This is a genomic window from Tepidibacter formicigenes DSM 15518 (assembly GCF_900142235.1).
In the GTDB taxonomy this organism is placed as follows: domain Bacteria; phylum Bacillota; class Clostridia; order Peptostreptococcales; family Peptostreptococcaceae; genus Tepidibacter; species Tepidibacter formicigenes.
Genome location: NZ_FRAE01000005.1, coordinates 1 through 57671 on the forward strand (window position 1 = coordinate 1; position 57671 = coordinate 57671).

The 57671-nt window shown below is 27.5% G+C and carries 48 protein-coding genes and 2 pseudogenes (1 of these 50 running past the window's edge); 8 read left to right on the top strand and 42 right to left on the bottom strand.

All coding sequences use genetic code 11. The features are described 5' to 3' along the window. Positions 1-400: 400 nt before the first annotated feature. The 14 genes from BUA77_RS00555 to BUA77_RS00620 form a co-directional block, all read right to left on the bottom strand. A complete protein-coding gene (locus tag BUA77_RS00555; protein ID WP_072886465.1) occupies positions 401-1378 on the bottom strand; it encodes an ABC transporter ATP-binding protein in 978 nt (325 codons plus the stop codon). Continuing rightward, complete coding sequence (locus tag BUA77_RS00560) at positions 1371-2402, bottom strand: ABC transporter ATP-binding protein (RefSeq protein WP_072886466.1); 1032 nt, start codon at positions 2400-2402, stop codon at positions 1371-1373. The genes BUA77_RS00555 and BUA77_RS00560 overlap by 8 nt, the downstream gene beginning before the upstream one ends. An 18-nt stretch (positions 2403-2420) precedes the next feature. Beyond that, on the bottom strand, positions 2421-3344 hold the full coding sequence (locus tag BUA77_RS00565; protein WP_072886467.1) for an ABC transporter permease: 924 nt from the start codon (positions 3342-3344) through the stop codon (positions 2421-2423). Between the two features lie 13 nt (positions 3345-3357). Next, entirely contained in the window at positions 3358-4278 is a 921-nt protein-coding gene (locus tag BUA77_RS00570; protein ID WP_072886468.1) for an ABC transporter permease, read from the bottom strand. Positions 4279-4600: 322 nt separating this feature from the next. Beyond that, entirely contained in the window at positions 4601-6031 is a 1431-nt protein-coding gene (gene gatB / locus BUA77_RS00575) for an Asp-tRNA(Asn)/Glu-tRNA(Gln) amidotransferase subunit GatB (RefSeq protein WP_072886469.1), read from the bottom strand. Positions 6032-6046: 15 nt separating this feature from the next. Further along, a complete protein-coding gene (gene gatA / locus BUA77_RS00580) occupies positions 6047-7513 on the bottom strand; it encodes an Asp-tRNA(Asn)/Glu-tRNA(Gln) amidotransferase subunit GatA (RefSeq protein ID WP_334292341.1) in 1467 nt (488 codons plus the stop codon). Between the two features lie 6 nt (positions 7514-7519). Beyond that, entirely contained in the window at positions 7520-7804 is a 285-nt protein-coding gene (gatC, locus tag BUA77_RS00585) for an Asp-tRNA(Asn)/Glu-tRNA(Gln) amidotransferase subunit GatC (RefSeq protein WP_143151259.1), read from the bottom strand. 63 nt (positions 7805-7867) lie between these two features. After that, positions 7868-9898, bottom strand: coding sequence for an NAD-dependent DNA ligase LigA (ligA, locus tag BUA77_RS00590; RefSeq protein WP_072886471.1), 2031 nt, complete (start codon positions 9896-9898; stop codon positions 7868-7870). A gap of 75 nt (positions 9899-9973) precedes the next feature. Then, entirely contained in the window at positions 9974-11188 is a 1215-nt protein-coding gene (locus tag BUA77_RS00595) for an MFS transporter (protein WP_072886472.1), read from the bottom strand. 60 nt (positions 11189-11248) lie between these two features. Beyond that, the gene (locus tag BUA77_RS00600) at positions 11249-12190 is read right to left on the bottom strand and encodes a phosphoglycerate dehydrogenase (protein WP_072886473.1); all 942 of its coding nucleotides are present in this window, start codon (positions 12188-12190) and stop codon (positions 11249-11251) included. A gap of 317 nt (positions 12191-12507) precedes the next feature. Beyond that, positions 12508-13911 carry a nucleoside recognition domain-containing protein gene (locus BUA77_RS14620; protein ID WP_072886474.1) on the bottom strand — a complete coding sequence of 468 codons (1404 nt, stop codon included), beginning with the start codon at positions 13909-13911 and terminating at the stop codon, positions 12508-12510. A gap of 2 nt (positions 13912-13913) precedes the next feature. After that, positions 13914-14693: a FeoB small GTPase domain-containing protein gene (locus BUA77_RS14625; RefSeq protein ID WP_072886475.1), complete on the bottom strand. Its 780-nt coding sequence runs from the start codon at positions 14691-14693 to the stop codon at positions 13914-13916. Between the two features lie 15 nt (positions 14694-14708). Continuing rightward, on the bottom strand, positions 14709-14945 hold the full coding sequence (locus BUA77_RS00615) for a FeoA family protein (protein ID WP_072886476.1): 237 nt from the start codon (positions 14943-14945) through the stop codon (positions 14709-14711). Positions 14946-15212: 267 nt separating this feature from the next. Further along, positions 15213-15995, bottom strand: a complete 783-nt coding sequence (locus BUA77_RS00620; protein ID WP_072886477.1) for a hypothetical protein — start codon at positions 15993-15995, stop codon at positions 15213-15215. 435 nt (positions 15996-16430) lie between these two features. On the opposite strand from BUA77_RS00620, the gene BUA77_RS00625 reads away from it, so the two are divergent. The 4 genes from BUA77_RS00625 to BUA77_RS00640 all read left to right on the top strand — a co-directional run bounded on the left by BUA77_RS00625 (position 16431) and on the right by BUA77_RS00640 (position 20753). Further along, complete coding sequence (locus tag BUA77_RS00625) at positions 16431-17318, top strand: TSUP family transporter (RefSeq protein ID WP_072886478.1); 888 nt, start codon at positions 16431-16433, stop codon at positions 17316-17318. A gap of 221 nt (positions 17319-17539) precedes the next feature. Continuing rightward, positions 17540-18919: a sulfurtransferase gene (locus tag BUA77_RS00630; protein ID WP_072886479.1), complete on the top strand. Its 1380-nt coding sequence runs from the start codon at positions 17540-17542 to the stop codon at positions 18917-18919. Positions 18920-19004: 85 nt separating this feature from the next. Continuing rightward, complete coding sequence (locus BUA77_RS00635; RefSeq protein ID WP_072886480.1) at positions 19005-19580, top strand: hypothetical protein; 576 nt, start codon at positions 19005-19007, stop codon at positions 19578-19580. Positions 19581-19781: 201 nt separating this feature from the next. Further along, on the top strand, positions 19782-20753 hold the full coding sequence (locus tag BUA77_RS00640; protein ID WP_072886481.1) for a stalk domain-containing protein: 972 nt from the start codon (positions 19782-19784) through the stop codon (positions 20751-20753). 34 nt (positions 20754-20787) lie between these two features. Here BUA77_RS00640 and BUA77_RS00645 read toward each other — a convergent pair whose 3' ends face one another. Further along, positions 20788-22425, bottom strand: coding sequence for a M20/M25/M40 family metallo-hydrolase (locus tag BUA77_RS00645; RefSeq protein ID WP_072886482.1), 1638 nt, complete (start codon positions 22423-22425; stop codon positions 20788-20790). Positions 22426-22582: 157 nt separating this feature from the next. On the opposite strand from BUA77_RS00645, the gene BUA77_RS00650 reads away from it, so the two are divergent. Next, complete coding sequence (locus BUA77_RS00650; RefSeq protein WP_072886483.1) at positions 22583-23815, top strand: aminopeptidase; 1233 nt, start codon at positions 22583-22585, stop codon at positions 23813-23815. A gap of 385 nt (positions 23816-24200) precedes the next feature. Here the strand turns inward: BUA77_RS00650 and BUA77_RS00655 are convergent, their stop codons facing one another. The 7 genes from BUA77_RS00655 to BUA77_RS00685 form a co-directional block, all read right to left on the bottom strand. Next, the gene (locus BUA77_RS00655; RefSeq protein ID WP_072886484.1) at positions 24201-24914 is read right to left on the bottom strand and encodes a DUF6320 domain-containing protein; all 714 of its coding nucleotides are present in this window, start codon (positions 24912-24914) and stop codon (positions 24201-24203) included. A gap of 13 nt (positions 24915-24927) precedes the next feature. Beyond that, positions 24928-26208: a hypothetical protein gene (locus BUA77_RS00660; RefSeq protein WP_072886485.1), complete on the bottom strand. Its 1281-nt coding sequence runs from the start codon at positions 26206-26208 to the stop codon at positions 24928-24930. Between the two features lie 331 nt (positions 26209-26539). Further along, positions 26540-27391, bottom strand: a complete 852-nt coding sequence (locus BUA77_RS00665) for an NAD(P)/FAD-dependent oxidoreductase (protein WP_072886486.1) — start codon at positions 27389-27391, stop codon at positions 26540-26542. 14 nt (positions 27392-27405) lie between these two features. After that, entirely contained in the window at positions 27406-27723 is a 318-nt protein-coding gene (gene trxA / locus BUA77_RS00670) for a thioredoxin (RefSeq protein WP_072886487.1), read from the bottom strand. 139 nt (positions 27724-27862) lie between these two features. Then, entirely contained in the window at positions 27863-28954 is a 1092-nt protein-coding gene (locus BUA77_RS00675) for a methyl-accepting chemotaxis protein (RefSeq protein ID WP_072886488.1), read from the bottom strand. Between the two features lie 118 nt (positions 28955-29072). Further along, entirely contained in the window at positions 29073-29543 is a 471-nt protein-coding gene (locus tag BUA77_RS00680) for a Cache 3/Cache 2 fusion domain-containing protein (RefSeq protein ID WP_072886489.1), read from the bottom strand. 585 nt (positions 29544-30128) lie between these two features. After that, positions 30129-30434 (bottom strand): glycosyl transferase, encoded by a 306-nt coding sequence (locus tag BUA77_RS00685; protein ID WP_242939059.1) that lies wholly within the window; start codon positions 30432-30434, stop codon positions 30129-30131. A gap of 242 nt (positions 30435-30676) precedes the next feature. Between BUA77_RS00685 and BUA77_RS00690 the strand changes: the two are divergent. Continuing rightward, a pseudogene (locus tag BUA77_RS00690) lies at positions 30677-31300 on the top strand (transposase); the annotation flags it as partial. 454 nt (positions 31301-31754) lie between these two features. On the opposite strand, the gene BUA77_RS00695 reads toward BUA77_RS00690, so the two are convergent. The 12 genes and pseudogenes from BUA77_RS00695 to BUA77_RS14780 form a co-directional block, all read right to left on the bottom strand. After that, complete coding sequence (locus tag BUA77_RS00695; RefSeq protein WP_072886491.1) at positions 31755-33044, bottom strand: hypothetical protein; 1290 nt, start codon at positions 33042-33044, stop codon at positions 31755-31757. Positions 33045-33061: 17 nt separating this feature from the next. Continuing rightward, positions 33062-33958, bottom strand: coding sequence for a hypothetical protein (locus BUA77_RS00700; RefSeq protein WP_072886492.1), 897 nt, complete (start codon positions 33956-33958; stop codon positions 33062-33064). A gap of 363 nt (positions 33959-34321) precedes the next feature. Beyond that, on the bottom strand, positions 34322-35941 hold the full coding sequence (locus BUA77_RS00705; RefSeq protein ID WP_072886493.1) for a potassium channel family protein: 1620 nt from the start codon (positions 35939-35941) through the stop codon (positions 34322-34324). Between the two features lie 736 nt (positions 35942-36677). Continuing rightward, positions 36678-36893: an exodeoxyribonuclease X C-terminal domain-containing protein gene (locus BUA77_RS14775; protein WP_408645623.1), complete on the bottom strand. Its 216-nt coding sequence runs from the start codon at positions 36891-36893 to the stop codon at positions 36678-36680. Between the two features lie 330 nt (positions 36894-37223). Then, positions 37224-37946: a M48 family metallopeptidase gene (locus tag BUA77_RS00710; RefSeq protein ID WP_072886494.1), complete on the bottom strand. Its 723-nt coding sequence runs from the start codon at positions 37944-37946 to the stop codon at positions 37224-37226. A 15-nt stretch (positions 37947-37961) separates the two neighbouring features. Further along, a complete protein-coding gene (locus tag BUA77_RS00715) occupies positions 37962-41114 on the bottom strand; it encodes a type I restriction endonuclease subunit R (protein ID WP_072886495.1) in 3153 nt (1050 codons plus the stop codon). A gap of 11 nt (positions 41115-41125) precedes the next feature. Next, positions 41126-42427: a restriction endonuclease subunit S gene (locus tag BUA77_RS00720; protein WP_072886496.1), complete on the bottom strand. Its 1302-nt coding sequence runs from the start codon at positions 42425-42427 to the stop codon at positions 41126-41128. Next, complete coding sequence (gene dinD, locus BUA77_RS00725) at positions 42428-43291, bottom strand: DNA damage-inducible protein D (RefSeq protein ID WP_072886497.1); 864 nt, start codon at positions 43289-43291, stop codon at positions 42428-42430. Positions 43292-43305: 14 nt separating this feature from the next. Next, complete coding sequence (locus tag BUA77_RS00730; protein WP_072886498.1) at positions 43306-44835, bottom strand: type I restriction-modification system subunit M; 1530 nt, start codon at positions 44833-44835, stop codon at positions 43306-43308. A gap of 15 nt (positions 44836-44850) precedes the next feature. Further along, positions 44851-45420: a restriction endonuclease subunit S gene (locus BUA77_RS00735; RefSeq protein WP_072886499.1), complete on the bottom strand. Its 570-nt coding sequence runs from the start codon at positions 45418-45420 to the stop codon at positions 44851-44853. A gap of 115 nt (positions 45421-45535) precedes the next feature. Continuing rightward, positions 45536-45667, bottom strand: coding sequence for a hypothetical protein (locus BUA77_RS14630; protein ID WP_330389936.1), 132 nt, complete (start codon positions 45665-45667; stop codon positions 45536-45538). 43 nt (positions 45668-45710) lie between these two features. After that, positions 45711-45803: pseudogene (locus BUA77_RS14780) on the bottom strand (Fic family protein); the annotation flags it as partial. Positions 45804-46108: 305 nt separating this feature from the next. On the opposite strand from BUA77_RS14780, the gene BUA77_RS13645 reads away from it, so the two are divergent. Together BUA77_RS13645 and BUA77_RS00750 are read left to right on the top strand one after the other, a co-directional pair. Beyond that, positions 46109-46264: a hypothetical protein gene (locus tag BUA77_RS13645; RefSeq protein WP_159428926.1), complete on the top strand. Its 156-nt coding sequence runs from the start codon at positions 46109-46111 to the stop codon at positions 46262-46264. 29 nt (positions 46265-46293) lie between these two features. After that, complete coding sequence (locus tag BUA77_RS00750) at positions 46294-46779, top strand: tyrosine-type recombinase/integrase (RefSeq protein ID WP_330389942.1); 486 nt, start codon at positions 46294-46296, stop codon at positions 46777-46779. Between the two features lie 289 nt (positions 46780-47068). Here BUA77_RS00750 and BUA77_RS00755 read toward each other — a convergent pair whose 3' ends face one another. From BUA77_RS00755 to pfkA, 8 genes are all read right to left on the bottom strand, one after another. Then, on the bottom strand, positions 47069-47401 hold the full coding sequence (locus BUA77_RS00755) for a type II toxin-antitoxin system HicB family antitoxin (protein ID WP_072886500.1): 333 nt from the start codon (positions 47399-47401) through the stop codon (positions 47069-47071). A 459-nt stretch (positions 47402-47860) separates the two neighbouring features. Beyond that, positions 47861-49219: a 23S rRNA (uracil(1939)-C(5))-methyltransferase RlmD gene (gene rlmD, locus BUA77_RS00760; RefSeq protein WP_072886501.1), complete on the bottom strand. Its 1359-nt coding sequence runs from the start codon at positions 49217-49219 to the stop codon at positions 47861-47863. A gap of 292 nt (positions 49220-49511) precedes the next feature. Beyond that, entirely contained in the window at positions 49512-50207 is a 696-nt protein-coding gene (locus BUA77_RS00765) for a hypothetical protein (protein WP_072886502.1), read from the bottom strand. 220 nt (positions 50208-50427) lie between these two features. Next, positions 50428-52008: a sodium-dependent transporter gene (locus tag BUA77_RS00770; RefSeq protein WP_072886503.1), complete on the bottom strand. Its 1581-nt coding sequence runs from the start codon at positions 52006-52008 to the stop codon at positions 50428-50430. A 216-nt stretch (positions 52009-52224) separates the two neighbouring features. After that, entirely contained in the window at positions 52225-54240 is a 2016-nt protein-coding gene (locus tag BUA77_RS00775) for a methyl-accepting chemotaxis protein (RefSeq protein WP_072886504.1), read from the bottom strand. A 151-nt stretch (positions 54241-54391) separates the two neighbouring features. Further along, positions 54392-54994 (bottom strand): TetR/AcrR family transcriptional regulator, encoded by a 603-nt coding sequence (locus tag BUA77_RS00780; protein ID WP_072886505.1) that lies wholly within the window; start codon positions 54992-54994, stop codon positions 54392-54394. 215 nt (positions 54995-55209) lie between these two features. Further along, positions 55210-56967: a pyruvate kinase gene (gene pyk, locus BUA77_RS00785; RefSeq protein ID WP_072886506.1), complete on the bottom strand. Its 1758-nt coding sequence runs from the start codon at positions 56965-56967 to the stop codon at positions 55210-55212. A gap of 36 nt (positions 56968-57003) precedes the next feature. Next, positions 57004-57671, bottom strand: the 3' portion of a protein-coding gene (gene pfkA, locus BUA77_RS00790; protein WP_072886507.1) for a 6-phosphofructokinase. Its footprint extends 292 nt past the window's final position; the window shows 668 of its 960 coding nt (coding positions 293-960); its start codon lies beyond the right edge, outside the window — the gene reads right to left on this strand; its stop codon occupies positions 57004-57006.

The following is a 57671-nucleotide window of genomic DNA, read 5'->3' on the forward strand; positions in this document are numbered from 1 at the left end:
AAAGTTAGAAATACTGTTTCTTTAAAAGCTGATGTTTTACTGGCTTGTATTTCTCAGTTAGTTGCGTTTGTTTTAATGTTTAAGACTAACAATATCCACAATCCTCTTGCTATTAAATCTTTAATTGCTTAAGTTTTTTTAAACTCTATATCCTTTTTAAAAAGGTTTTACTGAACCTTTATTTAACTGCGTCTTTTTTTGAATATTACTGTTAATAACTCTTTCTATTTAGTAATTTCAACTCAATTTTTCTGTGGATAACCTTTCACTCTATTTTGCAACTACCTATTTCTTATATTTTATGTATTTTATATAGAATATATTAATTATTTTATATATATATTCTATATTTTACTTTAAATTATTTTATCAATTTTCTTAATTTTCTGCAAATGTTTTTTTAATAAAGATGACATGCAACACAATGTCCCGGAGCTACTTCTTTTAACTGAGGTTCAATCTGAGCACATTTATCCATTGCATATCTACATCTAGTTCTAAATCTACACCCTGATGGAGGATTTAACGGACTTGGTACATCTCCTTCTAGTATTACCCTTTTACTATCTCTAGCAGCCTTTGGATCTGGAAGAGGTATAGCAGATAAAAGTGCCTGTGTATAAGGGTGTGATGGTTTCTCATAAAGTTCGTCACTTTCTGCAATTTCAACTAATTTTCCTAAATACATAACTCCTACTCTATTAGAAATATGTCTAACCATAGAAAGGTCATGTGCTATAAATAAATAAGTAAGTCCAAGTTCATTTTGAAGATCTTCAAGCATATTTACAACTTGAGCTTGTATAGAAACATCTAGTGCTGATATTGGTTCATCTGCTATTATAAATTCTGGTTCAACTGCTAAAGCTCTTGCTATTCCTATACGCTGTCTTTGTCCTCCTGAAAACTCATGAGGATATCTAGTTGCATGGTCAGGATTAAGACCAACTATATTTAAAAGCTCATGTACTCTTTCAAGTCTTTCTTTTCCACTTGCAATACCATGTATATCAAGAGGTTCTCCTATTATATCACCAACTGTCATACGAGAGTTTAAAGATGCATATGGATCTTGAAATATCATCTGTATTTTTTTTCTATAAGGTTTTAATTCTTTTTGATTTAAATTCGCTATATCTTTCCCATTAAATAATATTTCTCCACCTGTTGGATCATAAAGTCTTATAAGAGTTCTTCCCGTTGTAGATTTACCACAACCTGACTCTCCAACTAAACCTAATGTTTCACCTTTTTTAATATAAAAACTTACATCATCAACAGCTTTTACATATTGAGTTTCTCTTCCGAAGAATCCTTTTCTTACAGGGAAGTATTTTTTTAAATTTTTTACATCTAATAATATTTCATTTTTACTCATTATTCTTCCCCTCCTTTAAATTACCATTTATTTCATCTACCCTTGGAGCATCAGGATGAAGTAACCAACACATAGAACGATGATTTTCTTTAATATAAGTATATTCTGGCATTTTTTCCATACATACTTTCATTGCATATTCACATCTTGCTGCAAAAGGACATCCTTTTGGAGGTTTTAATAAATCAGGAGGCGAACCTGGTATTGGAATTAATTTTTCTTTGTTTTCTTTATCAGTAAGTTTTGGAACTGATTTTAAAAGTCCCAGTGTATATGGATGCTTAGGATTATAAAATATATCATCCGTTGATCCTTCTTCCATTATAAGTCCACCATACATAACAATTATTCTAGAGCATACATCTGCTACAACTCCTAAATCATGAGTAATTAACATTATAGATGTATTTAATTTATTTTTTAAATCCTTCATAAGCTCAAGTATTTGTGCTTGAATTGTAACATCTAAAGCCGTAGTCGGCTCATCTGCAATTAAAAGTTGTGGTTCACAGGAAAGTGCCATGGCAATCATCGCCCTTTGTCTCATACCACCTGAAAATTCATGTGGATATTGATTTACACGTTTTTCGGGACTTGGTATTCCAACAAGTCTAAGCATTTCTATAGCTTTTTTCTTAGCATCAGCTTTAGATAGCTTTTGATGCTTTATTATAGCCTCCATTATTTGATCTCCAACAGTATAAACAGGATTTAAAGATGTCATAGGATCTTGAAATATCATACTTATATCATTTCCACGAATACCTTGCATATCTTTTTCTGATTTTTTAATCAAATCCTCTCCATTAAATAATATTTCGCCACCTATAATTTTTCCAGGATGTTGAAGAAGTCTCATAACAGACATTGATGTTACAGATTTACCACTACCAGATTCTCCAACTATACCTAATGCTTCTCCTTTATCTACATGAAAACTTACTCCTCTTATAGCTTTAACTTCTCCTACATGAGTAAAAAAGGAAGTTCTCAAATTTTTTACTTCTAATAACTTTTCTCCCATTTTTAATATTCCCCCCTTCTATTTGCGCATACGTGGATCTAGTGCATCTCTTAATCCATCACCTAAAAAGTTAAAAGCAAGCATTGTTATAGATATTGCTAAAGATGGGAAAAATAATTGATAAGGATATGTTCTTATAGATCCCAAAGCATCATTAGCTAAAACCCCCCAAGACGCCATAGGTGCAGAAACTCCAAGACCTATAAAAGATAAGAAAGCTTCTGTAAATATAGCACTTGGTATAGCCATTGTCATAGTTACAATTATTGGTCCCATTGCATTTGGAATAAGGTGTCTTAAAAGTATTCTAAAATCACTTGCCCCAAGTGTTTTTGCAGCAAGCACATATTCTTGTTCTTTAAGCGAAAGTATTTGACCTCTTACTAGTCTTGCCATACCTAACCAATAAACAGAACCTAAAGCGATTAATATACTCTTAAGTCCAGATCCAATTACTACCATCAAAAGTATAACATATAATGTAAGAGGAATAGTGTATAGTATATCTACTATTCTCATCATTACATTATCTACTTTTCCTCCAAAATAACCAGAAATACCTCCATATAATACTCCTACTACTAAATTTATAATTGATGCTACAAAACCTACTGTAAGAGAAATTCTTGCTCCATATAATACCCTTACATATAAATCTCTACCGTGTTTATCAGTTCCAAACCAGTGTTGAGCATTAGGAGACTGATTTGCCATCATAAGATTTTGATCTGAATAAGAATACTTAGCTAGCATAGGTCCAAATATAGCTAGTAAAATTAAAAATATTAAAAATACTAAAGAGCCCATAGCAACTTTATTTCCTTTTAATCTTCTCCATACGTCTTGCCAGTAAGTCATTGATGGCCTTGCTATTTTTTCTAAGTCTTTTTCATCTTGACTTAAAGGTTCCCATAAACTCTTATCTATATTAACATTTTCCATTATATATCACCCCTTAATCATCAAATTTTATTCTAGGATCAACAAATGCGTATAATATATCTACAATCAACATAGTTATTACCAAAAATACTGCATAAAATATTGTAACTCCCATTATAACAGTATAATCTCTATTACTTATACTTTCTACGAAAAATCTTCCAAGTCCTGGGATTGCAAATATTTTTTCCACAACAAAAGACCCTGTAAGAAGTGCTGCTGCTAATGGTCCTACATATGTAATTATAGGAATTAATGCATTTTTTAAAGCATGTTTGAATATTACTACTCTTTCACTTAATCCTTTTGCTCTAGCAGTTCTTATATAATCCTGTGAAATAACCTCAAGCATAGTAGATCTTGTAAGTCTTGCTACAAAGGCTAGTGAATAAGCTCCAAGAGCAATAGTTGGCATAATCATTTGTTCGAATGTTCCCCATCTAGCAGCAGGAAGAATATTCAGTTTAACCGAAAATACATAAATCATAAGAGTTGCTATTACAAAGCTTGGTATTGTAACTCCCGCTATTGCTAAAAACATAACTGCATTATCTATCCAAGTTCCCTGTTTTAACGCTGCTATAACTCCTATTGGCACACCAATTAATAATATCAATATGATTGCTATACTACCAAGTTGTGCTGAAGCTGGAAATGACCTAGCAATTATTTCATTTACAGTTTGACCTTTTAATTTAAAAGAAGGCCCTAAATCTCCTTTTAATACACTTCCCAAATAATTTGTATACTGCTTAAACATAGGTTGATCTAAATTATATTTTTTCATCAATGCTTCTTCTATAGCTGGAGGTAATTTTTTCTCACCTGTAAAAGGCCCTCCAGGTATTGCATGCATTAATACAAATGTAATTGTAATAATAAAAAACATAGTTATTGCCATAGCCCCCAAACGTTTTAATACATATCTGCCCATAATTTCACTCCCTTATTGTTTAAATTTTTTTACACATGAAATATAATTTTTAAAGGTTGCATTTTTTATATATATTATATTATTTTGAGAAATATTGCAATACCCTCTTTTTTTCATTTTTAATGTAATTTCAACATTTCGAAAAAAAATTCATATATTTACTTTTTTTAGGATTTTATACATTTTTCAAATAATTAATAGTGATAATAACATTGTATTCTTTTTTGATTTAACAACTATTATATTGTTTTTTTATTATTTCTACAATTATTTTTATATATTCTTTAAATTAGCAAAGAAAAAGGGTGGAAAAATTTCCACCCTACATATTATTAATAGATTCTATTATTAACTTATTTACTATTTGAGGATTTGCTTTACCTTTACTTGCCTTCATTACTTGTCCAACTAAGAATCCTAGCGCTCTATCTTTTCCATTTTTATAATCTTCAACTGATTGCATATTTTCATTTAATATATTAATTACTATTTCTTTTATAGCTCCTTCATCTTGTATCTGAGCAAGACCTTTTTCTTTTATGATATCTTCAGGCTTTTTACCAGTCTCAAACATTTCTCTAAATACTTTTTTACCAGCATTATTATTTATTTTCCCTTGAGAAATTACTTTTAATAAATAAGCAAAATCATTAATATTGAATTTAAGATCGTTTAAAGTTATTCCTTCATCATTAACCCTTCTTAAAAGTTCTGTCATAATCCAGTTACTTATCATTTTAGGATCATTAAATTCTTTGACAACTTCTTCAAAATAATTTGAAATTTCTTTGCTTCCTGTTAAAACTTTAGCATCATAATCTGGTAATGAGTATTCTTTTATAAACCTAGCTCTTTTAGCATCCGGAAGCTCTGGAAGATTTTCCTTTACATCATTTATAAATTCTTCACTGATTTTAATATCAACTACATCAGGTTCTGGAAAATATCTATAGTCCTGAACACTTTCCTTACTTCTCATTGATATAGTCTTATTTTGGCTATCATCCCAACGCCTTGTTTCTCTAACTGTATTTTCCCCATTTTCTAAAAGCTCTTTATGTCTTTTTTCTTCATATTCCATGGCTTTTAAAGCAGCTTTAAATGAATTTAAGTTTTTAAGTTCTACAATATTAGACTTTAATCCATCTTCTCTTACAATATTCACGTTTACATCACATCTTAGAGAACCTTGTTCCATTTTAACGTCAGAAACATTAGTAAATAGTAAAACTTCTTTTAGTTTTTCTAAAAATTTATATGCTTCCTCTGGTGAATTCATATCAGGTTCTGTAACTATTTCAATTAAAGGTACTCCACTTCTATTGTAATCAAGTAAAGTATCTCCACTCATATCATGAAGTGATTTCCCTGTATCTTCTTCTATATGTATTCTTCTTATTCTTATTTTTTTAGTGCTTTTGTCTTCTTTTTCTATTTCAATATAACCATTAGAACAAAGAGGAATATCATATTGAGATATTTGATACGCCTTTGTAAGGTCTGGATAAAAATAATTTTTTCTATCCATTTTAGTTTCTCTTGCTATATCACAGTTAAAACTAAGTCCTGCCATTATTCCATATTCAAGTACTTTCTTGTTAAGAACAGGAAGTGATCCTGGAAGTCCTAAGCAAACAGGACAGCAGTTAGTATTTACATTAGCACCAAATTCATTTTTACATCCACAAAATATTTTAGTATTAGTTAAAAGCTCTGCATGTATTTCAAGTCCTATTATAGTTTTGTAACTCATAATTTCACCTCCAATTTATAAACTTACTCTTTTATTTTTAAAGTCCGTTGCACATTCAAACGCATAAGCAACCTTTAACATAGTAGCCTCATCAAAGTGATTTCCTATTATTTGCATTCCTATAGGAAGTCCATTTTTAAATCCACATGGAATAGACATACCCGGAACTCCTGCAAGACATGATGGAATAGTACATATATCTTCCATATACATTGTCATAGGATCTGATGTTTTTTCTCCTATTTTAAATGCAACATTAGGAGCTGTAGGAGTTATAATAACATCTACATCTTCAAAAGCCTTAACAAAATCATCTTTTATTAAAGTTCTTACCTTTAACGCCTTTTTATAATAAGCATCATAGTATCCAGCACTTAAAGCATAAGTTCCAATCATAATTCTTCTTTTAACTTCATCTCCAAATCCTTCACTTCTAGATTTTATATAAAGGTCTTCTAAAGAATTATATTCATTAGCTCTATATCCATATCTAATACCGTCAAATCTTGCAAGATTTGAGCTCGCTTCACTAGGAGCAAGTACATAGTATGTAGCTACAGCATAATCTGTATGAGGAAGAGATATTTCTTTAACCTGAGCTCCCATTTCTTTTAAAAGTTCTATTCCTTTAAGTACTGCATTTTTTACATCTTCATCTACACCTTGTCCAAAGTATTCCTTAGGAACTCCTATTTTTAGTCCTTTTATATTGTTATCTAAATACTTTGTATAATCAGGAACTTCAACATTAGCACTTGTTCCATCCATATTATCTTTTCCTGCCATTTCTCTTAATACAAGAGCACAGTCTGTAACATCTTTTGCAAATATACCTATTTGATCAAGTGATGATCCAAAAGCTATAAGACCATATCTTGATATTCTTCCATATGTTGGTCTAAGCCCAACAAGTCCAGTAAGAGAAGCTGGCTGCTTAACAGATCCACCTGTATCAGAGCCTAGTGAATAAAAAGCCTGTCCTGCTGCAACAGCTGATGCAGACCCTCCTGATGATCCACCAGGAACTCTAGTTAAATCCCACGGATTTTTAGTCTTTTTAAAAGCTGAATTTTCAGTAGAAGATCCCATGGCAAACTCATCCATATTTGTCTTTCCAACCATTACAGCTCCAGCTTTATTTAATCTTTTTATAGCTGTTGCATCATAAGGTGGTACAAAATTTTCAAGCATTTTAGATGCACAAGTAGTTTTTATTCCATCTGTACAAATATTGTCTTTTACAGCCATAGGAACACCAGCAAGAGGTGATAGATTTTCTCCTTTTGCTATTTTTTCATCTATTTCTTTAGCCTTATTTATTGCATATTCTTCAGTTAAGCTTATAAAAGAGTCAACTTTTGGCTCTACTTCTTTTATTCTATTTAATATACTCTCAGTAAGTTCAAGTGATGTTATTTCTTTATTTTTTATTTTTTCACTTACTTCTTTTAAAGTCATTTCATATAATTTCAATTTTTTCACTCCTTTCTAACCTAATACTTTAGGTACTTTAAAGCATCCCATTTCCTTATCAGGTGCATTTTGAAGTACTTTTTCTCTATCTAAAGAATCTTTGACTTCATCTTCTCTAAGTACATTCACAAGATTAATAGGGTTATATGTTATATCAGTATTTTCAGTATCAACACTTTGAAGCTTTTCTACAAAATCTAATATATCACCTAATTTTTTTGATATACTATCCATTTCCTCTTCTTTAAATTCAAGTCTACACAAATTAGCAACATGTTTTACAGTATCCTTATCTAACATAATTTCACTCCTTTCAAACAAAATACATAAAAATTATACCTTTTTTAGCTAAAATAATCTAGGTTACTTATCTATATTAATATAATTTTCTACTTCTTCCTTGGAATTTAAAACAATTAAATTATCAAAAGTATCCTCATCTATAACCTTAATTCCAAGATCGTTTGCTTTATCAAGTTTCGAACCAGCATCACGCCCTGCAAATACAAAAGTAGTTGATTTACTTACACTGCCAGTTACTTTTCCACCCAATTTTTCTATTATCTCTTTTACATCATTTCTTTTATATTTTTCAAGTGTTCCTGTAAGTACAATTTTCATTCCATCAAATATTTTAACCGTACTTTCATCATCTTCTTTAAAAGACTTTAAGTTAACTCCAGTATTTTTAAGTTTTTCTATAACTTCAATATTTTTTTCATTTTCAAAAAACTGAACAACACTTTGAGCCATGACACTACCAAATTCCTCAAGTTTTACCAAATCTTCTTCTTTTGCATTTATTAATTCATATATATCCTTAAAGTTATTTGCTAAAATTTTAGCTCCTTTACTTCCTACATATTTTATTCCAAGCCCAAATATAAGTCTTGATAAATCATTATTTTTAGATTTTTCTATAGAATTTATTAAATTTTGTGCTGATTTTTCTCCCATTCTTTCAAGAGGAACCAAGTCTTCTTTTTTAATATAGTAAATATCAGCTACGTCATTTATTAAATTTTCTTTTAATAATAAGGTTACTATTGACTCTCCAAGACCTTCAATATTCATAGCATCTCTTGAAACAAAGTGTATTATTCCTCTTCTTATTTGAGCTGGACAAGATATATTAGTACATTTTATTGCTGCTTCTCCTTCAACTCTTATGGTTTCTTCTCCACACTCAGGACACTTTGATGGCATTTTAAATTCTATTTCACTTCCATCTCTTTCATCAAATACAACCTCAACTACCTCAGGAATTATATCTCCAGCCTTTTGTATTATAACCTTATCCCCTATTTTAATATCCTTTTGTTTTATATAATCTTCATTGTGAAGTGTAGCTCTACTTACAGTAGATCCTGCAACTTTTACAGGAGCAAGAATTGCTGTAGGCGTAAGTGTTCCTGTTCTTCCAACTTGAACTATTATGTCTATTAGCTTTGTCTTTTTTCTCTCTGCTGGAAACTTATAAGCTACAGCCCATCTAGGACTTTTAGCTGTAAATCCTAATTCTTTTCTTTGATTTAAATTATTTACTTTTATAACCATCCCATCTATATCAAATTTAAGAGTTTCTCTATTATCCTGCCAATATTTTATATAATCTATGACTTCATTTATATTTTTACAAACCTTATAATTAGGACTTATTTTAAATCCAACTTTTTTTAAGTATTCTAAACTTTCACTATGAGTTTTAAACTCTTTTCCTTGTATATCTTCAAGATTAAATATAAATATATCAAGAGGCCTTTTAGCTGTAATTCTAGGGTCAAGCTGTCTTAGTGATCCTGCTGCTGCATTTCTTGGATTTGCAAACAAACTAAGTCCATTTTCTTCTTGATAAGCATTAAGCTTTTTAAATTTATCCCTTGGTATAAATACTTCTCCTCTAACTTGCAAGTTTATATTTTCTTTTAGTTTTATTGGTATGGATTTTATAGTTTTAAGATTAAATGTTACATCTTCTCCAACGACTCCATCTCCACGAGTTGCTCCTAGTTTGAAAATTCCATTTTCATATGTAAGTACTGCTGAAAGTCCATCTATTTTAAGCTCTACAACATACTCTACATCTTTTCTTACTATCCCTTTTATTCTTCTATCAAAATCTATTAAATCACTTTCTGAAAAAGCATTAGAAAGACTAAGCATAGGTACTTTATGAACTACTTGATTAAATTTTTCAAGAGGCTTTCCTCCAACTCTTTGAGTTGGTGAATCTTCCTTTTTATATTCTGGATATTTTTCTTCAAGTTCTATAAGTTCTTTAATTAAATTATCATATTCATAATCTGAAATTTCAGGATTATCTTCTACATAATATTTATGGTTATGATAATTAATAATCTCCGTAAGTTCATCTATTTTCTTTTTTATATTCATTTTCATCACCTTTCAAAAATTATTTCACATATTAAGCCTAAATTTTATTTTATCATTTGTAAATATTATTTTGATTTATTTTTCAAATTTATGCTGAATATATAAAAGTATTGATGATATTAATGAAATATAAAAAGTTAAAATCCAAATTTGATTTATGGTACTACCATTTTTCAAACAAATACCTGAAATATAAGGTCCTAAAGCATATCCTGTTCCTGAGATTATAGGTATAATAGCATTAAATCTACTTCTAAAATTTATAGGTGTATGTTTTGATATATATGAGTCTACATTAGTTGCACTAAATATTTCTCCTATCGTCCAAATCACTGTAGAAATAATAAATAAATAAAAAAGTTTTATATATGCAAGCATACCAAATCCAAGGGCAAAAAATATACCACATAAACTTACGCTTAATAAAGGCGGAAGATTTAATGTTAAATTAGTTATAATAATTGTTAAAACTACTACTACAATTCCATTTGTAGCCATTAAAATCCCATACAATTTAGCTCCTTCAACTCCAAAAATTTCTTGCATTTGTAAATTCAAAGTGAAAGAGTGCTGTGAGTATACAAAATTTTGAAATGCTATTATTACAGAAAAAATCAAAAGAAAAGGTCTTTTTAAAAGTACAGTAATTAAAAGACCTTTTTCTTCTTTTTCATTTTTTTCAAGAATATCATTTATTTTATGTATATCTTCTTTATTAGGTTTTGTTTCTTTAATAAATACAAAAATTAAAGTACTTGCTAAAAAAGTAGTAATTCCATCACCAAAAAAAATTAACCTTGTATAATTTTTATACAAAAGTCCTGCTACAACTGGTCCAATAGCAAAGCCTAGATTTCCTGCAAGATAAGAAAGAGAAAATGCTCTTTTTCTTTCTTTATAAACTACCAAATCTGTAATCATAGATGTTAAAAGAGGTCTTGCAGCTCCATTAAATACTCCTGATAATATTAAAAGCCATGGGAGTATATGTGAATAATTTAAAAATCCACAAATAAAAACACATAACCCTGCTAACATTTGACATATTACATATGTTATTTTTCTTCCAAAAAAATCTCCAAGCCTTCCCCCTATTATAGAGCCAGGAACATATGATACCATTGACATCATTACAAAATATCCTACTTTATCTTCATTCATATTTAGTTTATCAGAAAGAAAAAAAGTTATAAAAGGAAATACAAAATTCCCCAAAGAATTTATAAATCTTGCAATAGATATAATATATACTTCTTTAGGTAATCCCCTATAAACATTAATTTTTTTCATAATTACCCCCCCTTTATCAAATAAAGCATATCTTAATCAGGATATGCTTTATTTAGACTTTTAATATCCTCTATTTAAATCTACAACATTAATCAACTCTTCATCATATTTATATCTTTTTAAATTTTCATAAATAGACTCAAATCTTCTCTCATTTCTTTTTTCTGATATCCATGAATTATGAGGTGTTATAATAACGTTTTCAAAATCCCAAAGTGGACTTTCTTTTGAAAGAGGTTCCTTTTCAAATACATCTAGTGCAACTCCCATAAATTTATTATCAGCTAGTTTTTTAATAAGTGCTTCTTCGTCTATTATACTTCCTCTTGATATATTTATTAAAACAGATCCATCCTTCATTTTGTTAAGCCTTTGCATATTCATTAAGTGATGAGTCTTTTTAGTATAAGGAATAGCTAAAACTACCACATCACAAATTTCTAAAAAGCTATCTATTTCATTCATAGAAAAACACTTATCAAAATAATCAATTTTTCTTCCACTTGTATTTAATCCATAAATATTAACGCCGAATCCTTGAAGTCTCTTCGCTCCTTCTACAGCAATAGTTCCAGTTCCTATAAATCCTACTGTTTTTTTATAAAGCTCCATTATGTCAGTATTAATTTTCCATTTCTTACCTTTTTGTCTTTCATAAAACTCTCTACTACTCTTATATATTTCAAGAATTTTTAGTACAATCCATTCTCCCATAGGAATGCTGTATCCACCTTTATTATTAGTTAAAATAATTCCTTTTTTATTTATATAATCAAGTGGAGCTTGGTCTATTCCAATACTAGAAAGCTGTATTAATTTTAAGTTTTTTAATTTTGTTATATCTAAAGTTTCAAATGGATTGTAGCAAACTAAAATATCTACATCCTCTATTTCTTTTGTATTAGTAATTTCTCTTTCATAAACATATACTACTTCATATCCTAAATCTCTAATACTATCCATTTTTTCTTTTCCATAATCATATGTAAATAGAACCTTCATATTTATCCCCCCATAACTAAGATATACATATCATTATATATTATATTTCTTTTTACAAAAACTAAAATTTTTAAAAAAAATTTTAGTTTAAATGAGCTTTTGCAAAAAGCAAAACTTATTCCTAGTAAAAAAGTCTTTATTCTAAAGATTTTACAATGTAGACTTTTTTAAAATTTCATGGCGCCAACGAATTCTAACGAATTCCGTTGCTTAAAACTCATAACGGAATTTATATTTATCCACAATTTAAATAGGAATATAATTTCCTATTCGTTATAATAAAAATATAGGCGTTTAAGATTAAACGCCTATATTTTTTATACAAGACCTAAAATTCTTGCAATTTGTGTAGTAATAAAACATATACAAATTGCTACTGCACTTGGCATTAATGCAGCAAACAATGTCCATTTAATACTCCCACTTTCTTTTCTTATAGTCCATAATGTTGTTCCACAAGGAAAATGAAGCAATGAAAATAACATAACATTTAAAGCTGTAAGAAAAGTCCATCCATTAGCTATGAATAAGTCTTTCATAGCAGATAAACTATCTAGTTCAAGCATATAACCTTCTGCCATATAACTCATAATGAGTATTGGAATTACTATTTCATTAGCTGGAAGCCCTAAAATAAATGCCACTAAAATAAATCCATCAAGACCTATAGATTTTCCAAAGGGTTGTAAAAATGAAGCCATATGAACTAATATACTTTGATCTCCTACTATAATATTTGCAAAAATCCATGTTATAAGTCCTGCTGGTGCTGCAACCACAATTGCACGACCTAATACAAAAATTGTTCTATCTATTATAGATGTATATAGGGTTCTTAGTATTTGAGGCTTTCTATAGGGAGGTAGTTCTAGTGTAAAAGAAGATGGAACTCCTTTAAGTACAGTTTTTGAAAGAGTCAATGAAGTTATCAAAGTTATCAAAATTCCAAATAAAACCAAAATAGATACAAAGAATGATGCTACCAAAGTAGAGTACTTACTTGCAAATGCTCCTCCTACAAATATAGATGCTATTGCAATTAGTGTAGGAAATCTTCCATTACAAGGAACAAAATTGTTAGTAATCATTGCTATTAATCTTTCTCTTGGAGATTCAATAATTCTACAAGCAATTATACCAGCAGCATTACATCCAAATCCCATACTCATAGTAAGTGATTGCTTTCCATGTGCCCCTGCTTTTTTAAACAGTCTATCTAAATTAAATGCAACTCTAGGTAAATATCCTAAATCCTCAAGAAGTGTAAAGCAAGGAAAAAATATAGCCATAGGAGGAAGCATTACAGATATAACCCATGCTAAAGTTCTATACATCCCAAGTACTAATATTCCATGAAGCCATTTAGGCGCATTTAAGCTAATAAATAATTCTGTAAGCCTTTCCTCTATACCAAATAAAAACTGTGCAATAATAGTTGATGGAACATTAGCTCCTGCTACGGTTACCCAAAAAACTAATCCTAGCATAATAAACATTATAGGATATCCTGTAACTTTAGAAGTTAATATATCATCTAATTTTTTATCCCAATCTACTTTTTTATCCTTATTTCTTGTAACTACCTTTTTTGCAATTTCCTCAGCTTGATTATATATATTCCCTACCATATCATCTCGAATTTTATGCCTATTTTCTATATTAGTTTCATTTATTAAATTTGATAGTTCACTTACTTTATTTACATTTTTTATATTATTCATAATCAATTCGCCTCTTTTTCTATATCTATATTTTTTTCTTTATGCATATATCTGTAAATTGAATCGATTATTGTTTTATCTCCTTCAATAATTCTTAATGCAACCCATCTTGGGTCAAGTTCATCATGTATTATATTTTTTAATTTAGGTAATAGCTTTTCAATTTCATATTCTATATTTGAAGAATATCTTATTTTTTTGGGAGTAAAGGTTTCAATTTTTAATGCAACATTATACACTTTATCCATAAGCTCTTTAAGCCCTTCTCCTTTTCTTGCACAAGTTCCTATAACAGGTATTTTAAGTTCTTCTTCAAGCTTTTTTATATCTATATTAATTCCTTTTCTCTTAGCTTCATCTAAAAGGTTTACACAAAGTACTACATTATTAGTAAGCTCCATTACTTGAAGAGCTAAATTCAAATTTCTTTCAAGACAAGTTGCATCTGTTACTACAATAGTAGCATCTGGTTTTCCAAAACATATAAAATCTCTTGCTACTTGTTCTTCAACAGAGTTAGCTAATAGTGAGTATGTTCCTGGAAGGTCTACTAATGTGAATTTTTTATCTTTATGATTATAGCTTCCTCGAGCATTAGATACAGTTTTTCCCGGCCAGTTTCCTGTATGCTGATTAAGCCCTGTAAGTGAATTAAAAACTGTGCTTTTTCCTACATTAGGATTCCCTGCAAGTGCTATTACTAATTCATCTTTAGCTGCAACCTTTATATTGAAATCTTCTAATAAAACCGATCTTTTACACGTTTCACATGTACATCCCATAATAACATCTCCTTTCTATTTATCTATTACTTGAACTAATATTTTACTCGATTCTTCTTTTCTAAGAGCAATTACAGCTTCCTTTACCTTATATGCTATAGGGTCTCCTAAAGGACTTTTTCTTAAGGCTACTATCTCTGCTCCTGGAACAATTCCTAAATCCAACATTCTTCTTCTAGAAAGTCCATCACTTAATAGATTTGTAACTCTACCTTTATATCCAATCTCAAGTTCACAAAGTTGAACTATCATAATTCCCCTCCTTAATTAGCATGGCTAATTTTAGATAAATTTGTTCACAATATAATAATATGGTTTTTATATGAATTTTGTTCCACATGAATCGTTCATTTTCAAACAAAAAAAATTCGCTTCATGCTATCGCATGGCTCATGTCGCCAACGAGTCCTGGCGAACTCCGTTGCTCAAAATAGTTGATACTTTTATTCAGTTACCAAAGTTACAGTTTAAAAAATTTATAGTTTTTTATAGAAAAAAAAGCCTCGATTAATACGAGACTTAAAAAATTTTAGCACTTATAAACTGCTCTTTATATTCAACTGAATCTTCCTTATTATGAATGAGAGGTGCTTTAATCTTAAATATTACTACTTTTATTACCCCTTTATTATTTTTAATTAAATTACTTTTATATGAAATTGTGTATTTTATTTTATAAGAAGTATTTTCTGTATGTTCTTCATAAATTTCTTTAGTAGTATCAATTTTTATATGATCTTTTGGCAAAAACTCTTCAACTATATTTAAAACATCTTTCATATTTAAAGTGTTATATTTGTGTAATGTAATAAAAATACTATCTACTATTTTATAACTTCTTTTATATTTCCTTAAATTATATTTAATACTAAATATATTATAGTTCCAATCATTTTTATTATATTCACCTATGCTTTTTGTATAAGAATTTGAGTATATAATATAATCATATCCAAATTCACGTTTAACTCTTTTATCAACTAAACTATAATATTTTTTTACATTTTCTTCATAATCACCTAAGCCATTGCCATTAACAGTTGCTTTATTTACTTTAATTGATTTTTCTTTAATGTAATTTTTAATCTTATAAATATGTTTCATACTTATATTAATATATTTATCAATATCATCTTTAGAAAATTTAATTTCCTTTTCTTTTATAAATCTTGATATAAGAAAAATCAAAATTATAAAAAGAAAACATATAAAAACAATTCCAAGTAAATTAAATAAAAATTTTCCAAATATTAAAAAAAATATTATTAATAGTATAGCTATTACAATAGGAATTTTGAACACTCCCTTTCACATCCTAAATTTCAATTCTCTATCTTTAATAATACTAAATGCTTATCACAAATAAAAGCAAATAATCATTTTTAAATTTGTTAATTTTTTGACTTAATTTGCAAAAATTATATTTCAAAACACGAACAATTGAGTGTAAATATTTTTTATCGTTGCAATTATTTGAATTTTTAATAAAATTTATTTTTTAATATGATTTAAAAATATTCAAATAATTATTTTTTATTATTAATTCAAACACATGTATGCATTGAAATATCTAGAATTTATAAGTATAGACAAAAAAATACAAAATATATTAAAATTGGGTAGACTTATCAAGAAAAATCATATATAATCTAACTTGTTGAAACCGCGGTTGATAATTAAGTAACTAAAAAACGTTTTCATAAGGATTCATAAAAACTTTAAAAAGGAGAATTAAAAATGGCAAGAATACTTTTAGGAATTATGATTCTTTCTGGAATACCATTTACACTAATGCTTTTTAAATCTTATTCTAAAAGAAAATCTGAAGGAAAACTTGAAAAAGAAAGCTTTATACAAATCGGTTTAGTTGGAGCTTTTGCAAACTTTTTTGATACTTTAGGATTAAGTAGTTTTGCAATTGAAACATCTTTATTTAAAAACTTTAAATTAGTAGATGATGCTAAACTTCCTGGAACATTAAATGTAGGTGCTACAATTCCAACATTATTTCAAGCTTGTATATTTATAGCATCTGTTGAAGTTGAACCTTTAACACTATTTTCTATGATTGCAGCAGCTCTTGCGGGAGCAATTATAGGAGCAGGACTTATATCAAAATTACCAAAGAAAACTATACAGCTTGCAATGGGAATTGCATTACTTGCCATGGCAGTAATTTTACTTGCAGGTCAGTTAAAACTTTTCCCTGTTGGTGGAAATGCCATGGGACTTAGTGGAGGTAAACTTGTTATAGCTATAATTGGTAACTTCATATTTGGAGCTTTAAATACATTAGGTATTGGACTTTTTGCACCATGTATGACTATGGTTTATATGCTAGGTATGGCTCCAATTGCAGCCTTCCCTATAATGATGGGTTCATGTGCTCTACTACTGCCTTTTGCAGGAATGAAATTCATAAAAGAAGATACTCATTCAGCTAAAGCTTCAATGGCAGTTAATATAATGGGACCTATTGGAGTTTTAATAGCTGCATTCTTAGTTAAATCAATGAATGTTTATCTATTAAAATGGTTATTAATATTTGTTGTTCTTTACACAACAGTAATGATGTTCAAATCTTACAAAGAAAATGTTTCTAAAACTAATAAAAACGTAGCTTAATACTTAGTGCCAAAGTATTCAAATACTTTGGCACTTTTATTTCTAGATTCATCAAACTCTGTAAAATAAATTCCAATTCTGAAATTTAACTTGTTATAGGAAAATTTTATAAGTCAATGTAGTGCTATAATTTTTTTCTATTTGTAAGTTTAGACATGTTTTTATAAAATATTGTAATAAAGTTAATTTTTTGACACTAAACTTAGGAGGTCTTATATCAAATGATTTTTAAAAAATTCAAGAACAAAACAGGCGTAACTATTGCCATGGTTTTAATAACAGCAATGATTGCTACTGGTTGTACAAATACTAAACAAGAATCTTCAAATGCAGATCAAAATCAAGAAGTTACTCAATCAGTAAATATTAATACTGATTCTCTTAAAGAAAAGCTTTCAAAAGAAAACGTTTTAGTTGTGGATACTCGTTCAGATGAAGCTTTTAATGGATTTAAACTTAGTGAAGATGTAAAGGGAGGACACATTCCTGGAGCCATTCAGTTCCCTACTTCATGGCTTGATAAGGTAAAAGATGATAAAGAACTTCAAAATCTATTAAATGAAAAAGGTATAAATAAAGATTTAGAAATAGTTGTTTATTCAGATCATGGTGAAGAAAGTATGAAACTTTTAAATTATCTTAAAAAACTTGGATATGAAAAAGTATACAACTACTCATTTAGTGAATGGTCTAAAGATGATAAAAATGAAATTGTAAAATATCCTAATTTCCAAGTGTTAGTATCACCTCAATGGGTTAAAGACCTTATAGATGGAAAAAAACCCGAAACTTATCTAGGAAATGGATATGTGCTTTTAGAATGCAATTATGACGGTATAAATATTTATAAAAAAGGTCACATTCCTACAGCACTTCAATTTGATACTAATGAAATTGAAGCTCCACCTGAGTGGAATGTTAAATCTGATGCTGAATTAGAAAAGGTAGCTAAAAAATTTGGAATAACTAAAGATACTACTGTGATAGTATATGGTAATCCTTCAATGGGTGCTGAAAGAGTCGCTTTAGCAATGATGTACTTAGGAGTTGAAGATGTACGAGTTTTAAACGGTGGTAAACAAGCATGGCTTGATGCAGGATTTGAACTTGAAACAAAGCTTAATGAACCAAGTCCTGTAAATGATTTTGGAACAAAAACTCCAAAAAATCCAAATTATATAATAAATATTCCTGAAGCAAAAGAAATTCTAGCTAATGAAAATGGTGCACTTGTAAGTGTTCGTACTTGGGATGAGTATATCGGAAAAACAAGTGGATACAGCTACTTCGATAGAAAAGGTAGAATAAAAGGGGCTATATGGTGTAATTCTGGTAATACATCTCAAGATATGGCAAATTTTGAAGACATAGATGGTACTCACAAAAGTATTGCAGAAGTTGAAAAATACTATAAAGAAATAGGCTTAAGTAAAGATAAAAAAGTTTCATTCTACTGTGGAACAGGTTGGAGAGCCAGCCTTACATTTATAGATGCTTATATTTTAGGTTGGAAAGATATCAGTGTATTTGATGACGGATGGTTCCAATGGAGTCTTGATCCTGAAAACAATCCTATAGAGATAGGCGTTCCTAAAAATTAAATTTAAAAAAATAATCGGCATTAAATTTAAAAGTTTAATGCCGAAATTTTTTAAAAAAGTATTTTAATATATAAGGAGTGATTTCTTGAAAAATAAATATTTATCAGCAATAATTTTTATAATAGCTATAGCTGACTTACTAGATTTTTGGCCAAAATATCAATTATATCTAAAATTCAAGTCAATTTTTCAATTAGGAGAAATACTTTCACAGTCATGTGAAATTGTATTTTTTATATTTTTAATTACTTCAATTTTAATTTCATCAAAGAAGTTTCATGTTATATTAATAGGAATAATAACTGTACTTATGGGAAATTTACTTCATTTATCTCTTGATATTTATAATGAATATTTTACACTTCGCAATTTATTACCTAGATTCGGGTACATAATTATGTATTTATCTATACTTAAATTTTTAATTATAAAGCTATATAAAAAAGAAAGTAAAATTTTTATTTCTGAACATATTGGATTTTTCTCTGGCCTTATAGCTTCTTTAGTAGTAGGTTATGAAAAAGTAAGAGCAGGGATTTTTGAATCTAATATTTTTTCAATTCATACCTTATATGGTATAGGTATGGTAATTATTATAGTAACTTTCTGGATAATATTAAGTTTAAATAATAAGGATGTTGAAAAAAACTTCTCTGAATAAATTAGAGAAGTTTTTATTTACTTTATATCATAATATTTCCTATTTATTATAAGAAAAATATATGCCTATGTTACATGTTTTCATTATCTAGATACATTTATCTTATTTGGTAAATTTATTATAAATACCCATTTCTTTGGCATTGTATGCAAATACAATAGATGTTAACATTGTTAATGAATGACAAAGGAGGGATAGATAATGAAAAAGATTTTATCGAGCATCCTTTGTGTTGCCTTACTATTTGGTAATACTACTTCATATGCACAATCATATATTATGCATACAATTAAATCAAATGATACTTATATGAAAATATCTCAGCAATACAATAAAAATATCTATGAACTTGAAAATCTTAATAAAAATTTAGGAAATATACTATACGAAGGTTCTTTAATGAAAATTGAACCTCTAAATCAAGAAAAAACTATATCTATTAAAGTTGATGGAAATACAATATCTACAGATCAAGATCCATATTTAGAAAATTCTCGTACTTTTGTACCTATTAGATTTATAGCTGAGGCTTTAGATATTGATGAAATTAATTGGGATGATAACACTCAAAACGCTATATTAAAGAATGAAAACACAACTATAAAACTACCTATTCATTCAAATAAAGCTGTAATTAACGGAAAAGAAATAACTCTTGATGCTCCAACTAATATTTATAATGGGAGAACATTTGTACCAATTCGCTTTATTGCTGAAGCATTTAATTGTAATGTAAATTGGGATGATAAAAATTATACTGTAAATATTAACACTAATAAAAGTGTTCAAGCTTCTAGTACTGCTTATACTAAAGAAGATTTGTATTGGCTTTCAAGACTTGTACAAGCAGAAGCTCAAGGTGAGCCTTATGAAGGAAAATTAGCAGTTGCTAATGTAATTATAAATAGAAAAAATAGTTCATTATTCCCTAATTCAATAAGAGAGGTTATATTTGATCAAAAATATGGATTTCAGTATACACCAGTAGCAAATGGTGAAATATATAATTTCCCATCAGATGATAGCATAAAAGCTGCAAAAGAAGCTTTAGAAGGATATAACAACATAGGGAATTGCCTATACTTTTTAAATCCTAATACTTCTACAAATTTTTGGATAGTACAAAATAGAACATTCTATATACAAATAGAAAATCATGATTTTTACTTGTAATCAAAAAAGTATGGATTTTAAGTCCATACTTTTTTTAGATCATATCTAAAACAATTTGTATAGCGTAATCTATTAATTTAGGTGTTCTTTCTAATAAGTCCTTTTTATATACTCTTTCTGTGAATTTGTGAATGTCTTTTCCCCATGGCCCAATATTTACAACAGGTATAGATAATTTTTTTATGCCTTCAAAATATATACTATAAACTTCATCCCAAAGAGGCATGTTTGGTCCTATAGCTTTTTTAACTTCTTCATGATTATTTAAAAATGTATAACTCATATCTGATATTCCCATAAAATAATTTTTCTTTTTATAATTTTCATTCCAATTTTTTGCTGAATATTCATTTATTCTATCACTTAAATATTTAATAGTATTTGATAAATCATTAAAATCTCTATTACATACATTTGGATAATAAGGTGGAGATAATCCTATTATTACTATTGGCGATATATCTTTTATATATTCTAAAGTTTTTTCTATTAAAATAAAACTTGCTTCCTGCATATTTATTTTTTTGTCTTTTATATTGATCTTTATATTATCCATTGTTTTTTTATAATCATTAATAAATGCATCTTTATACTCACTTTTAGCTTGATTATAAAGTTCATCAAAAGTTTTTACATTTACACGCCATGGAAGCTTTTTAGATTTTTTATTTATTCTATTTAGATACTTATTATAATTTTCATTCATATTATCTAGTACTTCTTCAAAAGACTCTTCACATATTTTTTTAATCTTATTAATAATTTCATATGGAGATGTATATAGATTTAATATACTAAAATATCCACAAGCACTTCGAGGTATAGATACATCATAAAATTTTTTATTATCTCTAAAGTAAGTCCAAGATGGAGGAGGAGTTATCTCTTCATCCATTACATCAGAAAAACCTGTATTAAGCTCTGTTCTTCTTACAATACTTGATAATAATGATACAGGATTAAATCCTTCAAATATATCTCCTACATGAGTCTGCTTACCTCTTACATATACAATAGGCATAATTTTACCTACTGAACCTTCATAAATAACCCCTTCATTTTCTTTTTCTCTTTGATGAGGCTCTGAATTAATTAAAAGCTTATAGTTTAAATTAAATTTTTCATTTAATTCATTTAGTAAATAAATAGCTTCCCTCATACCAGCTGATAAACATTCTTCATCTGGTACTGATATAATAAGTAAATTACCTTTAAAAGCATTCAATTTTGAATATTTATCTATAAGATACAATTGTATCGAAGCTCCTGCTTTCATATCAGCAGTTCCTCTTCCAAATATCCACTCTCCACTACCAAGCTCTTTTTCTATTTCATTTGGAAGTTTATATTCTTTTATAGTTTTCATTAATTCAAAAGGTGAATAAGCATATTTTGAAAGCTTTCCATAATCTAGTTCATTTACAACATCATGATGATGTATAAGAACTACTGTATCATTTCCACTTCCCTTTACAAGTCCCCAAACAATACTTCTTTTTAAATGATCATTATTTAATTTATATAACCCAAAATTTTCTTTGTTTTTTATAAAATAGTCATTATTTTCAAACCAATTATATAAATATTCTTCAATATTTCTTTCTAAAGAGGTTCCTGTATCACTTTTAATACCTACTAGTTCCAAAAATATTTTTTCTATGTAATTATTCATATTTTCATTTACCCCCTTCCATAACTTTTAATATCAGCCATTTTTTATTATAATAACTACATATTCTATAAAAACTTTTATTTTCCTTTATTAGTTATTTCTGTATAATTGAAATAAATTAACTAATAATATATTAAGAAATTAAAGGAGTGATAAAATGAATAACTTTAATGCTAATCTTGAAAAATACGCACAACTTGCAGTTAAAGTTGGAGTTAACATTCAAGAAAATCAAACTCTTGTTGTAAATTCTCCAATAGAATGCGCAGATTTTGTAAGACTTATAGCAAAATGTGCCTATAAAGCTGGAGCTAAAAATGTACATGTTGAGTGGAGTGATGAAGAGCTAAACCTTATAAAGTATCTAAATGCACCAGAAGAAGCATTCAATGAGTTTCCTAAGTGGAAAGCTTATGGATATGAAGAGCTTGCTAAAAATGGTGCAGCATTTCTATCAATTTCAGCATCAAATCCTGAGCTTTTAAAGGATGTTGATCCTAATAGAATTGCTGCTGCTAATAAAGCACGATCTCTTGCTTTAAAAAACTATAGAGAATATATAATGAACAGCACTGTTGCTTGGTCAATAGTTTCAATACCTACAAATGGATGGGCAAAAAAAGTATTTCCTGATATTCCTGAAGATGAAGCTGTTGAAAAACTTTGGGAAAATATATTTAAAATAGTTAGAGTTGATAAGAATGATCCTATTGAAGAATGGAATAAACACTTAAAGAATATGAATGAAAAAGTTAACTTCTTAAATGAAAAAAAATTTAAAAAGCTTCACTTTATTTCAAAAGACACAGACTTAACTATTGAACTTCCAGAAAAGCATTTATGGGCTGGTGGCGGAGAACATAATGCAAAAGGAACTTATTTTGTTGCCAATATGCCAACAGAAGAAGTATTTACACTACCACTAAAAACAGGAGTAAATGGTAAAGTTAAAAATACAAAGCCTTTTAACTACGGTGGAAACTTAATAGATAATTTTACTTTAACTTTTAAAGATGGTAAAATTATAGATTTTTCAGCAGAAAAAGGATATGAAACATTAAAAAAACTAATAGAAACAGATGATGGAGCAAGCTATCTTGGAGAAGTTGCTCTAGTACCTTATAATTCACCAATTTCAAATTCAAATATAGTTTTTTACAATACATTATTTGATGAAAATGCATCCTGTCATTTAGCTTTAGGTATGGCTTATCCTATTTGTATAGAAGGTGGAAGTAAAATGAATGAAGAAGAACTTGAAAAAGCTGGTGCTAATAATTCTTTAATCCATGAAGATTTTATGATAGGTTCTAAAGATCTTGACATAATAGGAGAAACAAAAAATGGAGAAAAAATTCAAATATTCAAAAATGGAAACTGGGCATTCTAACTAATATTTCTCCATTTTTAGATATTTCCCAGGAAAAATAAACATCATTAATCAGAGTTATATAAAATATATAAAGAATTGCCAACATAAAAACAGATTTTAAAGTTTATGTTGGCAATTTTTTTATAATGAATAGGAAATTATAATCCTTTTGAATTGTGGATAAATATAATTTTCGTCATGAAATTTCAAAAAAGTCTACATTTAAAATCTTCAGAATGAAGACTTTTTTATTAAGTATTAATGTCATTTAATTTTTTTGTTCATATACTAAATGTAGTAGCTTTTAGTTAGTAATCATCAAGGAGGTACATTATGAAATCTGTTAAGAGTTTAATTAGCTCTGTAGTTTTAGATGATTCAAATTCTTGTTATAAGGAGTGTTCTATATATGAAATTTTCTTTTAAGTTTAGTTTTATATTTTTCAGGCAATCCATAATGTAAGTAAAGGAACAATAGTGATAAAGGAATCAATATTATGGATACAATTATAGACCAATATAATTCTACAAATTCCTTTGTATATAGTGAAATGAAAGCTTCTATTCCTATACAGTAAAAAGCTATAGCTAAAAGTATATAAGAAACGATATTAAGTCCTTTTTTCCTAGTTTTCTTAAAAAGATAAGCATTTATAATTGTAGCTACTGTGCACATAAAAACACAAGGAAGTCCAATTGATATAAACCATTCTAGTTTTCCATCTAAAATATCTAAAAAATACAATAAGATAATCGTATTAATACTTATTCCAATTAATGAAACTCTAAATTTAGGTATAAAGCCAAATAAAAAGAATAAATAAATCCAACTTGCAATTATACTGATAGTACTATACTTTGACCATGTTAATCTACCTAAAGTTGAAATATTTTGAAATATCATAACTCCAAGAAGAGATAATAATATTACAGAAATTATTATAAATACCTTTCTTTTTCGTTTTTTCACTTTTCTAGGATAAGTGTTTTGTGGAGTAGGAAATCTGTCAGTATCTTTTTTTTCCTCTTCTTCTATTTCTGGAATAGAAAAATCACATAAAGGACATTTTCTTATGTTATAATCCACCTCTACACCACATTTTGAGCAATAAGGCATACATTTTCACTCCTTAATTCGTTTCGATTTTAACTGGTATATTCATTTTTCTTATTTTTCTAAAAAAAATCTTTTCCACATCTTTACTGTTTGTTAGCTTTCCAAAAGTTATATAGAGATTATCCTTATAGCTAATAACTCCTACTTTTATTATATTTCCTTGGCTTGGAGGAGGATAAAATTCAAATCTTTCAATATAATTCTCTATTTCTTTTGGCATAGTTACTTTTCCCATATTTGATAGACCACTTGTATAACGACTTTCAGCTATAATATTGTAAGCTATAGGCATAATTAAATCTTTTAATGGTAATGGAAATAACCTAAGTATAATAGACATTTCACTTTTTACATTCATTGTTATTTGCTGACTTATATATCTTTTGTCAATTTCTACCTGCATCAAATGATGAACATACTTTATAATCTCTTCAAAACTATAAACTCCAAGTCTAGGATCTATTTGAGGAGTTACACTAATAAAAAAATTACGCATTGTTTTAGATGGATACATACTTCTTAAATTTACAGGAACATTAAGTATTATTGGTTTTATTAATTTATTTCTTTTTTTAGGAGGTAACGAATATATAACTTCTAAAATTGATTGAATATAAATAGCTAAAAGAAATTCTGTTAATGTAACGTTGAATTCTTTAGCTTTTGATAATATATCTTTAACAGTTATTATTCCAGTTACAATGTGATATATACCTTTAGATTCTAAAGGAAACGGAAAGTGAAATGCTCTATTTCTTTTACGTGGTTTTGGAATTTTTTTATTATAATATTTTTTAAAAGCGTCTTCATATTCTTCATCATCTGGTATTTGATTATATTTTAAAATCCCTTCACATTCTTTAGTCTCGATTCCTTTTAATCTAAAATATTCTACTATTAGTGATTTCAAGAAAATTAATGCACCCGTCCCATCTGTTACAGCGTGTGAAAACTCTACTGATATTTTTTTATTATAATATAAAACCCTAAAAGGAAATTTACCTTTCTTTTTTACTTCCATGCTCATACATGGGTAAAATGTTTCTTTTTCAACTTGAGGTACTCTATCTGTTTTCACAAAGTAATACCAAAAAAAACCTGATTTAAGGTTTACCTGAAAATAAGGAAATCTTGGCATTAAATTATCAAGAGCTTTCTGTAACATTTTAGGATTAACTATTTCTGTTAATGTTGCAGAAAACCTAAATAAAGTACTTACTCTTGAAGACATTATAGAAGGATACATTTTACCAGCATTATCAAGACGAAACCAATTATTTTTTTTATATGACATTATTTCTATCCTCCAAGGTTGTTGTAAATTAAATATTTAGTAATAGAATATATTTATTATTTTAATATATAAATATTATATACATAGTTTTAAACTAATAAAATAACTATATTTAAAATCTTTATTTAAACAACTCAATTTTAAATAGTTGATTAATATAAAAATAAAAGTGGTGTATCATTTTATTTGAAAGATATAGCTTAAAATTTTAAAATTAAATAATTAAAAAAAGAGATTTAATCAATCTCTATTTTTAAAGAGAAAAGGAGCTACCTTTTCAAATGATTTTTTTAATCATTTTAAGACAGCTCCTTTATATTCTCCACTAATATTATTTTTTATCTAGATATGAAACTGCATTTAATGCTGCTACTTGACCTTCACCTGCAGCTTTTATATACTGATATGGTTTCCCTACACAATCTCCAGCTGCAAAACATCCATTTATATTAGTTTTCATGTTTCTATCAACTTTTATATGTCCATCTTCAACTTCAAGTCCTGGAACTAAATATTTAGGTGATATACTATTTTTTATAAAGAATATTCCATCAACATCTAAATCAGTATTTCTTAAAACCAATTTATTTGCCTTAGTATCTCCTTGTACCTCTATTGGTATATCCTTTATAATTTCTATATTCTCATCTACATCATACTCATTTTTATACATAGGTATATAATAAACCTTGGATGCTATTTCCATTAAAAAGTTAGCTTCTTCTTCAGCTTCACTATTATATCCTACTATAGCAACTTTTTTTCCTTTATATAAAGAAGCATCGCAAGTAGCGCAATATCCTACGCCTTTACCTACAAATTCTTCCTCGCCCTTTATAGGTTTTGTGTACTCTACTCCTGTAGCTAATATAACAGTACTTGCTTCATACATTTTTTCATTTACCATTATAGAAAAATAATCTCCCATGGCATAGACATTATTTACTCTTTCTTCATTAATCTCTATACCCATTTTATCTATATGAGATTTGAACATATTTTTTAAATTTTCACCATTTATATCATAAAATCCTAAATAATTATTAATCTTTGGTGCTTTTACTACTTTCTCACTTAAATTTGAATTACCAAATACTATTATATTTTTATTTCTTATTTTAGCATTTATTGCAGCTGATAATCCACCTGGACCACTTCCTATTATAGCTACATCATATCTCATTAATTACCACCTTCTTATAAATGAGCTTCTATTTGAGATTTTATCATTTCCTTAGGTCTAAATCCCATCATTACATCTACTGCTTTTCCATCTTTAAATATTATCATAGTAGGAACACTAGTTATTTGAAATCTTTCAGCTAAATTTATATTTTTGTCTATATCTACTTTCATAAATTTAACTTTATCACCCATTTCTTCACTTAAATTTTCAAATACTGGAGCTAACATTTTACAAGGTCCACACCACTCTGCAAAAAAGTCAACTACAGCTACTCCTTTATTATTTTCCACTTCTGTTTTAAAATCACTAGTTGTTATAACTTTTACCATATCAATTCCTCCTAATCTAATTTAATTATTACTATTATACCTATAATATACTCTTTTATTAACAATATGTCAATATCGTAATATATAGATATTTAAATATCTATATATTTTTCAAATCTATTACACACTAAATACTTTTCTATATTTTAAATTTACTAATACTTTCCTTTAAATCATCTGATACCACCTCTTGATTACTTGCTACTTCTCGTATTGAGTTTAAAGCATCTGTAAAATTTGCAGATACTTTTTCAGAATTTTCTACTATATATTCTGAATCCTTTGACACATATTTGATAGCAGAATCAATACCATTAATATTATTCATTATATTTGATGCACCTTTATAAAATTCATCAGTCTGGCTTTTCATAACGTTTGCATCCCTCAAATATTCTTCCCCAATTTTAACAAATTTTTCATAATCACCTACTATTTTTGTATCTATAAAGTCAAGAATTTCTTTTAAATTTTCAGTTAGTTCCATAAAAGCAGTCTTAACTTCTTCAGTCACCTTTATTATATCCGCTCCTGCGTTAGTTGACTCTTCCGCAAGTTTTCTTATTTCATCTGCTACTACTGCAAAACCTTTTCCTTTTTCTCCTGCCCTTGCTGCTTCTATTGCCGCATTAAGAGCTAATAGATTTGTTTGCTCAGATATTAATTGTATAGAATCCGACATCACTTTTATTTGCTCAACAATCTCACCTTTTTTAATTGCTTGTTCCATACTTTTTTGCCTATTAACATATATATTATAGGTCTCAATTCTAGTCTTTTGTGCATTTTCCTTCATGCGATTAGCTCTATCAAGTATCTTATAAGTTTCTTTTTTTGTACTTATTGCACTTTCTCTAAGGTGCTCTGACTCAGTCAAAGCAATCTCAACAGAGCTAGATATCTCCTCAATTTCTGCATTTATTTCCTGCATACCTGCTGATATTTCTTTTACTGACTCATTTACTATTTCAGATTTCTTATCAATATCAATATATATATCCAATAGTCTTCTTATTGATTCACTAACATTCTTACTATTATCCTTTATATCTAATACTAATTTTTTGAAGTTCTTTTTCATTCCTTCAAAAGCTCTCCCTAAGTCTCCAACTTCATCTCTTCTTATTATTTTTTTCCCATCATTGTTTCTTGTAAAATCTCCATTTGCTATGTATTTTAAGCTTTCATCCATTCTAATAATATCTTTTGTTATTATATTTTCAATAATCACTGAAATGACCACCCCCTAAAATTACTAATATTGGAATTATTTTACTCATAATAGCAAATATAACACTACTTACTTTCCTATTAATTATTAAATCTTCAAAGGCTGTTGAAACAATTACCTAACCATTATCTTCAATTGTCTGAATAGCAGCTATTTTAAATGTACCTGTTTTAGGTGAAATATATTTTATTATTCCTTCTTTTTTCTCAAATATATCTCTAAATACTTTGCTTTCCTCTATCATATTTTTCCCTTCAAATGCTGGATGTACTATCAATTTACCTGTATTATCAAAAATATACAAAAATCCTTTTCCGGCTATTTTATACTTTAAATTTTCAGGATACTCCTTTTCATCTCTATAAATTGATTTCCTTATTATCTTCTGTATTTCTTCATCTTGATATTTTCTTTCTCTTAGTTCTTTTATTATTCCTTTTGTCATAGTAACTTGATCATAAAGCCTTTCTTCTACTAACTCTGACATATTACTTTTCAAACTAATATGTAGACTATACCCTAATATTATCACTGTTACTGTAAATAATAACATTATAATACATGGAACTCTAACTCTTAATGATTTCAAACTTCCCTGTTGCCAAAACCTTATAAAACTCTATAATTTTGTTTAATTCCCTATTCATAGTGTCCCATTTTGCCTAAGCTACTTTGGTTTAATATAACACTCCGAAGGCGTAAATTCGGATACAACGAATCCTACATATGCAAATTACAACTACTTGTATTCACTAACATTTGCTTGGTTTAGGTAATATAGAGTTTATCAAGAATTCTGCAACAGTTCACCCCCCTCCATTCATTATATCTTGTGTGTTTATTTTTTATCAAAATTACTTTACCACTTATTATGATAATTTTCAATTATAATTCTAGAATTTCTAAAATTATAATCTATATTTTATAAATATCAAATAATAAACCCTAAATAAAATCATTCTTACTTCATTATATTAATATTATATAACCTCTCTGCAATCATTTAGTTATCATTTTTTAACAACGAAAGCCGCCATTACTGGCGACTATCTTTTTTAGGTATAATATTATTTTTTTGTAATTTAATTTATAATTTGGTATGCAAAATAAGTATAAAATACATTCTTTTAGTGCTTTTTCTTCATCAGCTAGCCTGCAAAATAAAATTTACCCTTCAAACTTTATATTTGCTATATATTCCCTCTACTAAAATAATTGCCGAATTAAGATTTAAACTAATGTATTTTTGAGGATCAGCTGTTACTATTTCTTTATCTACAATTACTTGCTCAATAATATCATTGTACATACCAGTTAGTCTAATTACTTTTGCAAAAGAAGATATTAAAACTTCTAAATCACTTTTATCCATTCTTTGCATATCTATTCCGTATAAGAAATCATTGATCATAAAGAAAAGATCATTTAGGTCTTCTTTATATTTTTTAACTGTAACTGCATCAAACTTATTTTCTAACATACTTCTCCTCCCCTATATACTTTTTTATAAATATATGTATTCACATAACTTATAGAACTATAACTTATCTATGTATATAAAAAAAATGGGTTGATGAATTTAAATCAGTTAAGTCAGCAGCTGCTGCTATGTCTTTTATATTTTGTAATGCTGATAAAGGGACTATTTTAGATATTGTTGAAAATAGAAAATTACATTTTCTTGAAAAATATTTCTTAAGATACTAAAAAAAAGCTCGTTATTCTGTTAAAAGAATTGTTATGGATATGTATTCACCATATATGACACTTGTTAAAAAGCTATTTCCAAAAGCTAAAATTGTAATAGATAGATTCCATATAATTCAGCTTTTTCATAGAGCTTTTAATAAAACTCGTATAAAACTTATGAACTCTGATGATAAGAATTATTATAAATATAAAAAATATTGGAAATTGCTCTTGAAAGATGCCTCTAAAGTAGATTATGTTAAAATGAGTTTTCATCGTAGTTTTAAGAAGAATATGCGAGAAATAGATATTATTAATTACTTACTAGACCAAAATTCTGAACTAAAAGCTTCATACAACCTTTATCAAAGTATTTTACATGCTGTTAAAACAAAAAATTATCAGTTACTTGAGAGCATTCTTAACAATAATCATTCAGATATATCTAATTACATGAAAACATCTATTAAATCTATTAAAAAGTATAAAGACTATATAAAAAATACATTTAAATGCGATTATACAAATGGATTAATCGAAGGAATTAATAATAAAATTAAGGTAATAAAAAGGATTTCATTTGGCTACAAAAGCTTTTTTCATTTCAAGAATAGAATACTTATAAGTCAAGATTTACTAAAGTTAAAAGCCGTCTAAAACCTATTCGGTTTTAAACGGCCAACAATTAACTTTGTGATTCTCTTTACCAACACTATTTGACAAAGAGCCTTTATTAAATAAATCTAGTCTTATATAAATAAAAATCATCACTTTTCTTGATTAAAAATTTGAAGTTTACACAAATTTATTTATAGACTCTCTTCTACATTTTTCAATCACTATTTTCCTCCTTAATAATTTATTTTTATATTTATTTATAGAATTTTAAATTGAAAATTATATTACTTTGCACATATTAATATCTCACTAAATCTCTTTCATTTATGTTTAATAAAATGGATTTGTTTTTTTATATTCTAATTTTAAAGCTCCTAGAATGATCGATCCTCTAGGAGCTTGTTTTTATGTAATAATTATTTAAAAACATACTTTTACATTTATCTTTATACTTAAAATACATATAATTTAAATAAACCAAAATTATAATTTATTACTTTTTCTCAAAATTATTAACCTTCGTAATTCCTTTTAACTCCCAAGTATTAGTTTTACTATTTAAACTGTATTCTATATATACATCTCCTAAAATTGTTTCGCTAGAACCTTTTAATTCTAAATGAGTTAACAATACAATAGTATTGCCATAATAAAAAGGTGTTTTTTTATTAATTTGTATATTTTGTATTTCACCTTCTTCAATTATCCAATAATTTCCCCAAAAACCACCTTGATACATGAATTTGTTTCCTACAACATCTTTTTTTATAGTATCAATATCATTGGTCATATCTTTCAACAACGTAAAACTAAAAGGCTTAGGTGTATCTATTTTTTCCAACTTCCAGCCATGGCTTTCATCATACTTAAAAGCAAGATTAATAATTCCTTTAACTCTTATATTTTCTTTTTCTAATTCTATTTCAGCCTTCACATTATCAGTGTATCCATTCAAATCAGTATTTTGCTCTATTATATTAATTTTCTTAATTTCTTTTTCATTATCAATATCCCAATAATAATCCCAAGAATCTCCATATTCTATATTTTGTATATAATTCGGTATAGATTTATATACAAGCATATTCTTTATAGTGTTGTTCCCAACACCTGATAGAAGTTTCTTCTCTGCCTTTGTCATCTTGATACTATCTATGTTCCATTTATTTTCATAGACATTAAAACTACATTTTAAATTTATATCTGCATTTAATTCCTCTGTATCATTTTTAGAAATTAATTCAATACTAATATCATCTTTCATTTCTTCTTTATTAGTTTTTCTATCCTTTATAATTAGTTTCTTAATTTCATCTTCCTTTTTAATACCCCAAGTTATATATCTATCTGCATTATTATATTCAAGATAAGAACCTTCAAGTAATTTTTTTATATCTTTTTCTTGAAGCAATTTTTCGAGTTTTAATTTGATAAGATTATCATCTACACTTTGGATATTCTGTATTTTCCATCCTTGTTCCGGTATATATTTATAACTAATTCTTATCTTATCTTTAATATTAATAAATTCTTTATTTAATACTATATCTCCTAAAATTATATAACTTCTTTCTTGTTTGTTTACTTCCTTTTCAGTTATATTAAAAGTTTGAATTTCTTTAATAGAACTAATTTTATATTCGCCATATTTATTATAATAAGACTTCCCAACCATATCTTGTTTTGTTTCTTGTACACTAGGAATAGATGTTTTACACCCTACAAGTATAAAAGCTACCATTGCTAATAAAAATGATACAATGATATTCTTTTTTCTTATCATATTTTCCACCTACTTAATTAAATTTTTAAAAATATAAATTCTCCCATTTTTTTTATAAACTTTTTAAAATGTTCTTTTACATCTTTTGATACTACATTTAATAGTTTGTCAGGCTTGCATATACCAAAAGATACTGATAAAAAAGAAATTACAGAAAATGCAATTAGACCATAACTTTTTTCTCCATACCATGTATTATTAGCAATATTAATATTGTTCATAGTTCCTATTAACATAGATAAACAACCCACTATTTTCATTACTAGCGCTAATTGTTCATTTGAATCAACATTAGGATTTTCATGGATTTTATAACTTAGAGTTGCCCATAATATTAAAAATACAATCGGAAATCCAAAACTTATAAAGCCACTTACTAACCCTAAAAGTCCCAACATAACAATATAAATATATAAAGCAGCATAATCAATTTCTTTGACTTTCTTTGCTATCCACCAAATTCCTGTACCTATTCCCATAAAAGTCTGTCCTAATCTAGTCAAAAACTCTACTAAATTCCCTGTTCCAAAAGATGATGAAAGACCTGTAGCTAAATTAAAAGCATTAAAAAACATGTCAAATACAGAAAAGAAAAATGGTGTACCTAACCATATTAACCAACCAAATATAAAAGTAATTACAGCTAAAATAACAGGTATAGTTACAAGCATATAATATAAACCGTTTACTAAAAAATGTACAATCACAATAGATACTACTATTATTCCTGACTTTGCAAGCATACTATCAAAACTGAATCCTTGGCTAACAAAAACAGGTATCATAAAAAGAAATACTAATACATACAGCACCCCTAATATAGCTGAACCACTTTGAAGTTTTGCCAACCAACTTCCCAAAGCCAATGATTTTTTTGCTTGACCTTGATTTTCTTCTGAAAATATTTCACTCATATGATAATTCCTCCTTTTTTATATTATAAATATTAGTTCAAAACAAAATAAGATTTACTCTTAAAAATATAATCACTTTGTCAAGGTAATATTTTCTTTTTTTACATAATACAAATATATTTTACATTATTTTAAATAGAAATTCTATATGTAGAACCTATTTATTGTATACAAAAGAAATATCAATAGATAATATATTTAATTTTGAAAATCCTAATAAAATAAATAGGAATAGTGTGCATTGTGTTTGCACTCTATTCCCTTATGCTGTAGCTGTTGCCATGGCCTTTTTATTAAAACAAATAAAAATTTACACTTTAATTTATTTTCACAATTTATACATATACTACATTTTATTCTATATTATTCCAGAAATTTTTTAGATAAACTTACTAAAAATGCTGATGAAAGAAATATTCCTATTAATCCTTCAAAACCGGCAATAAGTTTAATTATATATTGAGGTGATATATCTCCATATCCTATAGTTGTAAAAGTTATAATTGAAAAATACAAAATATTACCGAGTTTACACCATGTATTTTTTTCTAGAAACTTACTAAATAATAAATTCAATTGATTTTTTTCATAATAGTCATATAGTAATGAAAAAGTATTTTTACTTGCAATAGCACTTTCATTATATTCTAAATGATTTGGAAATAAACAATATATAAAAAAAGAACAAAGAATTACTAAACCTATACTTATAAGGTTTCTTTTCCAACTAGTAAAATACTTTGTTGTTTTTTCAATAATACAACTCATAATTAGATCAACTTGTTTGAAAAACTTTTCTTTAGAAAAAGACATATTTTTTACTAATTCTCTTTTTTCTAATCTCTCATATTTTTTATATAAATAATAAGTACATAAATACGGTTCTAATTTTCCATTTTCCTTATATATTTGACTTGCATAAAATAAAGTCCATTTATTAGCTTTATTTAATGAATCAATATTATTTTTTAAATATGATTCATATATGTTTATATCTTTATCTAATATAAAAACCTTAAACTTATCTTTTTCTAACATTTCATAATCTAAATAACATTTTCCATGAAAATTTGTTCTATAAAATATAATTTTACCTTTTACTTTTTCCTCATAATCAAGCTTTAAATCAACCCATTCATAAAAATTTGAGTTTGAAAAATTTAGTATTGAGTTATCATTTAATTTGATATCCTTAAAACGTGAAAAACTTTTAATCGTAGCTTCTGTAAAATTACATAAGCTATTAAGAGTAATATTTATAAAATTTAATTCTTTTTGAAAAGTAGCCTTATAAAAATCAAGTTCTTTTTGAAATAAAGAATCTATTATTTCAAACTTTTTCTCATAAATAGTATTTTTAAAAGACATCTTAATTTCAAAAATACATTCTTTAAATGTAACATCATCTTTAAATTTAGAATCATCAAAATTTATATAATTTTCTAATTTACAATCTTTTTTAAGACAAAAATCACATTCTTTAAAAGCAATACCATATTCAAATTCACATTTTCTAAATACCAATGTATCTTTAAATATACAATTTTTAAAATATAACTCAGTTTTAAAAGTCAGATTATAAAAACTTATGTCATTAAATATACAATTTCTAAATCCTACATAATACTCATTCTCAAAAATATCTACATAAATACTTTTTTTTAAAATGAAATCTTCAAGAAATATTAAGTTACAAATTTTCAAGTGAGAAGTTATAAACGCATTTGATTCATCTATTATATAATCAGATGTTATTATAGCTCCAATATTTTTATTGCACGTTTTATTTGTACCACCATACTTTTGTAAAAATTCATTAACTTCTTCTTTATTTCTCAAGATATAATATTTAAATTTAATATTTTCATCTTCTTTATTAGATTCTATATAAATAAAATCTTCATTCAATAACTCTTTAGAATTTATTAAATTTTTGTCTATATCACTGTATTTATATATGTGTTTTTCTTTAGCTAAATACATAGTTTGCCTCCTAATACTTGTAAAACATATATGTATATGATATATGAAAAAAAACATTTTCAAAAGTACTTTTTTGGAAATTCATAGCACTATGTAAAAATTTCTAACTTCATTTGCCATGGCAATAAAATAAAAACCTCAAATATATTCTTCATAAATAAAATCACTATCTCAATCTGGCTAATATTAGGCATTTCCTAGCCTTTGGCTACTCACCCTAAAATTAGCCTAGTCTTTGATTTATGAAAATATACTGCTATATGCCATGGCTAGTCTTAAGCATCTCCTAACCTTTTGGTTACTCAGCTTAACACTAGCCAGTATCGTCATTATATAAAATTTTCATTGTACAAATATTAAGTAACATTATAAATATAGCTAACGCATCTATTGGTCTGTTGCCGCAATCCAACATTTATTTTATTCATTATATAAAGTTTTCTGAATATCCCTCGCCTAATAGTGTCATCTGCCTTCGCTCCGATTATTCAAACAAATTTTTTTCTTTAGGGACAAATAGTAGGGTCAAAAATTTCTTTACATAATCTCCACTACATCAGATAAAATCAGCAAATACAAGGGTTATTCATAAAGTGTAGCCTTTTTTGGCTGCTATTTTTAGTTTATTAATATATGTCCAGTTGGATTTTGTTTTTATCTGAACCTATTTTTAGAAAGAAGAATATATATGAAAGCATAGTTAAAGCCTAGAGTTTTTTCTCTAGGCCTTATATATTTAAAGTACTTTTTGACTAGCATTTTTTATATTTGGATTTTTAGTATTTTTATATAAGTATTCTATATACTTTTTATCTTCTATAATTTCTTTAAAGCTTTTTCCTTTGTATTTTCCGAATGGAATAATTATATCAGGTACTGTCTCTATTATCTCTTTGTTCCTTTCTATATTTTCTTTTTCTATAATTTCAATTATCTTTATAAAGTCTTTTATGAAGTATTACTTCATCCATTGATTCTCTTTCACCATATTCTGGTGTAAGTTATTTACCATGGAAAAAATTATATCCAAGATCATCTTTTAAGTAAGTTGTTATACTTTCTATTACGTTTTGTTCTAATCATATCATGACATCTCCCCCTGTTTTTTTATATTTAGCCCTTTATTATTTATCTTATTTATTTTAAATCCCCTTATTAATATTTCTTCCTTATTATTTTAAAGTTCTATATTACTTATTTTATTCCTGTGATAAATATATAAAATATTAATACCTATTCTAAAAAATACTTTAATATAAGTTTTATGTTTTTAAATATTTAGTTATAAATCTCTTACAACATCTTCATCAAGAATTTCTTTTCTATTTTTCCAATCAGGCATAAGAACGCTTATGAAGTTATAAAATTTGCTGTTGTGGTTTCTATGTAAAAAATGAATTAATTCATGAAGAATTACATATTCAATACAATATTTTGGTGCTTTTATAAGTTCAAAGTTAAGAAGAATAATATTTTTATCTTCTACACAAGAACCCCATCTTGCCTTCATTGTTCTAATCATTATTTCAGGCTTTTTAACATTATATTTTTCTATGATAGGATAAACTTTATTCAGACATTCATTAAAAACTAAGTTTGCTTTTTTTCTTAACCATTTATCAAATAGTTGTTCTTTTCTTTTTTCATTTGATTTATCCTTTACATAAATGTATATATATCCTCTAAAATATTTTACATATTCTTCATTAGATTCAACTATTTTAAGCCTATATTGTTTTCCAAGATACTTAATTGATTCTCCACTTACAAATTCTATTTTTCTTCTTCTTTCTGGTTGAACATCTTTAAAATAATCAACATTTTTTAGTACCCATGGCGCTTTTTCTTTTACGAAGTTTAAAATAAAATCAATAGGTACTTTTTCATTAGCAGATATCATTATAGTCATATCTGGTTTTATATTTAAATTTATATTTTTAACTTTTTTTCTATGAAGTTCAAATTCTATAACCTTTTCATTATAGGTTATTGAGTATTTTTCCATATATCAATTACCACCTTAATATCTTCTAAGGGCTATGGTTTTAACATTCTCTATAATTTTATCTATATCTTCAAAATCAATTTCAATGTCCTTTTCCTTAGAGTAGTCATATAAAAAATCGTCTATTTCTTGTGCTATACGGTTGTGAACCTGTGTATTGTCATGCCAATCTACCTTACTATATTCATTTATTATTTTGTCAACTTCATTAGCTATATATCCTATCTCTTCATCTGTCAAAATTAAACTATCATTCTCAGGAGACATATATGTAGCTTCTTCATCTTGTACAACAAAACCTGTGCTTTCACATAGTATTTCCTTAATTACACCGTAGAATGCTTGAGCATGAGGATTGTTTTTTATATTTTTAGGATAATTTTCTTTAGATGGTCCATTTCTAAAGTCATTCATTATATCATTCATTCTTTGTAGATATTCAGCTTCAGAAATCCTCTTATCTTTATACTCTTGTAGAGTTTCTTCTATCCTTTGTGAAAACTTTTTATAATACGCAGGGTTTTCATCCCATTTAGCATTAATTCTTTTTGAAATTCTAGTTCTTATTGCATCTGCTTGTGCTCTTTTAGTATTAAGTCTTGCAAGTTCTTCTTCAAATCCTTTTTCGTCTAATATATCAACTGGATTAGTTATACGAATTACCTCTTCAGCAGATATATAATTATCCATTAGCTTTTGCATCTTTGCTTCATATTCTTTATAATCAATTGTATCTGAATATCTAAGCTTTATACTTTTTCTAAGCTCTTGATAGAATTTTAAATCTTTCTTATATTTATTAAGTTCATCTTGACTTAATGCATTATAAACTTGTTCTGACTCAAGAGCAATACCTAAATTTTTACTAAAATTACTAAGTAGACTATAAAATTCTTCTCTTAGTTCTTCATTAGCTAAAAATACTTCATATTCTTCTACATCATCTTTATTTTTTATTTTAGCAAACATGTTTACAAGTTCTGTATGATAATGTCTTAAAGTACCAATAATACTAATTACATCTCTAAGTGCTCCTTTTAAATCTTTTGGATCAAAGTTTTCAAGTCCAGCTCCTGAATACATATCCATGGCTTTATCCAATTTATCTAAAAGTCCACGATAATCTATTATAAAGCCATAATCCTTACCTTCATACAATCTATTAACACGAGCTATTGCTTGAAGTAATGTATGTTCTTTCATAGGCTTATCTACATATAAAACAGTAGCTCTAGGAGCATCAAAGCCAGTTAAAAGTTTGTCTACTACAATAAGAAAATCTAATTCATCTCCATTTATAAACTCATCCTTTATAGAATCTTCATAACTCTCTTCATTACCATATTTCTTCATCATTTTATCCCAAAACTGTTTAACTTTATCCTTTGACTTTTGATCAACAGCTTCATAACCTTCTCTTTGGTCTGGTGGAGATATTACAACTGCACAATTTAAGTCTCCTAAATCTTCAAATGCTTCAAAATATCTAATAGCTTCAGTTTTACTATTAGTTGCAAGCATTGCTTTAAATTGTGAGCCTTGTGTTTTATAATTTCTCATAAAATGCTCATTAATATCAAAGGCTATCATACTTATCCTTTGATCTGATGAAGCTATTTTTTCAAATTTACTCCATTTTTTCATTACTTCATCTTTTTGCTTATCATTTAGATTTCTTGTTATCATTTCAAGACGATTATCTATAGCTTTTCTATTTACAGTTTGTTCAACCATTTTTCCTTCATACAAAAGTGGAAGAATTGCTTTATCTTTAACACCATCTGCAATAGTGTATTTATGAATTAGTTTTCCAAATTTAATCATTGTATTTTTTTCATTTTTCATAAGTGGAGTTCCAGTAAAACCTAAATAACATGCATTAGGAAATACTTTTTTCATCTTTATATGAAGCTCTCCATATTGAGTTCTATGGCTTTCATCTACAAGAACAAAAATATCTCTTGATTTAACAGGATCTTGATTATTAGCAGCTTTATCAAATTTATGAACTAAAGTAGTTATAATATCTGCACTATTACTATCAATAAGCTCTATTAAATGTTTTCCAGATGTTGCTCTATTTGCGCAAAGTCTTGTATGGTTAAACGTTTTGTGTATTTGCTTGTCTAGCTCTACTCTGTCTGTAACAACTATTACCTTTGGATGACATTCTTTAAGCTGTGACAAAATATATTTTGCAAGCATTACCATTGTTAGAGACTTTCCTGATCCTTGTGTATGCCATATTACTCCTGATTGTCTATTTCCATTTTTATCATTTTCTTCAATAGTTTTGATAATTTCTTTTATTGCAAAGTACTGCTGATACCTTGTAACTTTCTTTACATCTTTATCATATATTACGAAAAATTTTGTAAGTTCTAAAAGTCTTTCTGGATGAAATAAAGATACAATATTTTTGTCTTGGATTGTTGGTATTCTATCATTTACTATTTTTTCAATTTTTTCATTTAGCCAACCTTCATTTTCTTCTTTCCAAACACTCCAAAATTTCTTAGGTGTAGCACATGTTGCGTATTTTGTTTCATTTTTATTTGTAGACATTACTATTTGAATAAATTTAAAAAGCTGAGGTATATAGTCTTTTCCCTGATTTCTAATCATTTGACTAATACCTTGCTCCATTGATATAGATGCTTTTTTACATTCAATTACTGCAAAAGGTATACCATTTACAAACAGTACTATATCTGGTCTTGCAGATGATTGTCCGTCTTCTTTTTCAACTGAAAATTCTTCTACAACATGAAATACATTGTTATATGGTTCTTCCCAATCTATATACCTAATATTAAATGATTGTTTTTTTCCATCTGGAAGATCTTCTTGATAACTTTTCCCAAGCATTAAAGTTTCATATATTTTTTCATTAGTTTTAACTAATCCATCTGTTAATGGTTCATCTATATCTAGTATTGCTTGATTTATATTTTTTTGACTAAATTTATATATATTTTTTTTGTATTCATATGAGTTAAGCTCATTAAGTTTTTCTTTTAATATATCTTTTAAAATTACGTTATATAAATTTCCTCTAAGCTTTTCAGCTTTTTCACTTTCTATATATTTATATCCAAGCCCCTTTAATAGTTGAATTGCTGGTATTTGTGATATATTTCTTTCATCATAATCTCTCGCCCTTGGCATTGTATCTCCCCCTAAACCTTTACTCTTACTTTTCCTGTTAAAAGTAACTGCATAAGTCCTTTTTTCTGCTCTTTAAGTGCTTCAAGTTCTTTTTCTAGAAGTTTTATTTCTTTTGACATTGCATCTAAGAAATTAGATATACTTTCCTGCTCTAAAAGTCCAGGTATTCTAGTATTGAGTCTTAATAGAGGTTTAATGTTTATATATATCTGTGTTCCACCCTGTGATATTGAAAATATTTTCCGATGGAATTCATCACTATTAATTAGATAGTACAAATATTTACTTAATACAAGCTCATTATTAACTACTAACCTTGCAGTTCTCTGATTAAATATATATTTGTTATCTTCATCAATTAGTAATACTCTTCCAATAATTCGTCCTTCCTTTGTTTTATCATTCAAAACCATTGCTAAATCATTTTTATTTAAGACATATTTTTTTGTTTCCTCATTTAATTCCACTAGAATACCTTTGTCTATATATGTTCCATCTACAGAATAGTTGCCTATTGAAATTACTTTAAGCCCAGTTTCTTGATTAAAATATTTTTCTAAGGATTTGCTATTATAACACTCTACAATATCTCCTAATTCAACTTTCTTCCATTCTCCATCAAATCCAGGAAGCCTTACTTTTCCAGTTAATAAATTTTGCATAAGTCCTTTTTTCTGCTGTTTTTTCTGTTCAAGTAGTTTTTCTTTAAGAGCCATGGCATTATCCCAAGTTGAAAGTATTTTACCTATCGCTTTACGCTCATATTGTTTAGTTGAATAAGGAATTTTTAAATTTTGTACATCTTTATTATTTATTGCAGGATAGTTTGATCCAACCAATAAACTATTAATCTGTTTTTCAATTTCATAACTAAATAAATTTTGATAAATTAAATCTATGTCATTTATATTTTTACTTGATATAACAGCAAAACCAGTTGAACAAATGCAATCAGAAGTTTCAAAACTAGCTTTAGCAAAACCTTTAAGGTAAGGTCTTACTGTACTCATTAAAATATCATTTGTATTAAAAATTCTTCTTGCTCTAGAAGGCAAAGAATTGAAAGAAATTTTTTCATTAGGATGTTTAATATTTCCATTATCAACACAAGATAAGTCATAATAATAAAACATACAATTTTTATCAACTGAATTATCTAAAGATTTACTGTTAATATTTGATATATCTTTCAGTTTCTTAACTTCCCAATCTACAGGTATAATACCAACCTTAGTTTTCTTATATCCCTCTGGAATTTCTCCTCTATTTATCATATCTATTCTTTCTTTTATCTCCTGCTTCAATTTCCTCACCTACTTTCCACTTGTAAGCTTCTTTTTATTTCCTATAAGCTTTAATTTTTTCTTTTCTTCTCTTTCAATTTGCTTTATACTTTTTTGGGGAGTTGGTAAATCTTCTGGCATAGTACCACCTAATTCTTTTATAGTTTGCCTTACTTTTGCTCCAACTTCAAAGTGTGCATTATTTGCATTATCTTTTCCTTTAATATTTTCACGTCTTAGTTTTTCTTCTGTTTGTGTTGCTCTAAACAGATTAGCTGCAAGTTCTGTACTTCCCATATGATCAAGTATTTGTTGACTTTTCTTTAAGCCTTTTTTTATATGAATATCTTTAGCAGTTAATCCTCCATAAAGTCCCATATAGCCATGATTTTGAAAAATTGCATATTCTATATTAGTTTTAACACCTGCATTATGAGCTGCTTCTACTAATTTTTTATTATGTTCTTTTAATTCATTTCTAATGGCAAGTCTTTTTCTATCTTCATCCATTAACTCAAATTCATTTTGTAGTTCTTGTTTTCTTGTTTGAACTGCAAAATAAGTTTGTCCCAGTGCTACAACTTCTTTTCTTGGATCTGCATTTTGTACTATAAGATAACAAGCATATCTCGATAGCATTATATCGTCTATTTCTCTTTGAGCACCCGAACCTAACTTAACCATTTTTCCCACGTGGGAAAAATGGTCTAAAATATCATAATTGCTATTTTTACAAGCAATTTTTGCTTTTTCAATAACATTTAAGAATTTATCCCATCGCTTATATTCTAAAATTTGCTGCAAATCTCTTGCATACCAAAATTCTTGATCGTATTCATTTATATTTTTTATATTTTCAAAAACACTTTCATTGTATTTTTCAATCTCTCCCATATTAAAGCCCTCCTTTATAATCCAAGTTCTTCAATGTATTTTGCCATTTGCTTTTCTACTTCTTTAAGCTCAGCTTTAATATTTGCTATATTTTCTTTAACTGCATCCATATCAACAGGTTCTTCTTCTTCAAAAGTATCTACATATCTTGGAATATTTAAGTTATAGTCATTTTCTTTTATTTCATCTATTGTTGCTACATAAGAGTATTTATCTATACTTTCATATTTTTCATAAGTATCAACTATTTTTTGAATGTCTTCTTCTCTTAATACATTTTGATTTTTACCTTTTTCATAATTTCCTTCCCCTGATGCATCTATGAAAAGAACTTCTTTTTTAGTTCTGTTCTTTTTAAACACTAATACACAAGCAGGTATTCCAGTTCCAAAGAATAAGTTTTCTGGAAGTCCTATAACTGCATCTAAAAGATTCAGTTCTATAATTTGTTTTCTTATTTTTCCTTCTGAAGCTCCTCTAAATAAAACTCCATGAGGTAGAACTACTCCCATTCTTCCATTTTCAGCAAGTGAATAAAGCATATGTTGAACGAAAGCATAATCTCCTTTTGAACTAGGAGGAACTCCCCATTCAAATCTTCTATATGGATCAAGTGATGCTTCCATTTTAAACTTTTTATCAGTATTAGTTTCACCAGCAAAGCCCATAGCCCATTTGTCTAAACTAAATGGAGGATTTGAAACTATAACTTGAAACTTCATAAGCTTATCATCTTCAAGATGAAGTGGATTTGATAATGTATCTCCCCAAGCTATACGAGCATCATCTATTCCATGAAGGAACATATTCATTTTACAAAGTGAATGTGTTTGTCCATTTCTTTCTTGTCCATATATTTGTGCTTTTTTATTTGGAACTTTATTAAATGCTTTTATAAGAAGTGATCCTGAACCACATGTTGGATCATATATTCTGTCATTTTCCTCAGGTTTTACAAGTCTTGCAAGTAATTCAGATACCATAGATGGTGTAAAGAATTCTCCACCTTTTTTCCCTGCATCAGATGCAAATTTTGCTATCATATATTCATATGCATCTCCTATTACATCATTTCCTGATAATCTTGAAGGTCTAAGATTTAATTTATTAAAGTCTTCTAATAAATGTTTTAATATTGCATTTCTTTCTTTAGGTTTTCCTAAAACAATTTCACTGTTAAAATCTATATTTCTAAATACGCCTCTTAATTTTCCTTTGTTTTCTTCTTCTATATGTTCTAGTGCTTTATTTATAATGTCTCCTATTTCTGAATCATTTCTTTTGTCATATAAATATTCAAAAGTAGATTTTTCATCAAGAACGAATCTTTCTCTTGCCATGGCTCTTTTTATTCTTTCTTCATTTCCATCATATCTTTTTGCATATTCTTCATAGTGTTCCTTATATGTATCACTTAGATATTTAATAAATAGCATTACAAGAATATAGTCTTTATATATTGATGAGTCTATTTTACCTCTGAATGTATCACAGGCCTGCCATAATATATTATTTATTTCTTCTTGATTTATTTTTTGAGTCATTTATAATGCCTCCTTTTAATTTATTATACTGTTTATAATTGATTTATTTAAAGTTTCTTTTTCTTCAATTAAATTTTTGAGCAATTTCTTCTCTCTTATATGAAGCTTATTTATTTCAACCATTCTTGTCTGTATATCTTTTGAAAATTCTTTAACTATAAAGCTTTTTAAAAAATTTGTACTAATAGTAGATATAGCTGATCCAACAGCAAACTTATTTATATGTCTTTTACCATAGTCTGAATTTAGATATAAAGCTAAAAACTCTGGAAGTATATCTTTATTATTTTTTAATCTTATAACACTAAAAAGAGATGGTATTACAACTCCTTCTAAATTTTCTTCTATATAAACTGCTGTATACGGACTACTTAGTCTTATTATTACATCTCCTTTTTTAGTTAAATACAAAGGCGATAGTAATTCACTACTTTCAAATTCTTCAAGTTCATTTATGTTTATTTCTCCATGTTCTTCAAAACTTTTAAGAGTAAGTATTTTATATATTTTTTCTGGAGAAGATTTAGCTTTTTTGCGAGATAAAACAAGTCCTGTTCTAATTTCAGCTATATTTTCAAGTTTCATTAAATCACCTCCTACAATTTCCATTTTGTTATTTTTATGGTATAACAAAATAAAGTTTATTGTCAATAATATTTTTTGTTATAATTTAAAAATAACCCAGAAAATTTTCTCTAGGTTATCCAACAATATAAAGATACATATCTAAACTAGTATCTACTGCTTTTTCTATAATTTTAATAAAGTCAGTATAATCATTATCTACACTTGCTTTTTCTAATGCATTCATGTACTCATCTCTATCTTCCATTTTAATTACACAAATAGGATACCCACTTCTCATTAATATTAAATTAGTAAGAAGTCTTATTACCATCTATAAAAGAATGTATATAAGTAAATTTATGATGAAATATTGCTGCAAGTTCTACTGAATGAAGCTTTGTCTTGTTTTCATTGTACGTATCTGCTCCAAAAACTTAATCCCAAATCCCAGGAATGAAGCTTTGTCTTGTTTTCATTGTACCAACAAATCAATTCTCTCATTTGATCTTCTACTAAAAAATGCTGCGGTAGTCTATGTTTACTACCACTTATTAACACATTTACATTTCTATATATTCCTGCATTTTCATTGTTTATACTTTTTAAAATAATATAATGAATATTTTTAATAACTGTTTCACTAATATCTATATCTTTTCTTACTATATCTTCTATATAATCTATTGCTTCTTTAGGAGCTTTAAAAATGGCTGTATATCCTTATCAACTTATAAAACAAAATCCTATGCAATATGTTTCTATGCCAAAATATAATACTAGAAAAACAGATAAAGAAGATTTAAAAGTTATATCTATAGATGATTTTAATAAAATAATAGATAGATTTCCTTTTATAAAGTAGTTTTTATATACCTTTGCAAATATCTTTTAATACCAGGAATGAGAGCTTCAAAAGTATATGGTCTTACTTGGGGTTGTATAGATTTTGAAGAAGGAAAAACATTAATTGATATTCTTAAAAAACATAAAAAATACCAATTAGAAAATAAACTTAAATATGGTGAATACTACAGTAATAATTTATACAAATTTGAAGAAGCTAATAAACAATATAATAATGCTAATTTAGTTTGTACTAAAGAAAATGGAGAATTAGTATCTACTGACAGCTTAAAATATTTAAGTAGAGTTGTAAATTATGAGCTTGGTATTAATTTTAATTTTCACTCTTTAAGACATACTCATGCTACTATTACTATTCTTTTAGAATCTGGAGCAAATATACAAGACATTCAAAAAAGATTAGGTCACAGTAAATTAGCAACAACTATGGACACTTATTCACATGTAACAGATAAAATGAATCAATATAGTGTAAATAGATTTGAGCAAGCATTAAATTCCAAAATAAAATAATTTGCCACCGAACAAAATTCGACGGTGGCAAATGGGTGGCAAATAGCTATTTTTATAATATTGAATTAGCTGAAATCCAGTTATTTTCTAACTATGCGACAAACCGTTTCCACATGTGTTTTGATAGAGTAATGATAGTATTTCGCAGAAATAATAGGTTTACCCCCTTTTATCCCCCCTCTTTTTTTTACGTAAAAAACACCTCATATGTTTCCATATGAAGTGTATGATCTAGATGTCTAGTGCCATCCATATTATAAGAATTTGTGAAGCCTAATCCTCTTATATTTTATTTTCTTTGTAAAAATATGACATTTCCCTCATTATCATAAAAGGTAAATTCGGACAAATCTATATCTTCAGTATTGTATGATATATAAAAAGCTTTTTCATTATCTTTTAAATTTATATCTTTTAACGGAGTCATTTTGGGTAACTCATAAACTTGCATCGTTAATGTGTTTAATTTTAAAGCTTCTTGAGCCATTAAAATCCCTTCTTCTTCTGATCTAGCACAACTTATACATTCAGGTATATCTGGAAATGATATAGATATTCCATAAGCTTCTTCTTTTTTATCATACTCATTGTAATCAAAAATAGCATAATATCCTATTTTCATAAAATTTCCTCCGTCATAAATGGTATTATATCAAAATTTCTCAAATATTCTACATATTGATTAATAATTGAACATATGTAAATTTCGTTACCCATTTTTATCCCCCTGACACTAAAATAGAGTAGCAACTTAGCTACTCTACATACTCTTTTAACTCCCCATTTATACGGTTGGGGTTTTACCGATTCTTTCGTTTCTAATATTATTATACACATTAAGTGCAATATTAACAACAACTTTTTATAGATTTTTATATTATCCCTAAGAATCAACTAGTTCATCTGGCACTGCACTAAAATATTCAATACAAATCCACAAAACTCCTTCTTTTTTACCAATTTGTACATTCCGCATGAATGTAAAATCCCTATAAATAAAAACTTCCTCAGTCTTAATCTGAAGGAGCATCTTATACACTATTAAATTCATTCAATAACCTTTAAAAGCCTTAATTTCAACCTATTTCTTCTCTATCAACACTACCGTTTCAACATGCATTGTATGGGCAAACATATCAACTGGTTGAATTTCTTCACATTTATATCCTCTTTCATCTAAATACGCTAAATCTCTAGCAAGAGTAGATGGATTACAAGATACATAAACAACTCTTTCTGGCTTCATATTTACAATAGTCTCAAGTACCTTTTCGTCACACCCTTTACGAGGTGGATCAACTACAACTACATTAGCTCTTTTCCTTTCTTTATATAAATCAGGAACTACTTCTTCTGCTTTTCCTACATAAAATTCTGTATTATCTAAATTATTCATTTTAGCATTTACTTTAGCATCTTTTATTGCATCCTCTACTATTTCAATACCATATACTTTTTTAGCTTTCTTAGCTAAAAACAGTGATATAGTTCCTATCCCACAATATATATCAAATACAGTTTCATTTCCTGTTAGATTTGCATACTCTAAAGCTTTATTATATAAAACTTCTGTTTGAATAGGGTTTACTTGAAAAAAAGAAAGTGGCGATATATTAAACTTAAGATCATCTATATAATCTTGTATAATCCCATATCCATATAAAATCTTATTCTCTCTTCCAAGTATAGCATTCCCTTTTCTAGTATTTATATTTAAAACTAATGTCTTGAATCCAGGTATATTCTCTTTTAATTCATTTATTAATTCATCAGTATGTGGTATATCTTGTCCATTAGCTACAAGAACTACCATTACCTCTTTAGTCTTAAATCCTACTTTAGTAACTAAATGTCTTAGTAATCCTTCATGTTTTTTTTCATCATATATGCTTATTCTGAATTTATTTATATACTCTTTTATTATCTTAACTATTTTATCATTTACATCATGTTGTATAATACATTTATCAGTAGGTATTATTTCATGACTCTTTTTCTTATAAAATCCAAGTACAGCTTCATTATTATTTTTTCCTATTGGAAATTGTGCTTTATTTCTATACCTAAAAGGTTCATTCATACCTATAGTATCATGTATTTTTACATTTTCTATTTTACCTATTCTTTTTATAGTTTCTTTAACTAAATTCGTTTTAATTTCTAGCTGCTTTTTATAATCAAGATGCATTACTTGACATCCACCACAATCTATTAAATCATCTGAACATTTCCTATTTACTCTAAAAGGAGATTTCTCTATTATTTTTACTATTTCACCTTCTGCATAGTTCTTTTTTGATTTTATTATTCTAACTTTTATTTTATCTTGTATAAGTCCACCTTCAACAAATACAGTGAATCCTTCGTATTTTCCTATCCCAACTCCCCCATGGCCAATATCTACTATATCAACTATATACTTTTTTCCTTTTTCTAACATAAATTCTCTCCTTATATTAAATTTCATCTATTAATATTACCAAAAAACAAAACGCATATAAAGTATTAAATTAAAAAAGTCTTCATTCTAAAGATTTTAAATGTAGACTTTTTTGAAATTTCATGACGCCAACGAGTCCTAACGGACTCCGTTGCTTAAAATTCATAACGGAATTTATATTTATCCACAATTTAAATAGGAATATAATTTCCTATTCGTTATAAAAAAGCCTTCATTTAGAAGACTTTTTAATAACAAGTTTTTATTAACTTTAAAAGTAATATAATTGCTTTTATACAAATAAATCTTTACTTTTATATCCTCTATAACCTTGTACTAGTGCAAGTGTTAAAAGTATAAGTGCAAGAATTGGAGGTATAGTAACTAATGCTTTAGCTACTGAAATTGACCTTCCTGTATCCTGTATAACTTTAGAAATTGCTATTTGATAATTAGAAAATGCATAAATGCCGTATCTTATCCATATAAAAGAAGTCATAAGTGCAACTGGAACTACCGAAAGACTCATATAAAGTCCATTTATAGATCTATTTTTAACACCTTTTATTCCTAAAAATATAGGAATAAAAAATACAGCTGGAAGTATAAATCCAAAATACTGAGGTGATAAAGCTAAAAATAATATAGTAGTAAAAATAAAGCTTCTATAATACTTATTTACATAATTTGAACTTCCTTCAAAATCTCCCTTTGCAGCTTTTAAATATCTAATATATACTTCTATTTTATGAGTGTTTTCTTTTGAATTTCTATCTTCTTTGAGTTCTTTTATAAGATTTTTACCTTTATTACAAAGAGAATCATAAATATTACTTAAATCTGTAGGAACATCTAATTTCTCATATTGATTTGAAATACTAGATATTTGATTTAAATATTTTTCTCTTTTAGATTTATTAATATTTTTTAAACTTTTAACTAAATCAGATAATTGCTTTAATGTATTTATTAAAGTTAAAGCCTTCATCGAACCACCTCCAATAATTCATCAAAAAATTCAGAAAATACCTTCGATTTATTTTACCATATTTTCTATATATTTAAAACCCCACCAATATGGCGGGGGTTTTTTTATTTTTGATTTTTTAAAAGAGGTCTTAGTGTAACAGCAATGCTTATAAATATAATTGACCACACTGTAATCATAAAACCAAGTGCTGCACTAGTCATAATTAATCCCTCCTTAATTAAACACGAATAGAAACTTTATTTTCATCAAGCTCTTTAGCGTATTTAGTCTTAATAGATTTATATGATTGCATAAAGCCTGCAATAAATACAACAAATATAACAACCCTTGCTCCATTAACCCATGGAACCAACTGAGGTGATTTTTCAACAAAAGATGGAACTAATTTAAAGTATCCAGCTTTAATGTAATCTATTGTTGAGAAGAACAACAAAATAATTGTAACTAAAGGAGTTAATGTTTTATGGAATAGATTAAAGAACCATTTTGGTATTTTCCATATTCCTCCTCTATTCATTTCTTCTAAAGCTTTATCTCCCATAAGCCATGCAGCAACAACAACCTCTAGTACTCCAAGAACTATAAGCAGATAAGAACCTACCCAGTTGTCTACTTCTGTTAAATATGCAAGATCCGCTGTTTTAGTTAAAATTGGCTCAAGTCCAACTGGCAGACCTACTACTATATATCCAATGAACACTATCCAAGCAGCTTTACTTCTTTGAATACCTAAATCTTCTTCCATTAAAGCAACTAAGTAGTTGTACATTGCTATAGCAGAAGTAAATCCTGCGAAGAATAATAGTAAGAACCAAAGCGAACCAACAAATTGTCCTCCACCCATTGATCTAAATACGTTAGGAAGTGCTATAAATGAAAGACCAACTCCAGCACTAACTCCTTCAGGTCCCATGAAAGCATAAGCTATAGGTATAACTGCTGTTCCTCCAAGTATAACCTCAGCAAATTCATTCAACGAAATAGTTGCAAAAGATGATACTACAACATCATCATCTGGTTTTAAGTAAGAAGCATAATTACATATAATACCCATTCCTATAGATAATGTAAAGAATACCTGTCCTGCAGCTGCAATTGCTGATTTCCATTTAAGTGCACTAAAATCAGGATTCCAAATATAATTAAGTCCCTTCATAGCTGACCAATCTGGATTTACTGGACTTCCTATAGTTAAAGCTCTTATCGCAAGTATTATACCAAAAGTATAAAGTACAGGCATCATAAGCTTTGCCCAAGCCTCTATACCTTTTTGAACCCCTCGCATAACTGCAAATGCAAGTCCTGCTAACGTAAGCACCCAGAAAATAAATACCATTGATGGATTTTGAACATACCCTACAAATATTTCACCAGTAGATTTAGCAGTATCCATATATCCACCAGTTACTGATAAGAAACTGTATCCTAATGTCCATCCTATAATATGATTATAGTATGAGTTAACAAGTAATGTTACTGCAAAAGCCATCGATCCACAAACAGCTCCTATTATTGCAGCATTTCTTGGTTTAGTTCCTTCTCTAGCTTGTAGATAAACCATTGGTCCAAGTGTTCCATGACCATATTTACCACCATAACGTCCAAGATTCCATTCAATAAGCATAACAGGTATACCAATTATAATAAGTGCAGCAAAATATGGAATCATGAAGGCTCCGCCACCATTACTAGCAGCTTGATAAGGGAATCTCCAGAAGTTACCAAGTCCTATGGCATTTCCTGCCATGGCCAAGATAAGCCCTATCTTAGACCCCCAATTTTCTCTTGAATTTGACATTTAAATATCCCTCCTTTATTTTTTTAAATATTAGTTTGTATATATGTATATGTATTTTGGGTAAATATTATACACGATACATATATTTAGTTATTATTATACTATTTCAAATTATATTAATCAAACGATTTTTCCAATTTTTCTGAAATTTAATTTTTAACAAACAAAAAATCCTAATTTCAATCAAAAAATTAGGATTTTTTACTTATACAAATACTATATTTTAAATTTACCTATTTCTTCATTCAAATTCATAGCAAGTTGACTTAACATATCTGATGAATTTGCAACTTCTTCCACAGCACTTGCCTGCTGTTGCATTGAAGCACTAACCTCCTGTGCTCCTGCTGCTGTTTCTTCCGATACCGAAGATATACTTTCAATAGATTTTACTATACTTTCTTTATCAGTATTTATATCATAAACGTACTCTCCAATTGTTTTAATTTTTTCTGTAATTTTATCAATAGAATTTTTAATTATGTCAAAGGAATTATTAACATGAGTTACTGTATTTGACTGCTTTACATTACTTTCTTTAACTTCATTCATAATTTCTACAGTTTTACTGCTTTCATCTTGAATATCAGTAGTAATATTTTTAATTTCATTTGCAGCATTACTTGAACTCTCTGCAAGTTTTCTTATTTCATCTGCAACCACTGCAAATCCTTTTCCAGCCTCTCCAGCACGAGCTGCCTCAATTGATGCATTTAATGCTAATAAATTAGTCTGCTCTGCTATAGAAGTTATTGTATCTAGTATATTAACTATATTTTTTGCTTTATTATTAAGTTCAAATATTGCTTCTTGAGCCTTTTTTGTATTTTCATTGTTTAATTTTGTTATTTCTTTTAGTTCATTTATAATTTTAGCACCACTTAAATTAGCATTATTTACTTCTTTCACATTATCTAATATATCATTTGTACTTTCTGAAAGCTCATTTAATTTATTTGCAAGATTAGATGTTAATACTACGCCTGTTTCCGACTCACTTGCTTGTTCTAATGCTCCTTTTGATATCTGTCTAATAGTTGTTGCTACTTCTTCAGCAGAAGCACTAGTTTCCTCTGCATTTGCAGCTAAATTTTGTGCAGATAGGTTTAATTCCTCTGATACTCGCTTCACATTATTTATAAGAGTGCCTATATCATCAAGCATATCGTTAAAACCTTTTCCTATATATCCTATTTCATCTTTATTTTTCAAATTACATCTAACTCTAAAATCTCCTTCTCTTGCTTTTTTCATGCTATCTAAAAGAATGTTAATAGGTTTTGTTAAGTTTTTAGCAAATTTTATAGCTATAAAAATAGCTACTAATACAGAAACTAGTCCTACAAATAATGTATTATTAAATAAAACTTTTGTATCGTCTTTTATTTCATCAGTGTATATAGTTACTAAAACAGCCCATCCTAATTTATCTATTTTTGAAAATAAAGCAATTTTTTCTTTTATAATTCCTTTTTCTTCTCTTTTATACTCTATAGTTCCTTCTCTAGATTTCTTAATACCAGCTACTATTTCTTTTACATCTACATGTGTTCCAATAAGAGATTTGTTTTTATGAGTAATAATATTTAAGTTTTCATCAATTAAAACAGCATAACCATTTTTACCAATTTTAAGCCTATTTACTTTATTCGAGAAACTATCTAAAGATATATCTATACCTAATACTCCTACAAATTCATTAGCTCCTAAAAGGTTATATACAGGTATGTAAATCGTTGTAATCATTTTTTTAGTTGCTATGTCTTTATAAGGATTTGCCCATAATATACTATTCTTACTTACAGTATCTTTATACCAGTCTTTTTTAGTAGGGTCATATCCTTCTGGAAGTTCTACTTGAGGATATATATGCATATTGCCATCATTAGTAGCTAAATAAATAGATTGAACAGATGGATGTGCATATTTAAAACTTTCAAAAGTCTTCATCATAAAAGGTTCAGCCGTTGGAGTAGCTAAAATTCTTTGAACATTAGGATCACGAGACATTTGAATAATGTTATATTCATTTTCTTCTATAAAAGTGGTAACGTTTTCTTTTATTTGTTTAACCATTTCAAAAGAATTATCTTTTAATTGATTTTCTAAAATAGAAGTAGATTTTAAATATGTACTTATTCCTAAAGTACTTAATGGAATAGTTATTAATAAAATAAATACTATAATTAGTTTAGATATCAATCCATGCTTAAATTTTAAAAATTTTGTCATTCAATCTAGCTCCTTTCACCAAGAAGATTAATTTTGGATTTATGTCATATATTATTTTATCATATTTATTATTTTATATAGTAATATATTTTTAAAATTTTTTATATTTTTTAACAAATTATAACTTAATAAAATTATTGATTAAAATAGCTTAAAATTCATTATCATTTTTAACTATTTTTTCTTCAATTCCACTCAAATATATCTCCCAAATGTCTTTAAGTCGTTTAATGTTAAATTTATCATCATATATAAGCATAGTAAAGCTTCCTTTAAGAATGCATATATACGAATATACAAGCTTATCTAAGTCTTTTTTTGAAATACCCTTAACTTTTATTCTTTTGCTTATGATATCTGATATATTATTATAAATCAATTCATCAATACTGTTTAGTTTAATTTTTATTTTTTCTCTTAATTCAAATGGTGGAAAAAATATAATTCCACTCCAAAATCCTCTTCTTGCGGAGTCTTTATAGAAATATTGAATGAAACCTTTTAAAAAATCAAAAAGAGTATTCTGTATATTATTAATTTCAACATCTATTAACATTTTTTTTATGTAGAGTTCAAATCTAATCATTTCCTCATTTAACACCGAAAAAAATAATTCCTCTTTACTTAAAAAGTGGCCATATATAGAAGGTTTTTTTATTCCAACTTTATTTGCAATTTCAGATAGACTAGTTCCCTCATATCCTTTTTGGGCCATAAGTTCTAAAGCTACTTTTTTTATTTTTTGTGATGTCATTTGAGAGCCCCCTAATATTTACTTACTTATTTTATAATTCTAATATATTTATCGTTTAATCCTAGAAAAATTTTAATTATTTTATCAGTTTTTCAATATTTTCATAAAAACTGTAATGATTTTATTTTATGTTTATCCATATATTTCTTTTATATTCTGTTTTATGCTTTTATAGGAATAATAAAAAGGAGTAAGCCATGGCCTACTCCTTTTTATTATAATATTCTTGTATTTCCTTTATATACTATTCCACTTACTGTATCTACTGTGACTACATCTCCATCTTTTAATACTTTTGTAGCATCTTTAGTTGAAACTATTACTGGTTTTTCTAAGTTTAATCCAACTATAGCAGCATGGCTTGTAATTCCACCTTCTTCTGTAATTACAGCTCCTGCTCTTTCAATATATTCATTCATATCTGTATCAGTTAATACAGTAACTATGATATCTCCTTCATTAAATTTGCCTTCTAATTCACTAGCTGTTCTTACAACACAAACTTTTCCTGTAGCTGATTTTTTTCCAACACCTATACCTTTAGTTAATATTTCACTAACCACATGAACCTTGATTAAGTTAGTTGTTCCTGCTACTCCTACTGGAACTCCAGCTGTTACTACAACCAATTCTCCAACTTTTATATACCCAGCTTCAATTGATGCCTTTATAGCATTATCTATAACTTCATCAGTTGATTCTCCTGCTATAGTTAACACTGGATATACTCCCCAGCTAAGCGCAAGCCTTCTCATTACTTTTTCACAATGTGTAGCTGCTATTATTGGAGCTTCTGGTCTAAATCTAGATACCATTCTAGCAGTATGTCCAGAAGATGTAGATGTAACTATTGCTGAAGCATTTAAGTCAATTGCAGTTGTGCATGTAGCATGACTTATAGCATTTGTAACATTAACTTCATTTAATCTCTTAGATTTTAATATTTCATTATATTCTAACGAATCTTCTGTTCTTTTTGCTATTGATGCCATTGTTTTAACAGCTTCAACTGGATATTTTCCTGCAGCTGTTTCTCCAGAAAGCATTATTGCATCTGTTCCATCATAAATTGCATTAGCAACGTCTGTAACTTCTGCTCTAGTAGGTCTTGGATTTCTAATCATAGAATCAAGCATTTGAGTTGCAGTTATAACTGGTTTTCCTAATTTATTACATTTTTTAATCATCATTTTTTGAGCTATAGGTATTTCTTGTGTTGGTATTTCAACTCCTAAATCTCCTCTAGCTACCATAAGACCATCAGAAACCTCAAGTATCTCATCTATATTATCAACACCTTCTTGGTTTTCAATCTTAGATATTATTTGAATATCAGTTGCATTATTTGCTTCAAGTATTTCTCTTATAGCAAGAACATCAGCAGCTTTTCTAACGAAAGATGCTGCTATAAAATCTATTCCCTGCTCTATCCCAAATTCTATATCTTTTCTATCTTTTTCAGTAATAGCTGGAAGATTTATTTTTACACCAGGAACATTTACACCTTTATTATTTTTAACTATTCCTGCATTTTCAACTGTACAAACTATATCTTGATCCTTTATTTCATTTACTTTAAGTCCAACAAGTCCATCATCTATTAATATTGTGTCTCCTACTTTTACATCATTTATAAGTTCTTTATAGCTTACTGTACACATTTCTTTAGTTCCAAGAACATCTTTCATTGTAATAGTAAATTTTTGTCCTTCTTCTAATAAAACTTCAGGATCTGCAAATTTTCCTGTTCTTATTTCTGGGCCTTTTGTATCTAAAAGTATTGCTACTGGTTTGTTCATTTCTTCTCTTAATTCTTTTATAGTTTTGATTCTTAAACCATGTTCTTCATAATCACCATGTGAAAAGTTAAGTCTACATACATTAAGTCCACTATTTATAAGTTCTCTTAAAACTTCTTTTTTCTCACTTGCAGGTCCTATTGTACAAACAATTTTAGTCTTTTTTCCTAACATAATACATCCTCCTTAAAATTTTTATAGCTTAAATATTTATATAGATAGTACATCAACTAATTTATAAATGTCAGTGTTTAATTTTCTTTCTATTGCTAAAGCTTCATGTATATCCATATCTATTATTTCATTATTTTTTATTCCTACAACTCTTGAAGATTTTCCTTCAAGTAAAAGCTCTACAGCTTTAGCTCCCATTTGACTTGCTATTATTCTATCAAACGCACTCGGACTTCCTCCTCTTTGTATATGTCCAAGAATTGTAGCCCTAGATTCAATTCCAGTTTTTTCTTTTATTTTTTCTGATAATTCTTGAGCTCCTCCAACTCCTTCTGCAAGCATAATAATACTATGTTTTTTACCTCTATTTTTACTTTGAATTAATTTTTTGCATATTTCATCTTCATTATACTCAGCTTCTGGAATTATTATAACCTCAGCACCACCTGCAAGTCCTGAGTATAAAGCTATATCTCCACAGTGTCTTCCCATAACTTCTATTATGCTTACTCTTTCATGTGAAGATGAGGTATCTCTTATTTTACTTATTGCATCTATTACTGTATTAAGCGTTGTGTCAAATCCTATTGTATAATCTGTATAAGCCAAATCATTATCTATAGTCCCTGGAATACCTATGGCAGGGAATCCCATTTCACTAACTTTTTGAGCTCCTTGAAAAGAACCATCTCCTCCTATTACAA

What these genes read in the sequence shown, in the direction of transcription:
- BUA77_RS00595 (WP_072886472.1), bottom strand. Translation starts at nt 11,188, where the DNA reads ATGAAAAAAATTAATGTTTATAGGGGATTACCTAAAGAAGTATATATT.
- BUA77_RS00625 (WP_072886478.1), top strand. Translation starts at nt 16,431, where the DNA reads ATGGCAAGAATACTTTTAGGAATTATGATTCTTTCTGGAATACCATTT.
- BUA77_RS00715 (WP_072886495.1), bottom strand. Translation starts at nt 41,114, where the DNA reads ATGCCAAGGGCGAGAGATTATGATGAAAGAAATATATCACAAATACCA.
- BUA77_RS00700 (WP_072886492.1), bottom strand. Translation starts at nt 33,958, where the DNA reads ATGAGTGAAATATTTTCAGAAGAAAATCAAGGTCAAGCAAAAAAATCA.
- ligA (WP_072886471.1), bottom strand. Translation starts at nt 9,898, where the DNA reads ATGAATATAAAAAAGAAAATAGATGAACTTACGGAGATTATTAATTAT.
- gatC (WP_143151259.1), bottom strand. Translation starts at nt 7,804, where the DNA reads ATGTTAGATAAGGATACTGTAAAACATGTTGCTAATTTGTGTAGACTT.
- BUA77_RS00645 (WP_072886482.1), bottom strand. Translation starts at nt 22,425, where the DNA reads ATGAATAATTACATAGAAAAAATATTTTTGGAACTAGTAGGTATTAAA.
- BUA77_RS00565 (WP_072886467.1), bottom strand. Translation starts at nt 3,344, where the DNA reads ATGGAAAATGTTAATATAGATAAGAGTTTATGGGAACCTTTAAGTCAA.
- BUA77_RS13645 (WP_159428926.1), top strand. Translation starts at nt 46,109, where the DNA reads ATGGCTGTATATCCTTATCAACTTATAAAACAAAATCCTATGCAATAT.
- BUA77_RS00735 (WP_072886499.1), bottom strand. Translation starts at nt 45,420, where the DNA reads ATGAAACTTGAAAATATAGCTGAAATTAGAACAGGACTTGTTTTATCT.
- BUA77_RS00615 (WP_072886476.1), bottom strand. Translation starts at nt 14,945, where the DNA reads ATGATAGTTCAACTTTGTGAACTTGAGATTGGATATAAAGGTAGAGTT.
- BUA77_RS14630 (WP_330389936.1), bottom strand. Translation starts at nt 45,667, where the DNA reads ATGGAAGATAGAGATGAGTACATGAATGCATTAGAAAAAGCAAGTGTA.
- pyk (WP_072886506.1), bottom strand. Translation starts at nt 56,967, where the DNA reads ATGTTAGGAAAAAAGACTAAAATTGTTTGTACAATAGGACCTGCAAGT.
- BUA77_RS00710 (WP_072886494.1), bottom strand. Translation starts at nt 37,946, where the DNA reads ATGGAAAAATACTCAATAACCTATAATGAAAAGGTTATAGAATTTGAA.
- BUA77_RS00650 (WP_072886483.1), top strand. Translation starts at nt 22,583, where the DNA reads ATGAATAACTTTAATGCTAATCTTGAAAAATACGCACAACTTGCAGTT.
- BUA77_RS00695 (WP_072886491.1), bottom strand. Translation starts at nt 33,044, where the DNA reads ATGATAAGAAAAAAGAATATCATTGTATCATTTTTATTAGCAATGGTA.
- BUA77_RS00560 (WP_072886466.1), bottom strand. Translation starts at nt 2,402, where the DNA reads ATGGGAGAAAAGTTATTAGAAGTAAAAAATTTGAGAACTTCCTTTTTT.
- BUA77_RS00665 (WP_072886486.1), bottom strand. Translation starts at nt 27,391, where the DNA reads ATGAGATATGATGTAGCTATAATAGGAAGTGGTCCAGGTGGATTATCA.
- BUA77_RS00555 (WP_072886465.1), bottom strand. Translation starts at nt 1,378, where the DNA reads ATGAGTAAAAATGAAATATTATTAGATGTAAAAAATTTAAAAAAATAC.
- BUA77_RS14625 (WP_072886475.1), bottom strand. Translation starts at nt 14,693, where the DNA reads ATGGGATGTACATGTGAAACGTGTAAAAGATCGGTTTTATTAGAAGAT.
- BUA77_RS00640 (WP_072886481.1), top strand. Translation starts at nt 19,782, where the DNA reads ATGAAAAAGATTTTATCGAGCATCCTTTGTGTTGCCTTACTATTTGGT.
- BUA77_RS00685 (WP_242939059.1), bottom strand. Translation starts at nt 30,434, where the DNA reads ATGTTAGAAAATAAGTTTGATGCAGTTACAGTTAAAAAATATAAAGAA.
- BUA77_RS00705 (WP_072886493.1), bottom strand. Translation starts at nt 35,941, where the DNA reads ATGTATTTAGCTAAAGAAAAACACATATATAAATACAGTGATATAGAC.
- BUA77_RS00770 (WP_072886503.1), bottom strand. Translation starts at nt 52,008, where the DNA reads ATGTCAAATTCAAGAGAAAATTGGGGGTCTAAGATAGGGCTTATCTTG.
- BUA77_RS00570 (WP_072886468.1), bottom strand. Translation starts at nt 4,278, where the DNA reads ATGGGCAGATATGTATTAAAACGTTTGGGGGCTATGGCAATAACTATG.
- BUA77_RS00775 (WP_072886504.1), bottom strand. Translation starts at nt 54,240, where the DNA reads ATGACAAAATTTTTAAAATTTAAGCATGGATTGATATCTAAACTAATT.
- BUA77_RS00765 (WP_072886502.1), bottom strand. Translation starts at nt 50,207, where the DNA reads ATGAAGGCTTTAACTTTAATAAATACATTAAAGCAATTATCTGATTTA.
- BUA77_RS00600 (WP_072886473.1), bottom strand. Translation starts at nt 12,190, where the DNA reads ATGAAGGTTCTATTTACATATGATTATGGAAAAGAAAAAATGGATAGT.
- BUA77_RS00730 (WP_072886498.1), bottom strand. Translation starts at nt 44,835, where the DNA reads ATGACTCAAAAAATAAATCAAGAAGAAATAAATAATATATTATGGCAG.
- dinD (WP_072886497.1), bottom strand. Translation starts at nt 43,291, where the DNA reads ATGGGAGAGATTGAAAAATACAATGAAAGTGTTTTTGAAAATATAAAA.
- BUA77_RS00780 (WP_072886505.1), bottom strand. Translation starts at nt 54,994, where the DNA reads ATGACATCACAAAAAATAAAAAAAGTAGCTTTAGAACTTATGGCCCAA.
- BUA77_RS00660 (WP_072886485.1), bottom strand. Translation starts at nt 26,208, where the DNA reads ATGTCATATAAAAAAAATAATTGGTTTCGTCTTGATAATGCTGGTAAA.
- rlmD (WP_072886501.1), bottom strand. Translation starts at nt 49,219, where the DNA reads ATGTTAGAAAAAGGAAAAAAGTATATAGTTGATATAGTAGATATTGGC.
- gatB (WP_072886469.1), bottom strand. Translation starts at nt 6,031, where the DNA reads ATGAGTTACAAAACTATAATAGGACTTGAAATACATGCAGAGCTTTTA.
- BUA77_RS00655 (WP_072886484.1), bottom strand. Translation starts at nt 24,914, where the DNA reads ATGCCTTATTGCTCAAAATGTGGTGTAGAGGTGGATTATAACATAAGA.
- trxA (WP_072886487.1), bottom strand. Translation starts at nt 27,723, where the DNA reads ATGGTAAAAGTTATAACAACTAGTGATTTTAAAACAGAAGTGGAAAAT.
- BUA77_RS00630 (WP_072886479.1), top strand. Translation starts at nt 17,540, where the DNA reads ATGATTTTTAAAAAATTCAAGAACAAAACAGGCGTAACTATTGCCATG.
- BUA77_RS00755 (WP_072886500.1), bottom strand. Translation starts at nt 47,401, where the DNA reads ATGAAAATAGGATATTATGCTATTTTTGATTACAATGAGTATGATAAA.
- BUA77_RS14620 (WP_072886474.1), bottom strand. Translation starts at nt 13,911, where the DNA reads ATGAATAATATAAAAAATGTAAATAAAGTAAGTGAACTATCAAATTTA.